Below are 57,671 nucleotides of genomic sequence, written 5' to 3' on the forward strand. Positions count from 1 at the left end.
CATCTTAGATGGTGCGGTCTATCACCGCAGTGACTTAGTCAAAGATGCAGCGTTTGTCCTAAATATCGAACTACATTATCTTCCACCTTACAGTCCAAACCTCAACCCAATTGAGCGGCTTTGGAAGGTAATGAACGAGCAGTCGAGGAATAACGTTTACTTCAAAAATAAACGAGACTTCAAGGAAGCCATCGATCAATTTTTTACTGTGACTCTTCCAGAGATCGCAGGTTCACTGACGTCTCGAATCAATGATAATTTTCAGGTACTCAAGCCTGCATTTTCAAGTTGATTGGGTATAGGATAACTACAAAGGTACTTTTTAGTGTTGGGTGAACCAAAAAGTCGGGATTTTTGAAATCGACATTCATCGAATGTTATCCGTCGATTGACGTTTAAATAAAATGCTACGTGTGGAAGAGCCGCAGTGTTTTCCGACCGAGCGAATGAAGACGTATCGGTCTCAGTACTCAGTTCTAAATTACTCACGTTAGGATCATCTTCATTATCGACAGGAGAGAACATTAACTTCCCTTTGTATCTACTGACTATGAGAAAGTCACTGTCAAAAGTTAAGCCAATTTGTTGCCTCAACATTGATTTCGCTTGTTGTTTTTGCTCCTCGTCTTCAATCATGCTGAAATCGACAAGATAGCGACGATTTTGATTTAAAATGTCATCATTAGCTGTCTTCATGGATGGGATATTACTCTCATTGGTGAGCCAATAATCCGCATTAAAATATCTCACTTGGCTGCTATCTTGAAGGCTACTAAGTATCTGGACAGCTCTGCCTTGCGGTTCGTTAATGTTCGCTTGCGCAGTGTTAATAAAAGCTAAGCTTGCAAGGATAGCTATAGCATTGAGTGTTTTATTTCTCGGCATCACAAAAACACCTCTATGTAATCATTGTGCTAATTAATTCTGTTTTTTCCTACAATAGTGTTTTCTATCTCAATTAATAAAATAAATGATAGTGCCCAGTGATAAGGAAAATAAGCAGAAGGCTATTAAGTCGTTATTAGATAACCACGTAGGCAGTATTGATACATGGCTAGCTAATATTGATAACCTAATTGTTAATTATGTTGGCTCAGTATCTAAGTTAAATATTTGTTAAATTTCAGTCGTTTCATTGCTTATCCCTTCTTGGGATGATGAATGTATACAGTTAAATGTGGTGATATTTGAACGAGTGTTGTAAAAAAACCTTCATTTAATTTAAATAAAGACAATTACTAAGTTAGTGAAGTATAAATTAGTTAAACCTCTATTTTTATGGGTCGGTTCCATTATTATTGTCAGGATATTCCTTGTGTAAGAAATATTTACCCGCTAATGAAGTAGGATTTGAGTTTATTACGTAGCCATTGGTTGGCTGGATTGAATTTCATTCGATTGTGGGCCATTAAGCGATATTTGACAGGGATACTGGTGAAAGGTGCATCCATAACTTGTAAATCGAGTCTATCTGCAAACTGGTTGGCAAGGCTTTTAACCACAGCGGCGAGGCAGTCACTGTTGGAAATCATGGTCATCTGCGACACTAGCGAGTCGCACTCCGCAGCAACTCGTCTCTCACCAATTGACTCTTCGGTGAAATAGTCGGCGAGGTAAGCCTGTTCCCTTCTCATCTTTAGTGTAACGTGCTTCTCTTCGTAAAATTGTCGGAGATCGACTGACTTATTAATCCTTGGATGTCCCCGGCGGGCAATGATGCAGATTTGATCGTCAAACAAGAACTCAGAAAAGAATGAAGGGGCAGAGTAGTTGGCAAAATCAATCGCGAGATCGGCTTGTTGTCGATTGAGGTTGTTGATCAGTTTCTCTTCACTCGACAAGGTTGGATGTAGTTCGATTTCAACGTTCCCCAGTTCCTTATCCGCATCGATTTTCGGCAGTAAGGTAAGCATGATGGGCTCTGTTGTGTAGACCACAAAACGACGTGAATGCTCGGTAGAAAATGCTTCAATACCTTGTATCGCGTTATGAATCTGACTCAGCGCAGGTTCAATTTGGCGCACTAACTCTTGTGCCTGATGGGTAGGCGCAATTCCGCGACCAGCTCGAACAAACAGTTGAACGCCGAGTTGTTTCTGCAAACGTTTCAAGACACCACTAACACCTGGCTGGGTTAATCCCAATACCTCAGCGGCAAGAGTAATCGAACGCTGTTGATAAACGGTAATGAATATTTTCAGCAAATTGAGGTCAATGTTGTCATTGCTCATTCTGGTTCCTTCAATACATAACAAATTGCGATGTTTCAAATGAAGTTACATGCATGTATTTAGATGTGTCAATTGAATAAAGTACATTTTGTACCCAATAACGAGACACTATGAGGCTCCCTATGACTCGACGTTTTTTACCCTCAGCGATTTCATTGGCACTTATCATTTCACACTCTGCTCTGGCTGACTATGCCAGTTTAGAAACGTACCAAGGCAACCCTGCGACTGAGCATACTAAGAGTGCAAACCAAGAACTTGCTAAACAACTGCCTTGGCAAGATGTATCAGCATTTGAGCGCACCAAGAAAGGTCTTATTGCGGAATTTGGTAGTCATCAGGCTGGCGAGTTAAAAAAGCGCACTGATAATGGCTATGTTATTCATGATCCTTTGTTATCCAAGCAAGCCGCCGCTGCCTCATGGGAATTTGCCAAAATGCATCTGCCAAAGGTCAATGGTGAACACAAGATTACCGGTATGATCTATTCGCATATGCACGCTGACCATTTTGGCGGCTCTCGAGGCATCATTGAGTCTGGTGATTTCATTGAAGGTGCGCCGATCTATGCACCAAATGACTTTATTAAGGAGCTGGCTGATGAGAATGTTATCGCTGGTACCGCGATGAGTCGCCGTGCTAACTACCAATACGGTACCACTTTAGATAACAACCCTCAGGGTATTGTTGATAATGCTCTTGGCTTGGGCACTTCGCGCGGAGAAGTGACTTTGGTTGCACCAACCCAAGAAATCTCAGAACGTGAGAAAGTCATTACTATTGATGGCCTTGAACTTCACGCGATCAATATGCCCGGTGCGGAAGCACCTGCTGAAATTGTGCTTTACGTTCCCAAATATCGTTCCCTAAACACAGCAGAACTCACTTATGACGGTATGCACAATATCTACACATTCCGAGGGGCTAAAGTTCGTGATGCCTTAGTATGGACTAAATATCTTACTGAGCTAAAACTGCGTTATGTTGATAGCGGATTGGTCGATAATATTCATGCGGCACACTCAGCGCCAGTGTGGAATGAAGCGAATACGGAGAACAATGAGATCTCGGACTACATGACGCTTCAGCGTGACAATTATGGCTTTATCCATAATCAGGCGATGCGTTTGGCACACCAATGGTTACCACGGTTCATACAGTCACAACGCTCGTGCTGTGGTGAATTTGTATCTTGGCTATCACGACATGAACCCAGTGAACACCAATCCGTTGCAAACTAAGGACAAGTCTTGTGTTTATGTAGCCGCCGCAGGCGCTGACACGTTGTACAAAGCAGGTCAGGCACACTACAGCAAAGGTGAATACCAGCAAGCGTCACAATTGTTTAATGACTTGGTGCAGTGTCAGCCGGATAACATTAATTACCGTTTTTCGCTTGCAGATAGCTTTGAACAACAAGGCTATCAATCAGAGACAATGGCATGGCGCAACTCGTATCTGCAAGGTGCTGTAGAGTTAAGAACCGGTAAAGTACAACCTTCGATTAAACTGGCCTCAGCACCGAGCAGATGTGATTGCCAATACACCAACCGGTATGTTCCTCGACTTTTTAGCGGTGCGACTGAATGCAGAAAAAGCAGAGCAGGCAGGGTTGAACTTTAGCTTTGGTATCCACCATCCAGACATCAACGAGCGTTATTTTGGCGAAGTATCGAACTCAAATATGGCGAACATCGCCGTTGAGACGATGCCAAACACGGATGTAGAGTTAGTGATCAATAAGACTGACATGACAGAAATGGTGTTGGGGAAAGCATCTCTCGATCAATTGTTGAAGTCTGGCAAAGTGAAAATCAATGGTAATGCGGAACTGGTTAAGCACTTAACGGATTCGTTAGATGATTTTGATGGCATGTTTGAAATCCTTCCGATGCCAACCAAATAATCAGGATGTATAAATCAAAAAACGCCTCGATATGGCTATCGAGGCGTTTTTTATCGTTAGAGCTATTTGCCGACCTTGCTGAAATTGGCTTCTAAGCCAACTGCTATGATCAAATTAAGCTTCTGAACGTTTGAGATGAACTTCTTCTTCTTCGGCTCCAGCCATTGGGTCGTTGAAGCGAGATTCGTCCAGTGCACCTTCAGACTTAGCAACAATAATAGTCACGGCACTGTCACCAGTGATGTTAACAGCAGTACGAATCATATCGAGTAGACGGTCAACACCCATGATCAGTGCGATACCTTCCAGCGGTAGACCTACTTGGTTTAGTACCATTGCTAGCATAACTAGACCAACGCCTGGAACACCTGCCGTGCCGATAGAGGCTAGGGTTGCTGTGAGGATAACCATCAGGTAATCACCCATCGTCAGGTCAATGTTGAACGCCTGTGCGATAAATGCAGTCGCAACACCTTGCATGATCGCAGTACCGTCCATGTTCACCGTTGCACCTAATGGTACGGTAAACGATGACACACGGTTCTCTACACCCATGCGGTTCTTAGCCGTTTCCATTGTCACTGGAATCGTTGCATTTGAAGACGCCGTCGAGAAAGCGAACATAATTGCGTCTTCCATCTTCTTAAGGAAGGTGATTGGGCTTAGACCAGTAAAGCCTTTTAGCATCAAGCTGTAGGTGACCAAACCATGCAAAAGTAGCGTGCCAGCCAGTACGAGGAAGTACTCTGCCAAGTTAACAATTGCACTCAGACCAAGACCTGTGAACAGTTTCGCCATCAAGAAGAACACGGCTGGTTAACGACATTGGCTTCTTGGTATTCATAGAGAACACTCCTTATAGTTATGCACCCTGAGTTCATTTCAAGGCGAGCAGGAGGTTAGCAGGCGAATAAAAAAATAAGAAAGCAAAATAGTGGAGGGGATGTGTAGATGTGACCGCTGTCACTGCTTTTTTGTGGTATTTAACGGCGTGCTAACTAAATTATGCAAAGTTATTATCTATAAAATCGCAAAATTAACACTGAAAATCCTAGCTGTTAAAATAGAAGCCTTTCTCATTACGTGAGAATCCAAATGCATATAGTCATAGGGTTGGTCGAAAAGTGCATATATAGTCAGGAGTTATTCAGTTAGAGTCGTAATTTTCGATACGTCGCTTCTCGTACTGATAGGGACATTCTGTGCCTCTATTGCTTATGTCGGTGTATGGTGTTTGGCTGTACATTGCATTATGTTAGATCGCATTACTACTCCTCACGATCTAGGTCTATGAATACTGCTTTGCTGGGAATGTTTATTCCGACTTTTTTCTTTGTCTCCATTACTCCGGGGATGTGCATGACGCTTGCTCTAACATTAGGTATGAGTATCGGTTACCGACGAGCCTTGTGGATGATGGCGGGTGAACTGGTGGGCGTTGGATTAGTGGCGATAGCGGCGGTGGTCGGTATTGCTGCGGTTATGCTCAACTATCCTTGGTTGTTCGTTGCACTGAAATTTATTGGTGGTGGGTATCTACTTTATCTTGGCATCCAGATGTGGCGTTCAAGAGGCAAACTCGCGATCAATCTGGAACAGCAGGCTGCGGTACCACAAAGTGATTGGGACTTGGTGATTCAAGGATTTGTCACTGCTATTGCGAATCCCAAAGGTTGGGCTTTTATGATCTCTCTTCTACCACCATTTATCGATCAAAAAGCCGATCTCATGCCACAACTTGTGGTACTCGTCTCGATTATCTTAGTGTTTGAATTTATCTGCATGACGCTATATGCCACGGGTGGAAAAGGATTGAAACGCTTACTGGGTCACTCTCAAAATGTCCGTTTAATGAACAGAATTGCCGGAACATTGATGATGGGAGTTGGCGTGTGGTTGTTTGTCAGTTAACGATGCGTCTTTTACCACTTAGGTGAATACGAGTGAACCTATTACCAGCCCCTGAGTAGCTCCCTCTCTCAGGGGCTTTTTACATTGAGCGTATTGGCGTGTTTGTGGGTCAACTCGCGCGAAACGCAATGGGGTTGTTTGCCTGTCGGGCTTTCTAGTCAAAAAGATTTGCAGGGAGTAAGGTTAGTTTCGATACTGGAACTGCTGTACGCTTTAAATAACGCTATTATGCTTCAACAAATTGCGGTCTAATGATTGCGTTAATTTAGAGAAGATTAAGGAATCGAGTTTGATGAAGATTTGGGTAGATGCAGATGCGTGTCCGGTCGTGGTTCGTGATGTTTTATTTCGAGCCTCTCAGAGGACTGGTGTCGAGGTGACTTTAGTTGCTAACCAATTTATCCGCACCCCAGCGTCGCCGAAAGTGACTATGTTGCAAGTACAACCTGGTTTTGATGTCGCAGACAACGAAATTGTTAAGCGCTGCCAAATCGGTGACTTAGTGATCACCAGCGATATTCCTCTCGCAGATGAGATTATTACCAAAGGTGGTCATGCATTGAGTTCTCGCGGTGAAATGTTTACCAAAGAGAACATAAAGTCACGCCTTAATATTCGCGACTTTATGGAAACCATGCGCAGCAGTGGTATTCAGACGGGAGGTCCTGCGCCGCTTAGTCAGGCTGATCGCCAGCAGTTCGCTAACCATTTGGACAAGTGGTTAGTGCAATGGCAACGTTCGCAAAAGTAAGGCGCTGAGATGGCACTGGTTAATCAACTCTCTCTGTTTATTGATGTCGTGCAGCAGGGCTCGTTTGCTAAGGCTGCGGCGTTGAATGATATGGATAACTCATCACTATCCAAACAAATCAAGAAACTAGAGACAGAACTGGGTGTGCAGTTGCTCAATCGTTCGACACGCTCTTTCTCACTGACTCCTGCGGGTGAAGAGATCTTAGAGCAAGCACGGAATTTGGTTGGCACGTTGCATCACGTACAGTCGATAGCGGATTCTTACCATGCACAACCAAAGGGACGCATTCGCGTAACGGCTCCTCTCCATATTGGACAGAACCATCTTCAACCTGTGATTACCCAGTTTCTTAAAAATTATCCTGATGTTGAGATTGAGCTGCTGCTTGATGATAAGCGTTCCGACATTATTTCTGACCACTTTGATGTCGCATTTCGTTTAGGAAGATTGGATGACTCGAGCCTGATTGCGAGGAAAATTGCTGATATCAGAGCGGTTATCTTAGCATCAGATACGTTTATTGAACGTTATGGGGAGCCGAAAACTCCGGATGAATTGGTTAAGCTACCCTCTGTTGTTTACAGTAATCGTTCATTGATCGTTGATACGATGAGACTCAGTGAACAGCCGGGTGGGGAAACATTTCTCAACTACAAGATGAAGGGAAACTGTAAGGTAAATGACGTGGCAACTCTCATAGCGGCGGTACAGGATGGATTAGGGTATGCGACCATATCGTCTTCCAACCTCAATCGGTCGATTGTCGAGATGAATCTACGCCCTCTCCTCACACAGTATACGCTGTGCAATGGAGATCTCGCTTTGTATGCCCTCTATCCTCACCGTAAACAAACGGCATTGGTCAAAGCATTTATCTCGGCAGTTGAAGCCCATATAGGAAAACCGCCAATATGGGAGCAGTATATTCCTAACTTTGCTCACTTTTATCAAAAGCAATGAGGTTAGTAGGGGGCGGCATTGAGCCAGACCATTTTTCCTGCTACTCAGTGCGGGAGATCGCATAAATCAATTCCATTAACTGCTATGGTTAAAAAATGACCAGTTGTTTTATTCTCGAAAAAGGAGGTGTTATCTATGCTCGGTGAAGATCACTCACTACTTAAGGAATTTCCACAACATAAGCAAACAATACAAGCATTAGCAAAAGAGAGTCTGGAGTTCGCAGAATTGATGAGAGAATACAATGCTCTCGACAAAGATATTCGAAAGCTGGAGATGCGTGACTCGCCCATTAGTGATGAAGAGATGCATCTCATGAAGCACAACCGAGCTGAGATGAAAGATCGCCTTCATCAATACCTAATAAATCAGTGACATAATGAATGCTTATAACAAAGGCTCTTATCGGGCCTTTGTGGTTATTGAATTCTGTTATGTTTCAATGGAGTCGCCTTGACGAATTATTCGTTGTGCATGCAATTCATCTTTTATTTGTGGCGAGAAGAGAGGGGATAGAATTAGTTAAAACGCGCTCTGAACTGCGATGGAGTCATCTGTTTTACCATGCGAAATTGGCGATTGAAGTTCGATAGGTTTTGAAATCCTGTCTTCTCTGCGACTAAAGCAATTGGGGTGGAAGAGCTGGCGAGGAGTTCACACGCTTTACCAACGCGATACTGTTTTAGGTGGTCAGAAAAACTCACTCCATAGTGCTTCTCAAACAAACGATAGGCTGAACTTTCACTAATATGCAGTTCCTTACAGAGGTCGGAAATACGTACTGCGTGTTGATAGTTGCGTTCAATAAACTGTGTCGCCATAGCGACTCGTTTGTGTGCGTCGTTATCGCCAGATAACTCTTTGAGTCGATAAGGGGTTACAGACAGTTTTTCGGACTGTTTGTCATCAGCGAGATGGATCAATACCTCCATCACTTTAAGCGCTTGTAGGTGCCTTTCACTGCTTTCAATTCCACTTAATAGTGCAGACACTTTTTCGGCAGTTTGCGCACTGAATTTTAGACCAAAGGCGGCATTTTCCAGCAAGCGTTTGATATTGCGAGCCTCAGGGATCGCCGCTTGAAGTTTCTCTATCCAATGATGTTTAAGCCAGACGATAATCGAGCTGTGTGGCTTCTCGTCACTGCCTGCCAGCTGTCCGGTAATCATATGGGGTAGCCCAGGCCCATAGAGTAGGAGAGTGTTGTGATTCACTTGCCCGATGGCATCGCCAGCAAAGTAGTTACCGTTAAACACATGCTGAGGGTCGAGATAAAGAACCAGTTCATATTCGGCGTGGTAATGCCATGAGCAGGCGAATTGCTCATTTTTAACACGACAGTGATACTCTCTTACCAGCCAGTCATAACTGGGCGAGTTAAGGACATTTTCTATAAAAGGCTTCATCTGACATCCTCCAATAACGGCAGTTAGAGTAATCGATGTGTTGTTTTTCTGTCAAAGATATAACCGTTGTTGAAGGATTTGTATTAGATGTGGCTCGAATACCATCATTGAATCTCGATAACTTTGTATAGACTAACGCCATTCAATATGAGTGGTTGGCTATAGGAGCGTTTGGGTATGTATCGAGACAAAACGGCAATATTGTTTATTTTTACAGCGTTCGTTTCAGGCTTGTGCGGTGCGTTCTTTTATCCGCTATCAAGCTTGTTTATCGTTGAGCAGTTAGGCGCATCCCCAATGATGCTGAGCATGTACATGGTGCTTGCGGTAGTAAGCTCTGTGATTGTCTCACAGTTGATTGCGACTCAGTCGGATAAAAACTGGCAGCGTAAAACGATTCTTATCGTCGCGTTATCTTGCTATCTGATCACTGTGCTGAGCTTTGTTTTTGTTCGTGATTATTGGCTGGCAGTCACTATAGCAACGGTGTTTGGTAGTGTTAGCGGTGCCTCATTTGGTCAGCTGTTTGCGATGGGAAGAGAGTATGCGGACAAGAATGTCGAAGATAGTACGACGTTTCTGTCAACGATGCGTGCTGGTATCGCCATCGCTTGGGTATTTGGCCCTCCTGCTGCCTTTATGCTCAAAGCGAGCTTCGGTTTCAGCGCGGCGTTTATGGTCTCAGCATCGATCGTTTCCATTGCCATTCTGGTGATCACAACCTCATTGCCATCTTGTGAAGTTACTGCGCCTTCTGGCGAATCATCGCAAGATAAACCATCCAGCCGAGGTGTTAACCAACTGGTTGCGCTCTATTGTGTTGCGATGGTATTCGCCTTTGCGGCGAACAACCTCTATATCACGAGTATGCCGCTATATCTTTCTCAGGAGCTGAAAGTAGATGGAAACTGGCTTGGTTTTCTATTTGGTGCGGCGGCATTGTGTGAGATCCCAGTGATGCTATGGGCGGGACGTTTGGCGCAAAAGGTCGGTGCGATTAAGTTGATGATGCTGGGTGTGGCGACGGGAATTGTGTTCTATATGGTGATGTTAACAAGTCAAACCTTTGTCACTATGCTGGCGGCGCAAATTTTAAATGGCTTCTTTATCGGCGTATGTGCGACGCTCGGAATGGTTGTATTGCAGGATATGATGCGTGATCGTTTGGGAACTGCTTCGACCTTGTTTTCAAGCATGTTGAGTATCAGTATGCTGCTGGCCAGTCTCTCTGTCGGCGTTGTGGGAGAGTTGTATAACTACTATTCGACCTTATATGTCTCATTTGCAGGTGTGATTGTCGCTGTGATTCTGTTGTGGTTGTTTACCTACAAAGTCCGTCAGCAACAAACCGTCTTACCAACAACGGTTCCATCGATTTCTAGTCACTAACCACGGTCAGTTTTGGCCAGCGATTCAACCAACCTTTTCTTGATACTCGCTGGTCAAATACGGTTTTACATCGCTTGGGATTGTGAGTGAGTTTGAGCTCAAACAGCGACTGATAACCAAATGCCGCGCACACCGTAACGCTTCAACCCTGATAGGATCTTGTGTAATTAACTCAACAATTCTCTTCATAAGTGTAAGGCACAATGGGTGATTGAACTTAGGACTCGAGAGTATCACTTTTTGGTGCATTGAGCGGTAGCGTCAGTGTAAAACAACTGCCTTTTCCCGGTTCACTGCTCACTTGAATATTGCCGTTAAGTAGTCCGGTCACAAGGTTGTAGACGATATTTAGCCCCAGACCTGACCCACCTTGACCCAAACGGGTAGTAAAGAAAGGGTCAAAGATTTTGCTTTGATGCTCAATCGCTATGCCATGGCCATTGTCGGTAACTGTGATAATGGCATTGTGACCTTCAGAATGGCAGCGAATGGTTATCATCCTATGCTCTTGATCTGAGAATGCATGAACCAAAGCGTTTGAGAGTAGGTTCATCAGAACCTGTGTCAGAGGACCGGGATAGCTGTACATTTTAATTGATTCTTCACATTCGGTTTCGAGCTGTATTTGTTGACGTGAAAGGCTTGGCAGCATAGTAACTTTTAGTTCATGAGCGATCTCTTGCAAATCAAACACGCGTCTTTGATAACTCGATTGGTCAACTGCCACTTGCTTGAAACTGGAAATCAGTTCAGAAGCTCTGCGCAAGTTGCGCTCAATACTTTCGGATGACTCGGTACTTTTGCTGATATAGCTATCGAGTGCTGAACGTCTTAATCCCTGCTGAATGGATTCGACAAATTGTTGATTAAAATCTTTTAGGCTGCTGGCGACGATCATTGCATTGCCAATAGGAGTATTGAGTTCATGGGCGACACCAGCGACCAGAGAACCAAGCCCTGAGAGTTTTTCTGAACGGACTAACTCTTCTTGAGTCGCCTTCAAGGTTTCCAGCGTATGCTCCAGTTCTATGGTTCGTTCATTCACTCGACGTTCGAGATCTTGTGTTTGTTGCTCGATGGTTTCTAAGTAGCGGCGTCGATCCTGTTCCCTGTTTGCGGCGCGTTTAAACCAATTTTGCCAGCGAGAAGGTACATCTGGAATAACAGGGGTCTCTTGACTGGGCAAATCTTCAACGAATTGCGCTAAGCGCAGTGCTGGCTGACTAAAGTTCCAATGCTGGTAGAGTACGACGAACAACAAGAGCGCAGTAAAGGTTGAGGCGAGCATTAAGTTGGGTAACAGACTATCGAAGACATATTGGTTTATTTCGCTGTTGGTCAGTTCTAAAACGAGTCGCCAAGGAGTGTCGGGTAGTATGAAAGAGACCCAATAACCATCGGAGACGTTTTGCAACTCGCCATGGATCACTCGATGGGCTTCGCCAATGGACATCAACGTCAGAATTCCGTGTTGAGACTGACTCTCTGTTTTGTCTGTCAAGGCTCCATCACTGTCGCCAATTACTAAGCCTTTGTCATCGACAATCACTAAACGACCTAGGTCGAGTGGTCGTTTAGTGAGAATTTTATCTAGGACGGAAAGAGTGATATCCGTACCGACAGCACCAATAAAGTCCTCTTTGTGATAAACAGGAGCCAGCAGTGAAACCATCATGCCTTTTCCCCCCGCATCCATATAGGGCGTTGTCCAAACTTTCTGCTTCGTCGGGTTTGATCTAGGGTTAATGAGTTTAAGTGGAAAGGTTCCTCCGGCCTGAAAGATGATATCCAGGGTGTCGTCCATATTGTTGGTTTCTGTCGCTGCCATAAGATCACGGTAGCTTAACCAAGGATAGAGGTAAGTGAGTACTTCATTGGCATCGTAATAATAACTCCACTGAAAATCACTGTATTGCTGATGGGTTGAAACGACTTCGCTGGTCATTGTGAGCAATGCACTGACGTCGAAGGTGTAATCTCTAGGATTTGAGCGAACATAAAGTTGCCCCAATTTAAGTCTCACGTCTGGGGGCAAGTTTTCCCACGGCGCGTTTTTAGGCGAGTCTTGAGTTATCTGCTTGAGGTACTCAAGAGCGCCATCTCGGGGGATAAGCTCGGGATACAAATAGGCGGTTTCCAGTGTTCCACGCATGCGGTCGATATGGTTAAGAGAAACAGAGAGTGTCTTGTTGAGAGACAACATTGACTCCATTCCTTTTTGCGTTTGTTGTGTGAGGAGCTGTGATTTGAGCTGGTTACTAAGATAAAACGTGTTGCCTAGAGTGAGCAGTACAATTAGAATCAGGCCACCGTAAATCATAGCGCGATAACGACGAATCAAGGCTGCGGATCGAGTGTGAACTCTGGCAATAGCATCGTCAGTTGATTGACCAGAGTTGGATGCTGGTGGGATGTCCGGATTATTCATCGCTGGCTCACTTATTGTTTGTCGTCCGGTTGAGAGACGAAGGTTATCAACTGTTCCATTTCCATCGCTTTGGCAAACAACCATCCTTGCCCTTCTTCACAGTGAAATGCTTTCAGTTTGTCGTGTTGAAAAGAGGTCTCAATCCCTTCCGCTGTGATCTGCAAACCTAACGTTTGACCGAGGTTGACGATCATCTTCGCGATGCTGCAATCTTCTTCCATCGCATCGACAAATGAACGATCTATTTTCAGACGCGTTGCAGGTAATTTATGCAGAATACTGAGTGAAGAGAAACCTGTGCCAAAATCGTCTATTGCGATCTTACAACCCAACTCACGCACTTGATTAAGCACGTCGCACAATGCAGATAGGTTTTTAGCAGCAATGGTTTCCGTGATTTCTAACTCAATTTTCTGCGGTGCAATGGCATGCTGTTTGAGACTGGATTCGAGTAGATGGACGAACTCTGGCTCATCAAGTTGGGTTGGAGATATGTTGATCGCCATGGTTATCTGAGTGCCGACACTATTGAGCAGTTGGTTAAACTGTTGGCAGGCTCGTTCGATAACAAACGCGCCAATATTCACCATCATCCCAGACTGTTCTGCGAGGGGAATAAACTGATCCGGTGGAACAAGATCACCATGTTTATTGCGCCAGCGAAGCAAGGCCTCGATGCCAGTTAACTCGAGTGTGTTGAGGTTGTACTTTGGCTGATACATCAGAAAAAGGGCATTCTCTTCCAGTGCCTGTTTAAGTTCGATAAGAAGTTGCATCCTGTCGCGAGCATTTTGCCCCATGTTCTGTGAAAAGGTCATGGCAGCACCGCGATGATGCATTTTGGCCTGTTTCAGCGCGACTTGGGCATCTTTGTAACGTTCGGAGAGTTGTTCGCCTTGGCAGAGTTCAACCAGCCCGATGCTTGCCATGACCTTGAAAGGTTGGTCATCAACCGTGAAGTTACATTGGAAAACGTTGCTGATGGTCAAGTCGGTGACCTCTTTTTGCGAACCAATGATGGCGAATACATCACTGCCAACTCTTGATAGAAAACAGTTTGGAAAAGCGTGGCTAAGTCGTTCGGAAACTGCGATGAGTAGATCATCTCCTAGTTTGTGACCGAAACTGTCGTTGAAAACGGAAAAGTCATCAATGTCAATCAGAGCCATGACTTGTGAATGCTCCGATTGAGAGGAGGAAAGTTGATACTGCAATAGGCTGTTTAGGTTGGGTATGTTGAGCAGAGGATCGGTGAATGCTTGCTGCTCAAGACGGTTATAAAGCAAGACATTGTCAAAACCAACCGACAGATTCGCGCACAACACTTCGAGAAGATGCTGATCCACACTTTCTAAAGGGCGATTCACATCCACATAAGCGGCCAATTTTCTGCCATGTTCTGTGGAAAAATAGAGAGTTAGCCCATCTTCAAGTTGATTTTCACGTTTTTCAAGGCAAGTTAGGATTCGGTCGCGGATGTTGTGTGAGTCCAGTTGCTCTATTGGAGACTGAACATACGGTTGGTAGCGGCCAGCTGCTGCGATGATCTGCGCGGAAGATGAAGCGCAATCCGATAGACTTTCCTGAACGCAAATTAAGCCATCGGGTTCTATCTGAATGATGGCACTGATCTGTTTTACTGCCCCCTCTGCAAACATACGCATGCCATGATAGTGGGCGAGTTCAGTGCTCGCTTTGACCACCTTCTCTAAGCCTTGGCGCATGGTATGTTGATTACAAATCTGTTGATAGGCTCTGATGGCGCTGGTCAGAATGGTAAAGAGGCGGATTCGAGTCAGTTCAGGCTTGGTGCGATAGTCGTTGATGTCATAACGCTGAATGGTCTCCATTTCAGGAGCATAGCCTGGTTGACCTGTACGAAGAATGATCCTTAACGCGCTTAAATGCAGTTTTTCTCTAATTGTTTCGACCAACTCAAGCCCTGCGCGGTCGGTTTCCATGACGACATCAAGCAGTATCACACCGATATCCGTTTCATGACTCAGTACCTGTTCTGCTTCCGCAGCGGAATAGGCATGAAGGAACTCGATTGGGCGGTTTTCGATGATGATGTCTTTTAAGGATAACGTCGTCGCATGATGGAGATCTGGATCATCGTCAACGATCAGTACTCGCCAAGTTAGTTTCGGAGACGTTGTGTCAAGCGTATCTGGCTCATCTTCAATAATGACCAGCAAATCATCGTTTGAGTTTTGTTCCTCGTCCATTCGACCCTCTATCCTTTGAGATATCACTAAGATAAAAGTTTAGTCCTAGAAGTATAGAGATGCGAAATATGACTGATTTTAGAAAAGATAGCGGCTGAGGGTTTTGGCGATAAGACTTTTGTAAGCCAAGCCCAAACGATGGGCTTGGCAATCAGATTTTATGCAAGCTTTAGGTCGAACTGTTGGCGGTACATCACCATATCTTCGATGGTCAGAACAGGCATATCATGCAGTTTACCAAAGGCAACGATCTCGGCTGTTTTGGCCATTGTTCCATCAGGATTGGTGACTTCGCAAAGCACACCAGCAGGCTGGAGCCCTGCCATTTGCATCAAGTTGATAGTACCTTCTGTGTGTCCACGACGGACCAAAACGCCACCTTTGCGTGCACGAAGAGGGAACACATGGCCTGGACGTGCCAAATCCGATGGTTTTGCCAGAGGGTTTGCAGCCGTTTTAATCGTCGTTACGCGATCTTGAGCAGAAACGCCAGTGGTGACACCGACTTTTGCTTCGATTGAAACCGTGAAGGCGGTTTGGTTGGCACTGTTGTTATTGCTGACCATTGGGGTTAGCTCTAAACGATCCGCTTGCTCTTCTGGCAGGCAAAGACAGACAATCCCGCTACACTCGCGAATCATCAATGCCATTTGTGCAGTGGTAAGCGATTCGACGGAATAGATAATATCGCCTTCATTTTCACGGTCTTCATCGTCAAGCAGCAGTACACCTCGGCCTTGTTTGAGGGCAATGAGTGCTTGTTCAACGCGTGTGATTGGGTCGCCGAATTCGGCTAGTAGTGATGACTGATTCATGGTTAACTCCTAAATATCACCAGAATCAGGGCATGCATGAGTACTGCGACATGAAAAGTCACAGCCAAAACGAAATGCACCACAGCAGCAAGGGCTAGCGTGGTGTGTTTTCATTCTCTCTCATCCGGACTATAACCGTCGGCTCTGGGTTTTCACCAGATCTGCTGACCTCGACGTATCGAGCGCTCGCGGGCTCACCCCAATGTCAAAATTGGCTAGGGGAATACCGCCGGTGGGGAATTTCGCCCCGCCCTGAGAATAAATTAAACGTTTGCTAATATAGCGAGGGGATTGTATCGATTCTGATAGGAAAATCAATACAGTAGCTCAAGGGGCAAGAATAATAAAGCCAACGAGGATTCGTTGGCTTTATTCTCTTTATCAACCTTTAAACGGCGGCCTCAAAAGGCAGGGGTTCCACTTTCACTGCCGCGACTTTGAATTCTGGTATCTTGGCATGGGGGTCGGTTGCTGTGGTCGTAAGTCTATTGACTGGCGACTCAACAAAATGGAAAGGAATAAAGATAACGCCTTTTTGGATACGTTTTGTCACGAATGCATCTATCTCAATCTCTCCTCGACGGGTCGAGACTTTAAGTCGCTGACCGTTAGAAATACCTAATGCTTCTGCATCCTGAACACTGATCATGGCACGTGGCCCCGCGAGATTATCTAACCCTTTGGTTTTACGCGTCATGGTACCGGTATGGAACTGTTCTAGAACACGTCCCGTGGTAAGCACCAATGGAAACTCCTCGTCAGGCAATTCTGCCGCATAGCGGAATGGTACGCCTACCATCTGACCTTTGCCGCGAGTGAACTGTGTCTGATGCATAATGCGAGTACCATTCGGATTGTTTTTGTTGCTCGGCCATTGAACGCCTTCAGGGGTAATCGCATCCCAGCGCAGTCCGGCATATTGAGGGGTAACACGTGCAATCTCGGCGGTAATGTCAGAGACGTGTTGATAGTGCCAGTCACTTCCCATCGCGTTAGCAATTTGTTGGATGATCCACCAATCCTCTTTGGCTTCTCCTGGTGCTTTGACGGCAGCATTGATACGCTGTACGCGACGTTCAGTGTTGGTAAAGTGGCCTGATTTTTCCGCAAATGAGCATGAAGGTAGAACCACATCCGCGTAGTGAGCGGTTTCTGTTAAGAAGATGTCTTGAACAACCAAGAAATCCAGTGCCTCCAAACCTTCGATAACATGCGCTTGATTTGGGTCACTAAGGACAGGGTTTTCCCCCATGATATAGAGACCTCGAACCGTACGCTGGCATGCACCATCAATGATTTCAGTGAGAGTTAACCCCGGTTCAGAAGGTAGATGAGTTGCATTCCATTCGATCGAGAATTTCTGACGAATCATTGGGTTGTAGACTTTCTGATACCCTGGGTAGCTGTTGGGCAGCGCGCCCATGTCACAGGCTCCTTGTACGTTAGACTGACCACGGAGTGGGTTAATACCGCCGCCTTCAATACCGATGTTGCCGCACAGTAGCTGCAAGTTGGCGATAGAGCGAACGTTGTCATGGCCTGTGGTGTGTTGTGTAATCCCCATCGAGTAGTAAACAGCGGTTCGTTTGGCTGTTCCTATCATTCTCGCCATAGCAAAAATGTCTTCACCGCTGACGCCTGTCACTAGCTCAACTTTATCCAGAGCATAAGCAGGTGACATCACTTCTTGAAGCAAGGTATCAAAGCCATCAACACGCTCTTCTATATACTCTTGGTCGTACCAACCATTTTTGATGATTTGCTGCATGATGCCGTTAAGCAGCATGACATCTGTCCCTGGGCGATGCGCGAGATAGAGCTGAGCATGATCGGCCATATCGATACGTTTGGGATCGGCAACGATCAGACGAGCACCGTGGTGGCGGATAGCTTGCTTGATATGGGAAGCGATAATCGGATGAGCAGAGGTGGTGTCTGAACCGATAATAAAAATAACATCCGAGTGTTTGATACTCGGAATGTCGTTGGTCATCGCGCCACTACCGAGCGAGGCTTCTAGCCCGGTGACACTCGACGCATGGCAGAGACGAGCACAGTGATCAACGTTGTTTGTCCCTAGTTCGCGACGAATAAATTTCTGGAAGGCATAGTTGTCTTCGTTGGTGGTTTTGGCTGATGAGAATCCTGCCAGTGCATTGCCACCAAAATCTTGCTTGAGAGCGGTAAATTTACTGGCAATCAGAGTAATAGCTTCATCCCAACTTGCGGGTTGTAACCATCCGTCTTTACGGATAAGTGGCGTCGTTAAGCGAGCTTGATCACCGATGAAATCGAAACCAAAACGTCCTTTGACACAGAGCATGCCTTGGTTCACTGGAGAATTGGCACCGGTTATGCGGCGAATTCGGTTGGCTTTCTCGTCAACATGCATGGTTAACTTGCACCCCACACCACAGTAGGTACAAATGGTGTCGACATGTTTGAGCGACTCTTCGCGACCCTGTGAGCGATCTCGACTGTCAACCATAGCGCCCGTCGGACAGGCCTGAATACAAGCACCACATTGAACGCAGTTCGAGTCCCCCATCAAGATTCGACCATGGCGGCTGGAACCGAAGTGCGGTCTGTCATCTGGTCTCAGTGCGGGACGACCATTTTGGTCGTGAACAAAGTTGAGAATGCCATGCACCGCTTGTTCACTGCATGCCTGAATACATTGACCACAACTGATACATCGGTTGGCATCAAACTCGATAAACTCTGAACTACGATCAACTGTAAACTTATGTCGTGTGTCTTTGTGACGGAGATTGAGCCAGTCTTGGTGTGTTTTTACTTCAACTGGCAACGAAAAGTTCTGTTGCGCACCATATTCGGTTGAGTAATCCCGCAAATCACAACTGGTATTGGCTTGGCAGCCGCACTCTAGGCAACGAGCCGCCTCTTTCATTGCTTCATCATTGTCAAAACCGAGTTCGACCTCATCAAAGCTTTGCTCACGTTGAGCGGGTGTCAGCTCGGGCATAATGCTGCGCGCGACTTTCTGCAAGTTTTCAAAGTGGAGAGGATCGACCTGAGCGAGCTTTTCTTCTTTGCGTGAGTTAAAGGCAGGTTTTGGCATGTCAGCCATATCACCATTGAGAAATAGGTCGATGGCTTTGGCTGCTATTCGACCGTCACCAACCGCTTCAACCGCGGTTGCAGGCCCACGCCGAAAATCACCTATGCTAAAGATATTGCCCGTGCCAGTGTGCATGGTTTGGTCGTCAGACTGAGAAGTATTCCAGCGCGTTAGTGGGATTGAAAGTGAATCGTCGTCGAGGAAACTTAAGTCCGGTTTTTGCGATACAGCGGCGATTACGGTGTCAAATTCTTGGGTGAAAAACTCTCCTGTCGCCTCTGGTCTCCGGCGGCCAGACGAATCGGGCGCACCTAATGCCATACGTTCCAACTGGACTTTTTCTACTCGTCCATCTGAGCCCGCAATATTTTGAGCTGGATTCGTTAAGAACAGAAATTGTACGCCTTCGTGTTCAGCCTCTTCGATTTCATACTCTTCAGCGGGCATCTCTTCACGAGTTCGGCGGTAGATAATCGTGGTTTCAGCCCCCGTTCTGCGAGCGGTTCGCGCACAGTCAATCGCGGTGTTACCCCCACCGATGACCGCGACCTTATTCCCGGTAGTGTAGTGTTGTTCTGTGACATAATCTTTCAGGTAGTCGACGCCGAGATAACAGCCTGCTAAGTCACTGCCCGGATAGTTCATCTCAACCGCCAATGACGCACCAACAGCCAAACAGACTGCATCATACTCGTCGCTTAGCTGAGATAAGGTAAAATCGACGCCGAGTTTTTTACGGGTTTGAATCTGCATGCCGTTGCGGCACATGAGTTCGATCTCTTTATCTAAGATCGCTTTTGGCAATCGGTATTCTGGGATCCCGTAGCGCAACCATCCGCCCGCCTTTGGCATCGACTCAAACACCGTCACATCATAGCCTTCATTGGAGAGATAGTAGCCAGCAGTCAAACCGCCAGGGCCACTGCCCACCACAGCAATAGAGAGTCCTTTGGCTAGTTTTTTCTCCGGTACGTAGGATTCTTGCGCAGCAAGGTCTGCATCTGCGGCATGTCGTTTTAGTTGGCGGATTGCAATCGAGTCGTCGACCAAAGAGCGGCGACATTCACTTTCACAGAAAGCAGGACACACACGGCCAATAGAGAGTGGCATTGGCAGGGTGCGTTTGATGACCTCAATCGCTTTTTGATGGTCGTTCTGGGCAATGAAGTAGAGATAAGATTGAATATCGACACCAGCAGGACAAGCGGTTTTGCATGGCGCTTCGCAGTCAGCGTAGTGGTCTTGCATGATGGTGTTAAGCGCTTTACGCCGGTGAGCACTGAGCTGCTCTGATTGGGTTTTTACGTTGAGACCGCGATAAACTTTGAGTTCGCACGCCCGTTGAGTGCCGCCACTTTCCACTTCGACGACACACAGGTCGCAAGGCACCTTGGCCTTGGATTTGTTTAATCCACACAATGAAGGTATGTCGACGCCACACACTTTTGCTGCTTCCAGAAGAGTAGAACCCTCTTCCACAATCCGGAACTTTCCGTCAATTACGATTTCTATCATAAGACCCTCACAGCGTAATTTTTAAAGCCTTACATTTTATAAGGATAACACTTGGCAAGGAAACAACGTGTGACAAAAAACGCATTGTGTGGCGTTTTTTTGAACAAAAGTCATCATTGTGCTTCCGTGCTAATTGATCAATATGCGCTGTCGCTCTCCTCAGTTAGTTGATTCTTATCAATAGATGTTTGATACACCCCTTTAGGGTTATATATAACCTTACGAACTGTATTGAAAATGCAGCTATTATCTTCAGGATTGCTATGGTTACGAAGAGAGTTGAGCCTAGCTAAACCGCTGGTGTGAGGAAGTGAATCATGAGTGGGTTTAAATCAAAAACATCAGAGAGCCGACGTCGGTTTTTGCGTGATGCTGTTCGGACAGCAGCCGGTGTTGGGGCTGCGGCAAGTGTATTGGGGTTGCAGTCAATGCAAAGTCAGGCAAGAGATGGCACAGGTGTTCCGATTCGTCCGCCAGGTGCTTTGCCAAAGGGTGAGTTTGAAAAAGCGTGTGTTCGCTGTGGATTGTGTGTTCAGGCTTGCCCTTATGAGACATTGAAACTGGCCACTCTGTTATCTCCTGTAGAGTCAGGAACACCCTATTTTACCGCTCGTAGCATTCCATGTGAGATGTGTGAAGACATTCCTTGTGTGCCGGTTTGTCCGACGGGTGCCCTCGATCCTAATTTGACCAACATCGATGATGCAAGAATGGGTACCGCGGTACTCATTGACCACGAAAGTTGCCTCAACTGGCAAGGTTTACGTTGTGATGTCTGCTATCGAGTTTGCCCGCTTGTTGATGAGGCGATAACGCTTGAACACGTGCGCAATGAACGTACCGGTTATCATGCCAAGTTGATTCCAACCGTTCATTCAGACAAATGTACAGGCTGCGGAAAATGCGAAGAAGCTTGCGTCACTGAGATTGCTGCAATCAAGATCATTCCCACTGAACTGGCAAAAGGCAAGATGGGAGCTCACTACCAATTGGGATGGGAAGAGATCAACAAAACACTTGAAAACAGTGCGCCCGAGGTGCCAAACGAAGCCCTCGAAACCTTGGGGGGTAAGTTGTAATGGCTAAGAACCTAGCAAAGAACGCCGGTAAAGAAGCTGTACGAAAACTTGGCTGGTGGCAAGCTCACCGCTTTTTAATTCTGCGTCGATGTTGCCAACTGCTTATTGTGGCTCTGTTTATGGCGGGGTCTACTCTAGGAGTGCTCAAAGGAAACCTGTCATCCAGCATTTTATTTGACGTGGTGCCAATGAGTGATCCACTCATCATGATGCAGACGATAGCTGCCGGTCATTTACCTGAGGCAACCGCCTTAATCGGCGTTTTGGTTGTGGTCGCTTTTTATGCGGCTTTGAGTCCACGTGCATTTTGTGGCTGGGTCTGCCCTTTGAACATGGTGACCGACTTCGCCGCTTTTTTGCGCCGTAAGCTGAATCTTAAATCCAGCTTTCGCTGGTCATCGACCATTCGTTACTGGTTGATCCCAGTATTACTTATTGGCAGTGCACTTTCGGGCAGCGTACTTTGGGCCTGGATTGACCCTGTCGCCGCTTTGCATCGTGGTCTGGTGTTCGGTTTTGGTGCGGGTTGGGTCTTGATTGGCTTGGTTTTCGTACTCGATCTTCTGTTAGTTGAACATGGTTGGTGTGGTCATCTTTGCCCGCTTGGTGCAACTTATGGCTCGATTGGCCGAAAAAGCTTATTGCGTGTCGTGGCGGTCAAGCGGGAACAGTGTACCAAGTGCATGGATTGTTATTACGTTTGCCCTGAACCAGATGTATTACGTCAGCCATTAAAAGAAGGGGATCGCCGAGTGATGGATCAAAACTGTATCAGTTGTGGCCGTTGCATCGATGTTTGCGCGGAGAAGGTCTTTGAGTTTAAAAATCGCATGTCTATCAAGCAACTCGATTGAAAGTAACGGCGACCCAGTTAACGGTGCTCGCCCAATGCACAGCGGCCTAGCCTTAGTCTGCTGTGCAACTGTGCACGCTTGTGGTTGCTCAGTGAGCAAAAAGTGTTCTATAATCGCGCCATCATTTCTTTAGGAGATTACGCCAATATGAATAACTAACACCTGTTATCCACTGTTTACATTATTTTCGGATTTCACAGGGTTAGTCGGCGTAGCTCGTCACTGCTTATTCTCAAGCATACTTCTCTAAACACAATTGAATATAAGGTTCCTTAGCATTATCGGGATCGATCTATCCAAACTTTGCTACGCCTAATCCTGTTGCTCAGGAGGCAAAGTATGCCAGTAATACAAGCAAATAAAATCAGTTACCAGTTTGACAACGGTGATCGTCTTTTTAGTGACATTTCATGTTCATTGTCCGATAAAAGGGTTGGTCTGGTCGGTCGAAATGGGGTGGGTAAGTCACTCCTAGCGGGTATGTTGACCAAAAAACATCGGCCAACATCAGGGAGTGTTGTGATTAATGCGACACACGATACTTATAGTCAACAGCCGTCGCAATGGCTTATGAACTCAACAACCGTAGCAGACTATTTAGGGGTCACAGATAAAATCACAGCCTTACAACATATTGAAAAGGGCGATTGTGATGACAAGTGGTTTGAAATGCTCGCTGATGACTGGACGATTAAGCAGAGACTAAGTCAGCAACTGGCGGAGTTGGGGTTGCCACGCGAGGTGAATTTTCCTTGTAGTAAGCTCAGTGGTGGACAGTTGGCACGACTCCAATTGTGGCGACTGTTTAATAGCGAGGTTGATCTTTTGGTGCTGGATGAGCCGTCGAACCATCTTGATGGAGAAGCCAAGGCTTGGCTGATTGAGAAAATGGCACAATTTTCGGGGCATATTTTGCTCATTAGTCATGACAGACAATTATTGCGCCAGATGGATCAAATTTGGGAACTGAGCCAGTTGGGGTTGGTTCAGTATGGTGGCAATTATGATGTCTATTCTGAGCAGAAACAACGAGAGCGTAACGCGCTTGAACGTCAGATTGAAGCGGTACGAGGAGAGCAGAAAAAGCTCGAAGTTCAGGCTCAGAGAAACCATGAAAAAGCCCAGCAAAGAGAGGCGCAGGGCAATAAATTACGTAAGTCGGGCAGTCAGTCAAAACTGATATTGGACGGTATGAAAGACAGCGCGACGGCATCACTGTCCAATCGGTTAAAAAATGACAACAACCGGAGGACGATGCTGGCACAGAAACATCATGCTCTGAGCGGTCGTTATGAGCAAATAACGCCGCAAAAGATCTATCTTGAACAAGGCGAAGCTAGCCGAGCAAAGCGACTCAATATTGTCAGTGGCATACTGCCTTTCGGCAGCCGAGAGACGATCAATCTGATCCTTGAAGGGAATAGTCGACTGCATCTTTGTGGTGGCAATGGCAGTGGCAAATCGACCTTGCTGAAGGTCCTGCGGGGCGATATTTGTCTAGAGTCGGGGGAGTTAAAGATCAATCATCCGGTCTGTTATTTGGATCAGCATTTTGGTTTGATCAACGAATCACACTCGATATTGGACAACCTAATGGAGTATTGCTCTGGGATAATTGAAAGTGATGCACGAACCTTACTGGCAGGTATTGGTTTCCGTCGTGACACTGTCTATCGACAGGCCAGTTTGCTCAGTGGTGGTGAAAAGATGAAATTGGCCATGTTGATCGCCAGTCACCAGCCTCTATCGCCAATATTGTTACTTGATGAACCAGATAACCATCTCGATTTAGACTCAAAACAGTTGCTGGCTGAGGCGTTACGAAGCTATCAGGGCGCTTTCATTCTGGTTAGTCACGATGATGATTTTGTTAATGAGAGCGGTGTTACGCAGCGATATACGCTCGTAGGAGAGGGGGGCTAAAGGATAAACCTGACCGTTGTGGCGACAAAGGCGTGATCGCTGGCCTGCTTATCAAGCTCGAAGTGTGGGTTGGTTAGATGCTTGTCTAGGACCAAATAGTCCGTTACGTCTGCAAGAGAGTAGGGACTGTGAGGTTGAAACTCCTGTGACAAAAGAATGTAGTCTAGTACATTGCCCTTGGCAAAGTGGTAGTGCGTGGCTTTTCGTTCTGCATTGGGACGGGTTAAGTTGAACAGTTGCCAGCTATCTTCAAGTGTCAGAGCGCTGTCTGGTTGCTCAACTTGCTCTGTGAGCAGCCCAGTAATATCACTGGATATGGCTTGATTAAAGTCACCTAACAACACCGTTGGTCGAGGGTTGTGCTGATACTCGCGTTGCATAAACAGGCGAAGCATCAGCGCTTCCCAACCTCGCTGCTGACTGGAAAGCCAGCGACCGACTAAGGGCAGATCTCGTTCAGGAGAGCGGCTTTCCGTCGCACGCTGCGATTTTAGATGGCAGACGTAGACTGCGATGTCTCCAATCTCCGGCACGTGGATAATGGTTTGAACCGGCTGACGGCTAAAACTCGGAATCTGGGTCTGATAATCCAATGCAATTTCGCTGATAGGACTGACTGGATTAACCTGAGTGATGGGGTATTTTGACGCAATAGCGACAACGGGTTTGGAATAGATATAGTCTTGTTCCACTGTAGGGGTTTCCACCGTCGCAAAATAGGAGTAGCCGAGCTGTTCCATCATCTGTTGCGCCGCAGCGATACTAAATATTTCTTGTAGCCCGACTATGTCAGCATTGAGTTGAGTTAACTGATGCTGCGTCCAGCGTTTTTTCTCACGCCACGCTTGGTGCTCATAGATGTTTTCAAAATCATAAAATGCGTTCGGGGGCTCAACAAAGTTGAACAAGTTGGCGGTGGCGAAGGTGATTTTTTTGTCTGCAAACAATGCGTTATCCAACCGATGTATATTCAGGGTCGATGGAGTATTGGTTGCGTCCACCATTTTTAGCGCGATAGAGCGCCGAGTCAGCTTTGGCGAAGATCGATTCCCAGTCAGACTGGATGTTTTCTGCATCGCTAATAGACGCGCCCAAAGAGATTGTCACTTTAAACGTGTGTTGCTGGTACAGAAACTCGTGTTGTTCGATGGTTGTTCTCAGGCGCTCTAAAGTATCATTGACCATATTGGTACTCTCTAGTGGCATGATGAGGATAAACTCTTCTCCTCCCCAGCGAACCAGTAAGTCGTCTTTTCTGAGTTTAGCCTGTAACACGCGCACCGTTTCGCGCAATACCGAGTCCCCAACCTCATGACCGAATTGATCATTGAAGTTTTTGAAATGGTCGATATCGATAATGCTGACGAGATATTGAGTTTTGCTTTTCAGTGCTGACTGTTGTTCAAGCCACTCATCAAGAAAACGTCGGTTGAAAGCGCCAGTGAGAGAGTCGGTGGTATTCTGGCTCTTTAGCACTGCGTTTGCTTTTCTGAGACGAAGGATGCCACGTAGAGAAAAGTAAGCCAAAATGCCAAACAGAGTAAGGTAAAGGATCTCTCGCGCACGTTGCTCTTTTAACGTGATGTCTTGCAATTCATTCTGTGCTTCTAACAGTTCCACTTCACGGCTATTGAGTTGGCGTTCTAGCGCACTTTTTTCACTCAATATCTCTTCGCTGTAGGTCTCACGATAGAAAATTTGTCGCACCAAGGATTCGCGCTTCATATAATTGAGCGCTTGTTGGTAGTCCCCCTGAGCTTCGTATGCTTGAACGAGCTTACCTAGAATGTCCATCTCCCACACGACTTCATCGCTTTCTGAGTCACTCAGTATATCCAGTACCTTTTGTGCATAGTGGATGGCTTGAGAGTAGTTCTTCTCGGCCAAAAATGCAGTCGCAAACGCTTCATAGCAGTTAGCTAACATGTGGTCAGTGTTGCCGGATTCTTGAGATACATCGACACAACGCTGCGCCATGTCTAAGGCTTCGGTCGTCTGACCAACCTTTGCATACTGCATGGAAATATCAGCAAGAGTAGATAGTTTTATGCGACTTGAGCCCGTCTGATCGGCGTCGGTAAGCGCCATTTCCATATAGGTTGTCGCTTTGGAATGTTCACCGAGCGCGAAGTAAGTCGTGCTCGAATTGGCGTAAAGAATCGCTTCAAACAAACTGTTGTCGTAATGGTTGATTTTGTAGAGATCGAGTGCCCGTTTAAGGTAGTTATGCGCTTTGTGCCACTGGCCCGCCATCATATAGACGGTAGCGATATTGTTAAGCGTCATCGTTGTCTGGAAATTGTCACCAATTTCTGTGATCAACTCGAACGCCATTTTGTAGTACTTTAAGCTCGCTTTTACATCCGATTGCTGCACATTAACGTTGCCCAGCCAGCGATAAGTTCGCGCAAGTAGGCGTTTATAGCCGATATCTGCCGCTACAGGGACAATTTCATGAAGCAGCGATTCACCCTCAATAAGTAAATCGGAGTCAATCAGTTTGATGGCTGTGATTAGCTTGGCTTCTGCGCTAATCCATTCAATCTTTGATTCGATACCAAGCGCTAACATATCCGGACCATTAGGCACGGCGATGCCTTCGTATCTACTTAGATTATGCAGGCCAAAGTAGTACAACGCTTGGGCCTGAGGCGAAGCGTTATCAGGCAAGGAAATATCTTTGAGATCAACGAGCCCCGGCTGACACAAGGAGGAATAGTAAAATGTCAGCATCGAACGCTCCTTAACGGAGATATTCGAATGGAGAAAATCATGCTCTGACTCTATGTTACAAGCCGCTTGTGCGTGAGCAACACTGCCGATAGCGAATAGAATGGTTAAAAGAGACCAAAGATGCTTCATTAAAACTTATACAGCTCACTAAAAAGACAATTAGACTTAAAGTTTACCATTTTATCAATATCCTGCACTTTATTGCGGTAAATAAAAGTTACCTGTTGACCTGCTTGACGAACAATCGGCAAAGGGTTAACGCGCACGCGATTTCAGTGCGTTCTGAAACGGCTCTTGTGAGATTGCAATAGCACTAGAAAAGTGCACTATGTAAGTCGCTTACGGTGACTGCTGGCAATTCAATCCAGATGGTTCACTCGTGACTGACTGAAGGTTTAGATACAAATAAGGATGCCTACATTGCAATTAAAAGGTATACACCATGTCGCCATCATCTGCTCTGATTACCAAAGATCTAAACAGTTTTATGTCGATGTACTCAAATTGGCCGTGATTGCGGAAAACTATCGCGCAGAACGAAACTCTTATAAGCTTGATCTTGCTTTGCCAGACGGTAGTCAAATTGAGTTATTTTCATTTCCAAATCCACCGTCAAGGCCTTCGAGACCAGAAGCTCAGGGACTCAGACATTTGGCGTTTCGGGTTGAATCGGTAGAGGGTTACGTCGATTACCTAGCGGCACAGGGTGTTGAATGTGAACCGATCCGGATAGATGAATTTACTGGTAAATCGTTTACCTTCTTCAACGATCCGGATGGCTTACCACTGGAGCTTTACCAAGACTCGCTTAGTCAAGCAGCTCACGTTGTATAACCGTTAATACACCAGCCTCACGGTTAGATGGTGCAGTAAAGCGGGCAATTTGCTTGATTCTAGGATGCGCGTTGTCCATTGCGTAAGAATGGTAGCTGGCTTCTAGCATCTCTAGGTCATTGAGGTAATCACCAAAACTCATGGTTTGCTGGTGAGTAAAGCCTAGGGTTTGCTGTAAGTGTTCAATGGCAGCCCCTTTCGATGCTTGTGCATTCATCACATCCAGCCAGATTTTTGCACTGACAACGACTTGGTGGCTGTTGCCGAATGCTTGGTCGAAGGTTGGAAATACCAACTCTTCCGTTCCGTCGAAATGACAAATTGCCACTTTGATAAAGTCGTCATCAACAAGCAGCAGATCGGGAACATACTGGCAGCGGTGATAGTATTTTGCGAACTCTTCTAGTGCGCGGGGATCGTTGGTTTCAATATAGGCCGATTGCTTCCCACACAGCACGATGTGCGCTCCTGAAATAGCTCGAGCTTGCTTAATGATGGCGGCTATAGATGGTTTGTCTATCTCACAGCTGTAAAGCTCCTGACCTTGATGCATGACCAAAGTGCCGTTTTCAGCGATGAACATCATACGATCTTTGATTGGAGCGAAGGTTTCCATCAGGCTGTAATACTGACGGCCTGATGCTGCGGCAAAGATGATCTCTTTATCTTCAAGCTGTTGGTATATATCGTAAAATTTTGGGTTTAGTTGGCTATTTTCATCAAGGAGTGTGCCATCCATATCGGCGGCAACAAATCTAATGTTTGGCTTTTGCATAATTAAGGTTTGTAGTGTGTGCTCTTAGGCAAGACAGAACCGTTAACTTACATCAGTTTGTCTACTAGACAAGTGATTTTAGTCAATCGGCAGAGATTCTTTTGTGTTGCGCTCCGGCGTTTTCGGATTAGTCTGCGGACCAAACATTTTTTATATCTGGCCAGCCCCAGTTTGTTAGCGCCACATCTTTCAAAACCCCCTGAAAACGTAATGTTTGGCGATGGTGGAAGAGCGGTGATAGCCAGTATTGGTTGATGAGGGCTGATGCGATAGGTTCGAGTGCGTTTAAGTACTCATCTAACGCCGTTTGACAACGAAGTTCGTTCAGGCTTTCGACTAACCAACGTTTTGATTGTTCTCCAATGCAACGCTGAATAATGGGGTTATGGTACAAGCTGTTAAAGGCTGACGCATGTCGGTTGTCGTCAAGGTTAATGTTGGTCACTATGATGGATTCAGAAAGTTGACCTGACGTAGAAAGTGCCGTTAGTTGGCGGTAACTATAGGTGTTAATAGTGACCTCAATACCTTTCAGTTTGAGTAAGTGTTGAATGGCCAAGGCACAATTTTTCAATGAGCTGTAATCATAGATAGCGATGGTGAGCTTATCTGGTAAAGCCACTTCAGCCGTCGCTGGGCGAGTGATTTTGTGCCACATAGGTAGTAAGTTATGTGCGATTTCGCAGCCGAATAAACGCTCGCTTTGCTTGAGATAGTCGTGCACTTTATCTGGCGTTAGATAGCTAGAAAGGAAGCGACGCTGGCTATCGTTAAGCACTATATCAGCACATTGGTTGAAGAGAATAAACATGCATCCGTCTTCTGTACGGCTCTGTTTTACATCCCTTTCTACGGTTTGGCTCACTGCATGGGATACGTAGTAGTTACAATGCTGATCAGATTGCGCTCCGGGCTGATTGGTTTGTATCTGTTTATTGGACAGTTCGCTCTCATCCAGATGCCATATCGTGACATTATCTGTAAGTGCACGGCATGCGTAGTAGCGCTCGAATGCTTGTAAACTTAGACGAGCATCAGAGTGTTCGATCACTTCAAAAGGGCCGGAACCGATAATCATTTTATTGGTAGCGTTATTGACCTGTTCGCTCGGTTGGATAGAGTATTTTACACCGGAAACTAAACCACCGAATCCCTGATCTGGAGTGGTCAGCTTAAACACGATTTTGTTGTTTCCAGCACAGGACACACTCTCTAAATGGCTCAACTCGCTACGGTAGTCTTCAAGTTGTCTGAGTTTATTAAACAGCTCAACGACGGTTTTTCCATCAATCGGCGTTCCGTTGTGGAAAGTGAGGCTAGGTCTGAGATAAAAAGACCATTCCAGTGTCTGCTCGTTGTATTGCCAGTGATGAGCCAGTTGCGGTTCTAGTACCCCGTCAGCGGTACTCGCGACTAAACAACAGTATATTTGTCGCAATAAGTAACGTTCACTTGAGCGTTGTAACTGATGAGGAACCAATCGTTCAAATGGACGTTTATAGGTGAGCTGGATATGTAACTGCCCTTGACGAAACGATGCTCCAGAGGTGCTTTGCAGCAGTCGACCGAAGGCGGTTTGATCGTCATCTAGTATTGCCAGAGCCTTCTCATATTTTCCTGCCAATATTCTTTTTATCGCCAACTGATTTTTGAGTTCGTCTACTGAGAGATTAAGAATCAATGTCGAACGTTGATTTCGACCAACTTTAGGTGCCCAAGTTAACCAAGTTAGCTGCTGCATATTATTCAGGAGATTTCGTGCATGCCGAGGACTGGTGTATAGAGCCTCTGCTATCGCAGGCAAAGCGGTTTTGATTTCGACGCCGACGCCAAGGGGCGTCAGGCGCTGGTAGTAGCGAAGTAGGTTCAGATCGGACACAAGTGGCTCTCAAACAAAATAACAAGCAATTTGTATGGTTATTTTGTTCCCTATTTAGTCTGTAATCCACAGATATTTGATTTTATTTGCTGTTCTTGAGTCTTAATAGGAAAAAGAAACTAAATATAAGCTCTTTTTGTTTTCCCTATTAAGCAGCAAACTTAATGGGTCAACCGAGAGGGATATCTATGAACCAGAGGCTGGACCTCTATTGACGTTTTATCAGCAGCGATTGAACCGTTGCTCTAGGACGATAGAGAGACTTGCGCTGTTATCGCTACTCGCTCTAATGAGTGGTAGTTAGTTAAGTTTAAGCAGCATTACGATGAACATGCTCCTGACCCCCACGAAGAGTTCCGTGATGCTGCTTGTTTTCTCGCCAATGACTCAATGTTGATAAGGCAAAAAAGTGCTTCAGTACGGGACATTATGGTCAAAACTGACTAATATTAAGCCAGAAATCATGATAATACCTGTTGGCTACTAATATGGAAAAAGTCGTAGACCTTAATCGTTGGCATAAGGAACATGTCAAAACGGAGCAGGAACTGCAGCACCTGTTTGCGGAAGTTCAAGCGCATTACTCTACCAACCCTTATCCAGAACTTGAGCAAAGGCTGGACATTCTAAAGAGTATCAAGTCAGAGTTACTCAACAACAAGCGAGCTCTGGTTGATGCCTTACATCAAGATTATGGCTATCGCAGTGATTTTGATTCGTTAATTTGTGACCTGTTACCTGCAGTTGGACACATTAACTATACGATTCGGCATCTTAAAAAATGGCTTAAACCAAGTAAACGTCATTCAGGCTTGCTGCTAATGCCTTCAAAAGTGCGTGTCGAATACCAGCCTCTTGGTGTTGTTGGTGTAATAGTGCCGTGGAATTTTCCTATCGTGCTTAGTATTGCACCAATTATCACTGCTTTGGCGGCAGGTAACCGAGTGTTAGTTAAGCTAAGTGAACACACGCCGCATACCAATCAAGTATTAAGTGAGATTTTTGCTCAGTTTGGTGAATACGTTCGACCAGTAGAAGGTGGCGCTGATATTGCTCAGTACTTTTCGTCTCTGCCGTTTGATCACCTTATTTTTACTGGCTCAACCAAGGTCGGTAAATTGGTTGCAGCTTCAGCCGCTCGTAATTTGACACCGGTGACATTAGAACTGGGAGGAAAATCTCCCGCAATAATTGCCGATGATGCAGATATGAGTAAAGCGGTCGATGCTGTCATTTTAGGTAAATCGATTAACGCTGGGCAAATCTGTGTCGCTCCAGACTATGTAATGGTGCCTCAAGGGAAAGAACTCTCGTTTATCGAGTGCTATCTGGAGAGATATTCTCAGCTCTATGTCCGCAAAGGTCGATTGGATTCGGCAACACAAATCATCAATGAGACGCAATGGTTACGTTTACAAAGCTATGTTCAAGATGCAAGAAATTTAGGGGCATCTGTACACTCGATTGATGGTGTTGAGTTAGAGAAGCATCAGATGTTGCCTCAATTGGTCACCGGTGTGACACCAGAGATGCTGGTGATGCAGGAGGAAATTTTTGGTCCCATACTGCCTGTGATCGGTTATCGCCATTTAAGCGAAGTTTTTGCCTTTATCAATGCAAGACCTCGCCCCCTCGCTCTCTATCTGATGTCTAACGATAAGGTGCTTCAACAGCAAGTTATCGAGCAGACACATAGCGGTGGAGTGGCAATTAACGATACGCTACTTCATGTTGCGGCTGATGATGCCCCCTTTGGTGGCATTGGTGAGTCAGGTATTGGCCAATATCATGGGGAGGAAGGCTTCAGGACTTTCTCCAAGGCGAAAACCGTACTCACATCGCCAACATGGTTACCGCGTAATGTGATCATATTGAAGTATCGAGGACTGGCTGTAAAAGTGTTGTCACGGCTTTTTCTCCGCTAAACAACCCCGGAAGCAAAACGGGCAATTCGATAGACTTGTGTGATGAAACCTTTGACCCAAATGAGCATTGGACCGCAAGTGCCGATCTAGGTGCGAAATGTGAGTTTCCCGAGAGCTAATCAACACTAATAAAAAATCCGAGCTATGCTCGGATTTTTTGTGTTAGTCACAGCATGAAAAATGCGTTAGAAACCTTTAATGTTTTCAGCTTCTAGTTCAGTGAAGTATTTCACTGTTTTCACTTTTAGTTCTTGAGTTGCTGGCTCGTCACAAACAATCACCGATTTAGGGTGTAGCTGTAGAGCAGATACTGTCCATAGGTGGTTAACACAACCTTCAACTGCTGCTTCAAGTGCTAGTGCTTTGTTGTGGCCAGTAACCAGAATCATAATCTCTTCTGAATCTAGCAGTGTGCCTACGCCGATAGTAAGTGCGTACTTAGGTACTTGGTTGATATCGCCATCAAAGAAGCGCGAGTTTGCAATACGGGTATCTTCAGTTAGCGTTTTAATACGTGTGCGTGAAGAGAGAGAAGATGCAGGTTCGTTAAAGGCAATGTGACCATCGTTACCCACGCCACCCATGAATAGGTTGATACGGCCGTAAGACTTGATCTTGTCTTCGTAGCGCTTGCACTCTACTTCGTTATCCGCAGCGTTGCCATCAAGCAGGTTGATGTTTTCGTCTTGGATATCGATGTGGTTAAAGAAGTTGTTGTACATGAAAGAGCGGTAAGACTCTGGGTGATCGGCAGGGATACCAATGTACTCATCCATATTAAATGTAACAACGTGCTTAAAGCTTACTTCACCAGCGTTGTAAAGTTCGATAAGTGCTTTATATGTCGCAAGAGGAGTGCCACCAGTTGGTAGGCCTAATACGAATGGACGCTCAGCTGTTGGTTTGAAATCGTTGATGCGTTTCACGATGTGTGCAGCTGCCCACTTACCGACTTGTGCTGCTTTGTTTAACGGGATAAGTCTCATTTTGTGCCCCTAATATTGGAATTTATGATGCCCTGAAACATTAATTCGCATTATAAAATAAGTGACCATGTTGTGCTATTGTTTTTGGTCAATTTTTCTCTAATTGACCAAATTACGTCTGATTATCATAGTCTGTATTCGTTTGCGCGATGTAAAAATGATGTATGTAGTGGTTCGACGAATGAAAATTTTAGGGCTAAAACTAAGGTATTAGCCACCTAAATAATGGCGATGTACGTCACGTTGTGATGTAAATGAAACGCTTAGCGTAGAGGTTACTTATGCTAGTGTAATGTTATTAAGGTATGATGTTGAAGCTCAAACAATTGAGAACGCTGTCGATACAGTGATTAATAGAAATATAAAGATATTTAAGAAGACCAGATGAATATTATTGGGATCGCGATTGGTGCGACCGGGCTTCTGTTACTAGGCATGTTTATGTGGATGCTGGCTTTGTCCATCCGTAAGAAGCGCTTAGAGCAAGAACGTAAAGAGCGAGAAATCGCTTACCGAAAAGCGATTGAAAAGAATCGTAAACAGGAACATGAAGAGCGGATTATGAAGGCCGAAGGCGGTCATATTCCTACGATTCTCTATCTGGCTAAAGAGGCTGAAAGAACTCGTCCAAAAGAAGCGATCTATTGGTACACCAAAGCGGCAAAACTAGATAATGTTACCGGTATGTACGGCGTAGTACGTATCAGTAATAAGATGAAGCAAGATGTTATCTTAAAAGAGCAATCTAAGTTCTGGCAGACATCCATTGCGGCTATTGAAGGTAGCTTACCGCATAAGTTTGAAATGGCGCAGGCGCTGTTTTATGGTCGTGGTACTGAAGTGAATCCACCAAAAGCGATAGAGCTTTTGGAATCCGCAGCACAGCAAAACCATATTCCATCGCTCCTGTTTTTGGGTGATTGGTGTCTTTCGGATAACAACCCACAGAAAAGTCCGTCACGTTCAACTGACTATTATCGCCGAGCGACCGATCTTAAAAGTAATGAAGGTCGAATGAAACTGGGCACCAACTACATTCATGGTCACGGTGTACCAAGCAATTTCAATCTAGGTTGCTATTGGTTGGAGCGAGCGGCTGAAAAAGGTTATCTGGAAGCCATGTATAAGGCTGGGGAAACCTGGATGGATCAACGACCAAATGGCAATGCGATTGCTTATATTTGGTTGTTCCTTGCTAGCCAGCTTGGTCATGATCCAGCGCGAGCGTTGCGTGATCAGGTGGCGCTGAACATAGGTGTCGATACTGTTGTTGGTCTACAGAGTCTTGCTAAACCTATGATTAAGAAGATTCGAGAGAATAAAGTAAACAAACACTCTATTATCAAAGCGCTAAACAAACTGTATAAACGAGCGATTCCGATTAATGAACAGGGCTCGGCTCCGATTCTATCTACGTTAGAATCCAATGACACGGTGGCGAAACCTGAGTCACTTAACGTAGAGGAAACGCCGCAGGCTGATGAGCAAGATAATCGAATCGACTACTCGCAGTCCCCAATGGATAAACAATAAAAAATGGCCTCATCAAGAGGCCATTTTTATTTTCAGCCCTAAACCACCTACTTCAGTAGGTGGTTATCATTCAGTGAGGCTTTGCCTGTAGTTCTACCCATGTTAAATGCTCCCTTGATTTTTAGCGAAGTCAAAGAGGACAAATAACATGAGTAGATACAATCAAGCTTCCCACGTATTTTGGAGATGTCAATATCACATAGTGTGGACGCCAAAATACAGATTTAGGATCTTGAAGAACAATGTAGGCAAAGAAGTTTATCGGTGTATAAATGTTTACTGTAATCAACTTGGATGGGAAGTTGTTGAGCTGAACGTCCAAGTTGACCACGTGCACTTAGTCGTAAAGGTTCCACCCAAGCTATCAATATCCAAGTTGATGGGCGTATTGAAAGGCAAAATAGCCTTAAAGCTCTTCAGTAAGTTTCCATATTTGAGGAAAAATAAGCTTTGGGGTAATCACTTTTGGCAAAGGGGCTATTTTGTCGATAGTGTAGGAATTAATGAAGAAATCATTCGACGTTATGTAAGACATCAGGAGAAGAAAGAGCGCGTGGAACAGCAACAATTAGCGCTGGACTAAACAAAGGCCCCCTTTTAGGGGGCTCACACAAAGCCACCTTCTTTAGAAGGTGGTAATTTACTGGTTTGGGTCAACGCTGAACTTATTTAAGTTCTTGTTTCTGCTTTGATTTACATACCGCAGCGGTAAAGACGACGTCAGTTGAGCTGTTTAGCGCTGTTTCTGCTGAATCTTGAACAACACCAATGATGAAGCCAACCGCTACCACCTGCATCGCAATCTCATTTGGAATACCAAACAGGCCACATGCTAATGGGATAAGCAGTAATGAGCCACCAGCAACACCAGAAGCACCACATGCAGAAACTGCCGCTACCACACTCAGTAGCAGTGCAGTAAGTAGATCCACTTCAATACCTAAGGTGTGAACCGCCGCCAGAGTCAGAGTTGTGATAGTAATCGCGGCACCCGCCATGTTGATGGTAGCGCCAAGAGGAATAGAAACTGAGTAAGTATCTTCATCAAGCTTAAGCTTTTCACATAGCGCCATGTTGACTGGAATGTTTGCTGCGCTTGAGCGAGTGAAGAAGGCTGTTACGCCACTTTCACGGATACATTGCAGAACCAATGGGTATGGGTTTTCACCGGTTTTAAACAGCACGATTAGCGGGTTAACGACTAGTGCGATTATCGCCATTGAACTTAACAGTACCACCAGAAGCTGCGCATAACCAGCGAGCGCTTCGAAGCCTGTGGTTGCCAGTGTAGAAGCTACCAGACCAAAGATACCGAATGGCGCCAGACGAATAATAAAGCGTACGATTTGTGATACACCGTGGCTAAGGTCTTCAAATACCGCTTTAGTTGTACCTGATGCGTGGTGAAGCGCCAGGCCAAGACCTACAGCCCATGCCAGGATACCAATGTAGTTTGCACTCATCAGAGCGTTAACTGGGTTGTCAACTAGCTTAAACAGCAGAGTATTGAGTACTTCAGCGATGCCTTGTGGAGGAGTAGCTCCTTCAGCACCTGATACAAGCGTTAGCGTGGTTGGAAAGAGGAAACTCAGTACAACAGCGGTTAGAGCTGCTGTTAATGTACCGAAAAGGTAAAGAACCACGATAGGACGCATATACGTGTGTTGGTTTTTCTTTTGGTTAGCGATCGAAGCAGCCACCAAAATAAAAACGAGAATAGGCGCAACTGCTTTTAGTGCACCAACAAACAGGCTTCCGAGTAAACCGACACTTTTCGCATGCTCTGGAGATACAGTCGCTAGACCAACACCAAGGATGATGCCAGCTAGGATCTGCAAAACCAGATTGCCACGAGCAAAGCGCGCAATGAGAGAGTTGTGTTGCATAGTTATCCCTGCAATGAATAGTTTTATGAATTTATAGTAATCTCAGTTATCGCAACTGAGCTGTTAATATTAGCGGCTTGAAATAATGTGTCTAGGATTAATTGAAAAGTAGCATGAAAAATTAATTTTATTCGCTTTATGTGAATTTTATGTTTTATATGTGTGTTGATTTGGTAAATAACAAAAAGGGGGCTAATGCCCCCTTGATTGTTTAATATCCACTACCGTGTTTTTGGTCACGATGAGCGTTTTGTACTCTCTTATAGTATTTGGTTTGCTGTTTATAAGAGGCACGTTTTTCAGCGATAGTCGCACTATTATGTTGCTGTTCGCGTAACAACTTAAGGTAGTTGTTGAGCCTTCGTTGCTCTAACTGACCTGATTCGATTGCTTCTCGTACCCGACAACCTGGTTCTTCTTGATGCTGACAATCGGAGAAACGGCATTGAGCTACCAGCGACTCGACGTCAGAAAATGTTTCAGCGACGCCTTCTGCACAGTCCACCAGTTGAAGCTCACGCATTCCTGGAGTGTCGATCAGAACCGCACCACTTGGCATGAAATGCAACGAACGACTGGTTGTCGTATGGCGCCCTTTACTATCACTCTCCCTGATTCCACCCGTTTGTTGCGCCTGTTGCTGCAATAAACTGTTGACTAAGGTTGACTTGCCGACCCCTGAAGAGCCCATAAACGCGACGGTTTTACCGCTGTTACACCAAGCAAGAAGACGTTGACACTGTTGATAGTCCAATGCATTGACTGACTCTACCATTAGCAGAGGGTCTAGCTTTTGAACTTGTGTTTTTTTCTCATCGAGTTGCTCGGTTAGGTCTGCTTTCGTCAAGACGATAACAGGCTCTACCTCTGCTTCATGTGCGATAGCCAAGTATCGTTCGATCCGGCTGAGGTTAAAGTCATCATTCAATGAGCAAACAATAAACAGCGACGTCACATTTGCGGCAATGAGTTGTTCAGAAACTTTACTGCCGGCCGCTTTGCGTTGAAAGAGCGACTGACGCTCTAACAGACGGACGAATCGCGAGTCAACATCGAGCAAAACCCAATCACCTACCGTCATGGAAGGTAGAGACTTGTGAATTTCTAAGTTGATTTCGCCTGACTCACACAGCAACTTATATCCGCTTCGATGGTGCTCAATGACTCGAGCGGCGATTCGTTGGTGTTCGATATCTTCAAGTGTTAACTGTTGCTGAAAAAGATTGTTCCAGCCAAGTGTCGTTAATGACATTGCTGGTTGTGCTTTGGTATTCATATATGCCCCAAGCTTACAGAAAATCTGTATCTATTAATTAGATTTGCTAGGGTCTAAGACCCCGGTTTGATATACACCGGGCAATGAGAAGGGAAGGGGAGTTTTAATTAACCAAGCTTCGCCGTTCCTGCCGGGTGGGTTGTTAGTACAATCATCGTATCCTCCTATGGAACTGTTTCAGTTTTGTGCAATTCTAGCAAAAGAGGAGGGCGAATGCCCACCTCTGTTCGTCACTATTTTTAGTGCTTGTGTTGCATTCCGCTCATGACTTTTTTCACTGGTGCGGTGAACGTGTATTGTTCACCATTCGCGAACGTGAGTTGGACGTCGATTTCTTGATTTTCCGCTAGTGGCTGTTTGAGATCGAATAACATGATGTGCAAGCTACCCGGTTTTAACTCAACTTTTCCTTTCGCAGGGATGGTAATGCGGTCAATCTGACGCATTTTCATGACTTCACCCTCTTTAATCACATCGTGAAGTTCAACCTTGCCTGCCGCTTCGGTTGTGGCAGAGACAATATAGCGCTCTTGTTCACCTCTGTTCATAAATTCACCAAACACGGCGCTCGTAACGGCTGTTGGTGGCGTCGCGCGAGCATAAGCGTGATGTGCCATGATGTCCATTTTAGCGTGAGCCAGTGGGCTTAGAACCAATGTTGCTAGTAAGAGGGCTTTAAGTTTCATTCAACTATCCTTCTGAGATAACAGTTTTAAAGGTTTCGACCAGCGGAGCTGGTGTCAGTGTGTGTGGCACTTTGGTAATCAATGTGCCATCTGGTTTTAGGAAATAGAAATAAGAGCTGTGATCGAGCGTGTATTTCAACTGCGAGTTTTCTAACTCGGTCTTGCGAAAAATAACGCCATATTTATGGGCAAGCGGTGTCGTTACTTCAAGTGGCGCAGATACCCCCTCGATCATCGGGTGGAAATATTGAGCGTACTTGTAAGAATCAGAGGCGGCATCACGCTCCGGATCAAGGGAAATAAATATTGGCCGAAACTGTTTTTTCACCTCGTCATCGACTTGGTTTAACGCCCCCGCTAACATGGCAAGCGAAGTTGGACAAACGTCAGGACAGCGAGTGAAGCCAAAGTAAACAACGCGTATACGTGAATCCTGGCTGTCGAACAGGTCAACAGGCTGATTATTTTCTCCAAATAACACCACCTTCGAATCAGATTGTTCTACTGACGCTGATTTAGGTTGTTGATCAAGGTAGCTTTTTAGCCCTAAACCGAGCACAAATGCGACGACTAAAATTAACGACCAATTACGACTCATCGTTCCATCCTTATTGAGGTTTTTATTGATTCTTTGCTATCGCTGACCGTACCATACCAAGTCATTGCCTCGGTTGTGCAAACAGGCAGGATTATCTGACCAGAAAAGCCACCTTGTGGGGTTTTATCCAGCTTGAAGACCACGGTTCCCATGTCCATTTCATACCCTTGCAGGGACAAGAGAAGATATTCACTGTCGGATTGCGGCCAAGTAACATCGATTTGGGTTGGGACTAATGGCTGACTGGTATCTTTGTCGACATATATCGCCACTTCGTTATGTTGGCAGCTGTTGGTTGTTAGTAAACAGTATTGATCAAGAGAAATTGATTGTTTAGTCGATTGGAACCAAGAAATTAGGTCACTGGCAAAGAACCCGCCACCAAGAGCGGCAATGATTAGCAGTAACTTTGCAATGGTAGGCATGATGTCCATCTCTAGGATTTATAGCGAGTGCAATGCTAGCACATAACGCCATAAATCTATGAGATAACGAGTAAAAATGTGCTCATTATCAAGCCTAGCGAGCTTGACAGTTCTTGATACCATAGATGGCGTGATCGAGAATACGTGATCCAATTTTTTCCTGATTAGTCAGGATTCCTTCTAACGTCATTCCGACCCTTTCAGCCACCTGTCGACTGGCTCGGTTATCTACTGCGGCAGAAAGTTGTACTTTCTCTAGCTGTAGTTGCTCAAACGCATATGTAATCAGGAATGTGACGACTCGAGTCATGATTCCTTTGCCTTGATGGTACTGAGATAGCCAATAGCCAACTTCAGCACATAGCGTATCGGAATTGATGCTGTTGAAACTGCAGTTTCCAACCAGTTCTCCCCGATAGAAAATCGCACAGGTCATAGATTTTCCATCTGCATACTCGTGCAACGCTCGTTGAACAAATAGGCGAAAATCTTGCTCACTATTGCAGTGCTGAGGCCATGCCAACCATTGTGACAGATAGTCTATCTGTTCTTGAATCAAAGATGTGTACTGTGGTGCGAACGATTCTTGGACAAGGGCGATGGAAATATCGTCATCGATTTTTTGGCTAAACATAGTGTCTCATTTGCATATTTGTTTCGGTCTAAACTAACAGACTTAAAAGGTGATTGCTATATGCTCAGATTGTTGATGCGAAGAGTTCGTTCACCTATCAGCATTCGTTACACGTAGCCCAGCTGACCGAGTTTATGGCTCGAAAATTGGGGTACTCCAACCAAACTAGTCGAACGCTTTATCTCGCTGGTCTGATTCACGATATTGGCAAGCTTAAAACGCCAAGCTCTATCTTGCATAAACCGAGTGCACTGACTGATGAGGAGTATGCGTGTATTAAGCGCCATGCTACGGACTCTAGGCATGCGTTACAAAGTATGTTTACTAACTCGAAAGTGATTCAGTGGGCCTCTAACCACCATGAGAGACTTGATGGGTCAGGTTATCCTCTAGGACTGACAGCCGAAAGCTTAGATGGCCCTAGCCGACTGGTTGCGGTTGCAGACGTTTTTCAAGCACTCACTCAGTCGAGACCCTATCGAGCAGGTTTGCCGCTGGAGAATGCAATCAGCATTATTGGTGACTTAGTTGATAAAGGAAAGTTAGATAAGCAAGTGTTTGGCTGCTTGGTCGCAAACGCCGCAGAGTGTTACCGAATCTCAATTGGGCTGTCTTACGATGAGCCAGTGGTCGCATAGCCGCTGGCACAGATGAAATTACTGCTTGTTGATAAAGGCTTTGAAGCGAGCTTGAGTCTCCGCGTCGGCCTTGCTGTACCAAAAATGGAGCATCTCTTCAGCGGTATTGTCTCCAACTTGAACGTTTTTCTGATCCAGTTTAGCTGGAAGAGTGACGGCAACCACTGCGGTAGTTGAAACTGCCGCAACTCCGCCTCTTCGGTTGTAATCCGCCAGTTCAATTTGATGGTTGCGCCCAATCTGCATACCATCTTTCACCAGTTTGTCTTGCTTCATTTCGATCGCTTGCCCACTGGTATCGATCAATGCCCATTCAAGGTTACGAATTTGCTTCGCGCCGTCGTGCTCGTTGCGATATTTAGGTAAGTCAAACTCGAGCTGAGTCTCACTTGCGGTAAAGGTACCAATGATGGGATCGCTTTCTAGAATGATGCGGTCTTTGCCTTGATCGAAATAGGGCTGGTACTTGAACAAAATTTGGTTTTCACCATCGGGTAGGGTCAGGGTCTTGGTGGCCGAAAAAATACTGCCGGAGACATCGGGTTTACTGTCGTTAACCACCAAAACATCAATGGTGTCTGGAATAGCGATTGTGACATCCGCAGCAGCAGTAGCGCTGATACCTAGCGTTGCAGCGGCAAGTAGTGTTGTTCTAATTTTCATTTTTGTTTCCTAGTAAACAGGCATTTATTGTTTAAGAGAGTGCCTAGCTCACTCAATGATTTCAACAAACAAATGTGAGAAGTTTGAAAAATTCATCAAAGCGTAATGTCACTTATATGAGTGCGCGTTGCGAGTGATAAATTTGAGCTATGTTTCACGGTAACTGGTGTTTTGTTTCCGCTATACTCAATGAAGTGTTCAATGAATCAGGAGGATGATGCTGTGGCATATACAAATATGTTAGACAACAGACTAGTGTTGTCGTCATGGTATAACATTGACTACACCCTATCTTTACTCAATAAAGAGTCAACGTTTCGTTAATTCCCTCAGGTGCGCTCGCGCCTAATTAAATACATCTTAACTAAACTCATTCGCGACATGACATCGCGAATCGAACAGATCTATCTAAAGGAAATTCACAATGAAACGTATCCCAGAACCTTTCCGTATCAAAATGGTTGAACCGATCAAAATGACGACTTATGACGATCGTGTTAAAGCGTTGAACGAAGCGGGATTAAATCCATTTTTGCTTAGAAGTGATGACGTCTATATCGACCTGTTAACCGACTCTGGAACCGGTGCCATGAGTGATAATCAGTGGGCCGGTCTCATGATGGGGGACGAATCGTATGCTGGTAGCCGTAACTACTACAATCTTTGTGCCGCTGTGGAACATTTCTTTGGCTATAAGCTTACCGTTCCTGCCCACCAAGGGCGTGGTGCTGAACAGATTCTATTTCCGGCGCTGATCGAACGTATGAAAGCCGTACGTGGCGGTAAAGATCCGGTTTTTATCTCTAATTATCACTTTGATACAACGGCGGGTCATATTGAGTTGAACGGTGGCAAGGCAATCAACGTGGTTGATAAACATGCCTTTGACACCGCTACGCCATATGATTGGAAAGGTAACTTTGATCTCGACAAGCTCCAATCCGCTATTGCTGAATATGGCGCTGAAAACATCTGTGCCATCATCACTACGGTTACGTGCAACAGCTCGGGTGGTCAACCTGTCTCGATGGCAAACATGCGTGCTGTCTATGAGATTGCGGCAAAGAATGATATTCCAGTGGTGATCGATTCCGCACGCTACTGTGAGAATGCTTATTTTATAAAGCAACGAGAAGCGGGATATCAAGATAAGTCGATGTTAGAAATCATTCGCGAAATGTACCAGTACGGCGACATGCTGACGATGTCTGCGAAAAAAGATCCAATGGTGAATATCGGTGGTCTGTGTTGTATCCGAGATCATGAAGAGTTGTTTCAGGCCGTGCGTACCCGCTGTGTTCCAATGGAAGGGTTCGTTACTTATGGCGGTATGGCGGGACGTGATATGGAGGCCTTAGCTCGTGGTCTGTATGAAGGTGCTGATGAGGACTATCTTCACTATCGTATCAGTCAAGTCGCCTATTTGGGTGAACGACTAAGAGAGGCAGGTATCCCTATCCAGTACCCAACGGGTGGACATGCAGTCTTTGTCGACGCTGCGAAGATTCTTCCACATATCCCAGCAGATGAGTTTCCAGCTCAGGTACTGTGTAATGCTTTATATCTAGAAGCCGGAATTCGAGCTGTCGAGATTGGTTCATTATTGTTAGGTCGTGATCCTGCTACTGGTGAACAGAAAGCATCGGAGCTCGAGCTAATGCGTTTGACGATTCCGCGCCGCGTCTACACCAACGATCATATGGATTACATTGCGGATGCGATTATCGAGTTAAAAGAGCGTGCACATGAGCTAAAAGGGCTTACTTTTGAATATGAACCGCCTGTTCTTCGTCATTTCACGGCGCGGTTTAAGTCGAAATAGTCCGTAAATTCTTGCAAATTTTGCTACTAAATAACTGCCGTACTCTTTGAGTGCGGCAGTTTTATGTATCTCTTTGTTATTGATAAATAGATTTATAGCCTGGAAATTATCTAACAGATCTATCACTATAATACTTAATGCTAACTGTTGGTTTTTGGGACAATGTCTTATTTGAGATGTAATAACATGATAACAAATTGTTAATTTCTGACTTTCACTCGAAAGTCGTAGTTATCGTCATACCTAAATGACGGAAGTTTCTTAAATACTTGTCGGGATGTTCTCTGTTTTGTGGGGAGCAGATTGAACTCTAATTTTAGAGTCGACAAACAAGGAATGAGAGAAATTAGGTATGAATCGTATAACTTTGTGTGCCGCGAGTATCGTATTGGCGATGTCGGGCATAGCAGTGGCGGCGCCTGCAGTGCCGATAGTGGATAAAAATGGTTCGAATGATCTTCAGTTTTCGAAAATTCAATTAGCAATGGAAACCACTTCTGGCTATGACCAGATGGTCCAATATAGCGAACTGGTCGACATCGCTATTCAGTTTAACCAGTGGAGTAGCAGTGTTACCGGTGACACGTATAAGATCTACTTTGATGGTCAGCAAGTCGCGACTGGCCCGATTAATGGCGCACAAACCGTTGCTAGTTTCACCTATAGCCAAGCTGGTCGTTACCAGCTTACCGTTGAAGCATGTGACGCTACAGTCTGTAGCACCAGTGACCCTGAAGAGATCGTTATTGCTGATACTGATGGCGCTCATTTAGCTCCATTGCAGATGAACATTGATGCCAATAACAAGTCTTATAATACCGACCCTAATACCGTCGTAGGTACTTACTTTGTAGAGTGGGGTATTTATGGTCGAGACTTCACCGTAGATAATATTCCAGCGGATAACCTTACTCACATTCTTTACGGATTTATCCCAATTTGTGGCCCGAATGAGTCACTGAAAGCGGTAGGCGGAAATAGTTTCCAAGCGCTTACTACCGCTTGTCAGGGAATGTCTGACTATGAAGTTGTCATTCACGACCCATGGGCTGCTTATCAGAAAAGCTTCACTCAGGCAGGCCATGAGTACAGTACGCCAATCAAAGGCAACTACGGTATGTTAATGGCGCTTAAACAGCGTAATCCAGATCTTAAAATCATACCTTCAATTGGTGGCTGGACACTTTCTGACCCATTTTTCGACTTTACCACCAAAGCCAATCGAGACACTTTTGTCGCCTCTGTAAAACGATTCCTGAAGACATGGAAGTTCTATGATGGCGTTGATATTGACTGGGAATTCCCGGGTGGTGGCGGTGCCGCTGCGGATTTAGGTGACCCAGTTAATGATGGTCCTGCTTATATCGCTTTGATGCAGGAACTGCGCGTTATGCTTGATGATCTCGAAGCGGAGACTGGACGCACTTATGAACTAACGTCTGCGATTGGTGTTGGCTACGATAAGATTGAAGATGTCGATTATGGCAATGCAATTCAATACATGGATTACATCTTTGCCATGACCTATGACTTCTATGGTGGTTGGAACAATGTTCCAGGACATCAGACGGCGCTTTACTGTGGCACATTTATGCGCCCGGGCCAGTGTGATGGTAGCGGTGCTGATGAGAATGGTGAAGCATACAAAGGTCCGGCATACACGGCAGACAATGGTATTCAGGCTCTGTTGGCGCAGGGTGTTCCAGCGAACAAACTTGTGCTGGGTGCGGCGATGTATGGCCGTGGCTGGGACGGTGTGACTCCGGATACCTTGTCCGATCCAACTGACCCAATGACAGGTACAGGTAGTGGTCCTCTGACAGGCACTACTGCTCAAGGTGTCTGGGAAGCGGGTGTGATTGATTACAAAGGCATTAAGTCTTACATGCTGGGTGCGGATAATACAGGCATTAATGGCTTCCAGTATGGTTATGATGATCAAGCACAAGCACCGTGGGTATGGAACCCAAGTACTGGCAAATTAATTACTTTTGATGATTCGCGTTCTGTGATTGCTAAAGGTAACTATGTACGTCAACTTGGTCTTGCTGGTCTTTTCTCTTGGGAACTGGATGCAGATAATGGTGATATCTTAAACGCAATGCATGAGGGTCTGGCTGACGGTAGTGTAACGCCTGATAATCGCAATCCAATTGCTCGCGCCGGAGCGGATGTTACGGTTGTTGGCCCTGCCAGTGTGACACTTGATGGCAGTGCTTCTAGTGATAGTGATGGCAGCATCGTTAGTTACCAGTGGACACAGACGGCGGGTACGTCTGTCAGCCTGAGCGGAGCGGCCTCAGCTTTAGCAAGCTTCGATGTTGTTGAAGTAACTCAAGCGGAAACACTTTCATTCCAATTGAGCGTTACTGACAACGAGGGTGCGGTCGCCACTGATACCGTCAATGTCACTGTTAATCCAGCCGATCAGCCAGTTGAAAACCACGCTCCTGTAGTAGAAGTTTCGGCACCTGCTAATGCAAGTCAGGGTGATGTGGTGCAAATCACCGCCTCAGCAACAGATGCAGATAACGATCCTCTTACTTACAGCTGGCAAATCCCGGCGGGTCTCGAGGCGACGATCAACGGAGCGTCAGTGAGTTTTGTTGTGCCAGAGTATAGTCAGGATACTTCATTGATATTCACTGTGTCGGTTAGTGATGGTCAGGCTACGACGGCGGCATCAAGTACGGTTGTTGTCGCAGCCTCAACGGGCACTGGTGGTCAGTGTGACAACTTGTGGGATGCCACCATTCCTTATCCAAACTCAGGTACTCAGGTAGTATGGGAAGGTTATGTATGGGAAAACAAATGGTATGCAAACATTGGAGAGAACCCATTGAACTCCGGACAATGGGGAGTGTGGAAACAAGTCGGTATCGCTGACTGCTCTGCACAATAACTTAGATCAATAGTTATTTAAATGAAAAGCCATTCGGTTCCGAATGGCTTTTAATGTTGTAAATTTAGCCAAAACAACTAACTAGTTGACGGCTCTCACTTTACCTTGCTTCAGATTGTTAAGAACTTCCGATTTCGGACCGTCTGCAATGATACAGCCTTTTTCCATCACAATGACGCGGTCAACCACATCGAGCATCGACGTCTTGTGGGTAATTAAAATCAAGGTTTCACTCGCCTTAAGTTGGGCTAGTTGCTGCTTAATGTGCATTTCTGAGCGGTTATCCATCGCACTGGTAGGCTCATCCATCAGCAATACTGGAGGACGACCGAGCAGTGAACGGGCAATGGCGACTGCCTGACGTTGACCGCCAGATAGCAACATACCCCCTTCACCGACTTGTCTCTCTAAACCGGCAGGGTCCTGCTGAGTAAACACGGTAACACCAGCACGGTTCGCTGCATCGAGAACATCACGGTCATCGGCGAGTGGACGGCCAAGCGTAATGTTATCGCGGATACTGCCATAGAACAATTGACTGTCTTGCGGCACGCAGCCAATGTTACGGCGAATATCAATATGGTGCAGCTGATCAATATCGGTGTCATCGATACGTACATGACCTTCGGTCGGCTTGTAAAGCCCCATGATCAATCGCTCTAGCGTCGTCTTACCGGAACCAATTCGACCAATAACGGCGACTTTTTCACCTGGGTTGATGGTCAAACTTAAATCACGGATAGAGGCTATCGGTGAATCTGGATAGTGGAACGTCACCTTATCCAGTTCAATCTTGCCATGCACAATTGGGCGGTGGATGTAGCGTTTGCCTTCTTCTTGCTCATCTGGCATCGACATCACCTGCTCGATGATGGTCATTGACGATTTTGCTTGGTTGTAGCGGGTCGATAGCAGAGACAGTTGAACCATAGGACCAATTGCTCGGCCACTGAGCATAGTCGCCGCAATTAGGCCACCCATTGTAAGGTCTCCTTCTGCGATCAAGTAAACACCCAGTATAATCATCCCGACGTTAGAAGCTTGCTGAACGAAGCCTGCGGTATTTTGAATCCCATCTGTGATTCTGCGGCTCTTAATGTTCCAGTTCGCCATGTGAGCCACTGCTTCTTCCCAGCGGAACTGGAACTGGCTTTGTGCACCAAACAGTTTGACTGTTTCTAGGCCAGACAAGCTCTCAATCAGGTTGGCATACTTCTGCGACGCTAAGCGTGAGCCCTCTTCGATGGTGTGTCGAAGCGGACCTTGGATCAGTAGTGAGTAAATAACCAGAATTAATACACCGACGATAGGCACGATCACCAAGTTACCTGCCATCAGCCAGATCAAGATCAGGAACAGAATCGCGAAAGGCAGGTCAATCAAAGAGCCTATAGTCGCCGAAGTAAAGAACTCACGAATCGATTCAAACTCCTGCAAATGTCGGGCGAAGGCACCGACAGAAGCCGGACGAGCTTCCATTCGAATTCCCATTACCTTGCTGAATAGTTTCGAGGAGATCAGTATGTCGGATTTCTTACCGGCTACATCAATAAAGTAGCTGCGCAGTAACTTGAGGGTTAAGTCAAACAAGAAGATGACAAAGATACCGCTGGCCAAAACCCACAGGGTTTCAAACGCTAGGTTAGGCACGACTTTGTCGTAGACCAAACGAGTAAACATTGGCGCGGCGATGGCGAATAAGTTGATCAGAATCGAGGCGATAAGTACATCGCGATAGATCTTTTTCGATTGCCAGATCGTTCCCCAAAACCAGTGCCCTTCACGCGCCTTGAGTACTTCAGGGGAGCGTTCGTCATAGCGGAACTGCTTTTTGACCAGAAAGTAGCGTCCTATGTAGAGCTCTTCCAGTTCCTTGAGTGGAATCGAAATGGGTACCAAGCCTGACGCTCCGGTTACGATTTCGGCTTCACTCCTATCGTCATTGATGCTGTTCAATACACAAGCATCGCCACTTTTGAGTATCAACACTACCGGAAGGACTAATTGAGATATGTCGGTCAATGCCGATCGGTTTTCTTTCGCCACTAAGCCTGCGCGTTCAGCGGAACGTGGGAAAAGAAAAGGGGTTAGCTTACCGTCTGAAAGCGGTAAGCCATTGATGAGTGCCTCTGGAGAGTTTGCTAAACCGTAGTATCGACTGACGTAGATAAGCGAGTTTAATAGCGGATCCTGCATGCTATACCTTTATATTGTTATTTATCTACGATAAAGCCTTGGAAGACTTCAATAAAGTGTTCTGATAAGAAATCCAGCTGCGTCTGAGTTTCGACACGCGATGCAATCGTCTTAATGCCCAAGTTATGGGCGGTTCTAGAGATCGAAGTCAGAGTGAACTTCTGTTTCTCATCATCAAGGTGATGCGTGTACAAGTAATCAAGCTTCACATAAGCTGGACGGAATTCATTGATGTAATCCAATGATTGGAAATTACGTCCATAGTTGTCAACACCAAAATCTGCGCCAGCAGCACGGACGGCATTACAGAATAGCGCCGTATGGTGCGGAGAGTTGATAAAGCAGTTTTCTGGAATCTCAAAGTGCAGTAATGACGCGATAGAATTGTGCTTGTTAAGCAGTTGCGTTACCCAGCGAATAAAGCTTGGTTGTGAAATGCTGCTCTGTGCAATGTTGATGGCAATCGGCTCTTCAAACTCTCCAGATTCAAGTCTTTTGACAATAGATTCGATAACGTACTCATCGAACAGATGACTGGCGTTAAGCTGTTCAAGAGCGAAAAGGTATTGGTTTGCACTGTATCGCTCGCCATCTTTCTCAATCGCAGAGAACACTTCTCGGTGGTAAGCCTTACCCCAGCTGTCATTAGCGGCCTGGAAGCGGAAACTGAACCAATCGTTGCTGATGGCCTCTTCCACCAAGTTTTTCCACTGCTGTTTACCCATCAGCCCTTCACTGCGTTCGCCTGTGACGTAACCATAGCTCAGCTCTGGATTTGATTTTGCATTGGCCAGAGCGTTGTCGAGCATGGTTAACAATTCAGACGAGCTGGTGGAGGCTTTGTTGTAAACAACACCTAACGCCAAGTTAGACGTAGCCATACCAGTTGGGTCGGCATTAATATCTTGGACATAAGTAACGATACTTTCTGCGATGAGTTTGAGATCGGGTTCTTCGGTATTCGGTAAGATGAAACCAAACTCTTCCGTAGAGATACGCGCGAGTGTCACGTTTGGTGAAGAGAGAGAAACTTTAAGATGATCGGCTAACTCACGAACCATGCCATCACCTGCTTCGTAGCCTTTGTCATCATACAATTCGCGGATAAAACTCGCTTCTAAAATCGCCACACCACCAATACCGCCTTCACCAATCCAAGAATTAAGTTGGCTCATGTAGTATGCGCGGTTACCCAGTTGTGAAACAGGGTCGATATAGGCGCGTTCACGCAGTTGTTGTGCTTCTTTTGCTTGAGCTTGGAAGGACTTTTCAAGTTGTGCCGACATGCTGTTGATACCATCGACAACATAGATGAGATCTTGGGTTGCAGGTCTTGGTAGCGGCTCGCCAAACTGGTTTTTAGCAACCTGTTCCATCTTATTGACGATAAGTTGAAGAGGACGCAGCGCACGCTTGAGGATGAATGAGATAGAGAACAAGCCAATGAGCATGATGATACAGAATGCAATCACTAGACGCTCAAATGCAAGCCATAGCTGGGTGTAGGCTTCCCCAGGGTGACTCACAATCTCAACTTCGGCAAGTTGCATCCAACCACTGGTCACGACCCGACGATCATGGATCTTCTCAAACAAGTTAAGGTTAGTGAACCACTTAGGCACATTGTTTGGTTTGATCGGATATGAACGGAGTATTTCATCGCCAGTGTCTAGGAAGATCAGGCGCACAATCGAATAGCTACTGCCATCGAAAAGCGCATTGATTACTGATTCAACGGCCACTTGGTCCTTGTCTTCCAAATAGGGCGCTAAAGCCAACCCCACGGTATTGATGGTGTTGTTCACCTCAGAGCGTTGTTGTTGAATGAGGTTACTTCGTGTTGTGTTGAATTCGATGATAAACACCGAAATCAATAACATCAAAATCACCGCAATCATGCCCGCGACAAGTTGTTTATATAACGTCATATTGCCTACTCATCATAGTTAACTATGGGTTTATTAAGTTTGAGCGATTTCTCGCGAGCACGTAGGTCATTCCATAGGCTTAACCTCGATGATTCCCCCGCGAGTTGTCCGTTTTTCGACTTCATTAACCACAAGTTCTTACCGTTAAAACTGTAGATAGGTAACAGATCTCGTCGCGTTGAAGCTGGTTTTATTTCTGGGTTGATATTGTCTAACAGTATGGGCTCTGCACTTGGCTTTGAGTAGTAGGCGAGCACCATATGGAATTGATTCAGTTCGATAGCTTTTACGTACACTAAGCGTAATTTTTTGTCGGAAACGCCAAGTTCTAGCAGGGAGAAATATTTAGCGATGGTAAAGTCTTCACAATCCCCCGCATTACTGCCAAGAAATTCGAGGGGTGTTGCCCAATAATCATTTTGTCCCCACAAGTTAATGTCATTGACAAAATTGAGTTGGTTGAAGAAATTGTTGACCTTAGTCAGTTTCTGACGCTCAGACAGCGATTTGTATTGAGACATCTCGTTGCGCCATGTCTCAACACGTCTCCCTGCGCGCTCGCCGTAAGTTTTACGCACAGCATCAATCCAACGTTGCTCTTGAGTGTTAAGAGCAAACGAGGTGGTTGATGCCAGCAAAAGTAGTGTGACTACTAATGCTGACTTCAATATGAAGCGAGCTTTCAAGCGTGCATCCCTACGTAATTGACCATACATCTATTCCTTTAGCGCGTTGTTTTGGGCGCTGAGTATCGGCTTGAGCAGATATTCAAGGATGGTGCGTTTACCAGTGATAATGTCTACCGAAGCCGTCATACCAGGTATGATTGGCAAGGTGTTATCTTTGTCAAGACTGGTTTCTTTAGTGCGAATACGAACCAGATAAAAGCTGTTGCCCTCTTCATCAGTGGTGGTATCTGCACTGATGTGTTCCAAGGTGCCTTCTAGACCACCGTATTTAGTGAAATCATACGCACTAAACTTAACGATGGTGTGTAACTCTGGACGTAGAAACGCAATATCTTGGGGAGCAATCTTTGCTTCAACCAGCAAGGTATCTTCGCTCGGGACAATTTCAACAATATCCATACCTGGTTGAATAACGCCACCTACGGTATTGACGTTGAGTGTTTTTACTGTACCTGTGACAGGTGAGGTCACGACTGTACGGTTTACTCTATCTTCAAGTCCAACCGTTGACTCCGTCATCGACGATAACTTGTCTTGTGCTTGGTTGAGTTTTTCTTGTTGCTCAGAGCGGAACTTCTGCGCAGCGTCGATGCGGCTCAACATCGCTTCTCGAATCGCTGATTTAAGCACCGGCATTTTTAGCTCACTTGAAGTTAACTCACGTTGAGTATCGTTGACTTGGCGTTGAAGCTTGAGCAACTCAATACGCGGTACAACCCCTTCATCCGCGAGAGGCTGGGTAATTTCCAGCTCTTTTTTTGCAAAGCGGTAGCTTTCACGCAGGTTTACAATTCGTGCCTGAATTTCAACCAGATCCTGTTGTTTCTGCTTTACCTGTTGGTCAATCAGTGAGATTTGGTTACGAAGATTATTAAGATCTTGGCGATATTCAGCGCGCTGACGTGCAACCAAGTCTGGTTGCAGTTCACTTAAAGTGGGTGGGAAAGCAAGTTTATTAAAATTCAATTGGACGTTTTTTTGCCAATTATTTTCGTTGAACTCCTCATCGATATCGACACTGGTGATCGAGGCTGAAAGTTGCAGAACGCTTGCGGTTAAGTTGGCAACCTGTTGCTCTCGTTCACGGTAGTCTGAGCGGAATCGAGTATCATCGATAAGCAGTAGCTGCTGACCTTTCTCAACCGTTTGTCCTTCGCGAACCAAGATCTCTTTTACCAGACCTCCTTCAAGGTTTTGTACGACCTGAACCTGGGATGATGGCACAACTTTGCCTTGACCGACGGTCACTTTATCGATCTCTGCCCATGATGCCCATAGAATGGCAAACACGAAAAAGACCACCATTACCCACAGCATGATACGAGCGCTGCTTGGCGTATTTAGCAATAGAGCGGCTGTTTTATCGTCAACGTAATCCAGCTCGTCAGGAGTAAGCTTGTTGTAACTACTCTTACTCATTGGTGATCCTTGTAAAATGGTGTTATTTAATTGATTTTATTATTCATTGCCTAAAATGTTAAGGATTTGCTGTCAGTTTTGTTCCTCTAATTGATATATAGCGATGTTTTAATAGCTAGTTTGTATAGAGTGTAGCGTTATCCATCGCGCTAGGCTTGAGTTCTTGTAATTAAGGGCGCACAATCGACAAAAAATTTCGCCAAGGAGAAAAGATGGAACTTGAAGATATTCGCCGTGAGTACACCAAAGGTGGCTTGCGTAGAAAAGACTTGCTAGCGGATCCGATTGCCCAATTCGATTTATGGCTTCAGCAAGCGATCGACGCTAAGCTGACTGACCCAACGGCAATGACGGTCGCAACGGTGGATGCATCAGGGCAACCTTTCCAACGAATTGTGCTACTAAAAGATATCAATCAAGATGGTTTCGTTTTTTATACCAACCTTGGTAGCCGTAAAGCCCAGCAGATTGAAGCGAACGCAAAAGTTAGCCTGCATTTCCCTTGGCATCCTCTTGAGCGTCAAGTGCATATTACGGGTGTGGCTGAAAAGCTATCTGCTGTCGAAAACATGAAGTACTTCTCTTCTCGTCCCAAGGCAAGTCAGTTGGCGGCAATCGCCAGTAAGCAAAGTAGCCGTATTAGTGCTCGTGGCGTGTTAGAAGGTAAGTTTCTAGAGCTCAAACAAAAGTTTGAAAAAGGCGAAATCCCTGTACCGAGTTTCTGGGGCGGATTTCGAATTAAGCCGCAAAGTATCGAATTTTGGCAGGGCGGTGAGCATCGCCTTCACGATCGCTTCTTGTTTTCAAAACAAGCTCAAGAGTGGCATATTGACCGCTTAGCACCATAAAAAAATACGCCGCTTTATGCGGCGTATTCGTTATCTAGGGCGACAGACAGCTGTCTTTTTAATAGCGTCTTAGGTATGTGAGACCCATATCCCTGCTCTAAAGCCATATCGATCAATTGTGCTTTAGAGTGAGCGCCAAACTTTACTCGCAGTCTCGCGACATAGCTTTCTAATGTCTTTATCGAGATGTTCATGATTGTGGCGATGCAGTGGGGTTTCTTACCATAGAGCAGTAAAAACAGCGCTTCTGATTCTCGGTTAGTCAGTTTGAGATCAAAGCGTGTTGTCGTCGGTGTTTCAGCGATAAGATTACTTTCAGGCGGTAAACCTGTCGCGCGACATATCCAGTGACCCACTTCTAGAATTGCGGTATCAGACAGCTCTTGCCCATAAAAAATGGTCCCTTGAATCTGTTCTGAATCATCTAGCCATGGGATTTTGGTAAATAAATGCGCCCGCCAGCTGCCATCTGGGTATGGGTGAATATCGAGAACTCTCAAGGACGTATTTTTTTCAATAACATACCGATCTTGTTTAACAAAATCAGCAGCGCAGTGAGATGTGGGACTGGGCATTTGAAAGTCGGTAAGGCCAATACAATCTTGTGACTTCTCGAAACCGATCAGTTTGGCATAAGCAGTGTTAGCATAAACAAAGATAGAGTTGAGGTCTTTGCATCCCCAGAAACCGGGGAGTTGACGGAATAAAGAGACTTGCTGCTCGTTCACTTAAAAAAACTTCTTACTAAACAGAGTGAGTATGATACCAAAGTCACATGTGCTGTACGATAAAAAATGCCAGGCACCGTAGGATGACTGGCAAACACAAGATAAATCTTGTCGACGTGTAGAAGAGGTTCTATGCACTCAGTAAATTACTGAGCATAGACATATCAATTGATACCGAGGAGGATGGATAAATCCAACTCGCTAATGATTGTATCTGAAGAGAATAAGATAAAAAGGGGGGAAATCCCCCCCTAATATAACTAGTTAATGTCTCTAACGACTCGGAAACCTAAGTAGTTAGCGGCAGAGAATGGTGAAAGGTATAGCTGCTTGTCTGCTGCAGCCATATCTGGTGAGAAGTTCCACGCACCGCCTTTAGCAATACCTCTCGGGCTGCTTGTCCACTGCCAAACATTGCCAACCGCATCATAAACGCCTAACTGATTAGGTTTGAAAGCGCTAACGGGCGCAGTGCTTTGGTTTGACCAAGGAGTGCCACTCCAGCCAGTGTTTGCTTCACCTGGTGCAAATTCATTACCCCACCAGTATTTATCTTGGCTGCCAGCACGTGCCGCAATTTCCCACTCTTCTTCTGTTGGTAGACGGTAAGAAGCGCCAGTCTGCTTACGCAACCAATTAGTGTAAGAGACTGCATCGTTTTGGCTCACACACACAACCGGTGAATTAGGCGATTGTTTGAACCCAGGATCTCGCCAACTGCTGTTTGGAATTGGTGTTACTTCGCCTTGAGCTAGCGTGGTACAGGTGTTTTTTAGCTCGGCATCGGTTTGGTAATTGGTTTGTTCAACGAAGGTTGCAAATTGACTGACGGTGACAGGTGTCGCGCCAATACCGAAAGCATGATCAAGTGAAACTTGGTTAGAAGCCTTCTCTCCAGTGTAGTAAATACCTTGGAGAATGGTGATCAATTCCGGTGCGTGACCGCTGCTTGCCAAGCCATCAGCAAATTTAGCACCAGCGCGTAGCGGGTTGGCTTTTTCAGTCAGTACCGCACGTAAAGACGTATCCGCGTTAACGGAAAGTTGTTGGCTGTATGACTTGTAGCCTTCTTTCTCAATCGTAATGTCGTGGATACCTATTGGTAGCATGATTTCTACAGGAGTACTGCCATAAGAAACGCCATCGATCGTTACGCTGTCGTTGTATTGGTTAGAGCGAATAGCGAGTGTGACCCAAGCGATCTCTTGGTCATCTTGGAACTGCTGATTTCCTGCTGCTCCAGGCGCAAAACAGTATTGATTATCGATTTGCAGAAGTTCACAGGCCACTTTTGCTTTAGGACGAGCCTCAAGCTCTACATCCATTAGTGTTCGGTAACGAACACCATCGTAGAAGCCCTGTTCGGTAGTAATGTGTTTGACAACGTGGATGTTAAGAGCGACATCATTGATATTGCGCTTGACCAGTGAACTTTCACTGGTTTGTTCAACAATCTCACCGCGAAATTGCTTAACCGCTTTCTGCAAAGCTAGCTCTTTAGTTTGCTGATCACATTGCGCCAAAGTTAAAGAGGCTTGGCAGCGGTTAGTGAAACTGACCGAAATTTTCTGCGGCTGTTCCAGTTCAAGTTTGAGCTGTTCGGCTCTGGCGCGAAGTTTTTGTTCGTCCAATTCTGCAATAGCAAGCTTAATGGCATCGGCTTCTGCTTTACGAGTCGTGAGATTCGCTCGCTCTTCCTCAAGCTTTTGTTCAGCGTCAAGGCGTGCCTTTTGATTTTGCTTCACTGACGACCAAGCATCTTGATAGGCCTTCTGAGATGCAGCTAGGTCAACATTGGGATCATCAATCATACGTTGATAGTCCATTTCAAGCTTATTCTTGGCACTCGCAAACGACTTATCAAGCGACTCTGCCGTTTGTTGCAGAGACTTTAATTCGGCTTGCTGCTTATTGAACAGAGCTTGCTGCTCGTCTGAGGCTTTTTGTGCAGACTTTAACTCATCGTGTTTGCTAAAAAGCTTATCGTCGATCTGAATAACCGACATCTTCGCTTCCTGTGCGGAAGCGGGAGATATAAGCAAACAAGGAGATAATGCTAATAAAAGGATTGATAAACCTGGACGCATCGTCTTTCTTCTACATCTAATTATTGATTAATTGGGTATTTTAAACGAAAACGCCATCTTGTCTTAAGTTATCCGTTGATAACTTAGGATCAAAATGGCGTTTTAGCTCATCTTTGTGAATCCGGTAGGTTTTTTTAGCCGTTATCCATTTGGACGTAGCTTAACCCAAACCGTGTCATTTGCGTTGACAGTGATCACGCGATTGTATGTCTGAAAACCATTTTTCGACACTGTAACTTGATGTTGGCCACGTGGTAGAACAACTTCTACTGGCGTGCTGCCATAGTTAATGCCATTGATAACTACGGAATCATCATATTGATCTGAACGAACAGTCACATTCACCCAGTTTTTGTCTTTCTTAGCGGTTGTCTCTTCTTCACTGCCTTTTAGACAGTAACGAGTTGAAACGTTAAGTAGTTTACATGCCGCTGAGGCCTCTGGACGCGCCTGCAATTGCGATTGCATTTGAGTGAAGTAGCTATTGTTGCCTTCAAAACCAGAGCGGATGAGCTGGCTCTCTTGAATGTGAACATTCAACTGAACGCCTTTGGCATTTTGCTTCGCTAGGTTTGACTCCGTCAAACGTTCCATCAGTTTTGCTTTGAACGCTTTGACGGCTTTCTGTTTAGTCAGGTATTGCCCCTGGCTAGCACACTCGCCCAAAGTCATGGTCGATGAACAAGTTGTTTTGTAACTTGTTTCGAGTACATCACTTTCGCGTAGCTCAGCAGAAATACGTTTTACACGCGCTTCCACTTTTTGCTCTTGTAAGTAAGAAAGCTCAGAAGTTAGACGGGCTTGCTTCTGTTTTACTTGTGAGAGGCGCATTTCACTTTCAGTTATCGCTTGTTGGTTTTCCAATAGTGCAGACTGGTTATCTTTCACTTCAGTCCACACATCTTGGTAAGCTTTCTGGAATGAAACTAGGTCGATATCTGGATCATCTAAAAGACGGTTATACTGTTTGTCCAGAGCTGACTTAGTGCGATTGCGCTTCGCATTGAGTTCTTCCTCATTGCGTTTCAGCTTAGTTCTATCATTCTGAAGTTGTTGGAGACGATCAGCTTCAGAGTTAAACTCCGCAGCCATCGTGCCCA

At 45.5% G+C, this 57,671-nt stretch carries 42 protein-coding genes, 4 pseudogenes and 1 riboswitch (1 of these 47 running past the window's edge); of the genes and pseudogenes, 18 read left to right on the plus strand and 28 right to left on the minus strand.

Annotated elements, in window-relative coordinates; all coding sequences use genetic code 11:
- Positions 1 to 292: transposase (locus DA100_RS03155; protein ID WP_171052127.1), on the plus strand; the 292-nt coding region annotated here is incomplete at its 5' end.
- On the opposite strand, the gene DA100_RS03160 is transcribed toward DA100_RS03155, so the two are convergent.
- Positions 262 to 885: a hemolysin N-terminal domain-containing protein gene (locus tag DA100_RS03160; RefSeq protein WP_240800871.1), complete on the minus strand. Its 624-nt coding sequence runs from the start codon at positions 883 to 885 to the stop codon at positions 262 to 264. The genes DA100_RS03155 and DA100_RS03160 overlap by 31 nt on opposite strands.
- 443 nt (positions 886 to 1,328) lie before the next feature.
- Positions 1,329 to 2,231, minus strand: a complete 903-nt coding sequence (locus tag DA100_RS03165; RefSeq protein WP_138970841.1) for a LysR family transcriptional regulator — start codon at positions 2,229 to 2,231, stop codon at positions 1,329 to 1,331.
- 122 nt (positions 2,232 to 2,353) lie between these two features.
- On the opposite strand from DA100_RS03165, the pseudogene DA100_RS03170 reads away from it, so the two are divergent.
- Positions 2,354 to 4,137: pseudogene (locus DA100_RS03170) on the plus strand (alkyl sulfatase dimerization domain-containing protein).
- Between the two features lie 114 nt (positions 4,138 to 4,251).
- Here the strand turns inward: DA100_RS03170 and DA100_RS03175 are convergent.
- Positions 4,252 to 4,947 (minus strand): annotated as a pseudogene (locus DA100_RS03175) (dicarboxylate/amino acid:cation symporter); the annotation flags it as partial.
- Between the two features lie 480 nt (positions 4,948 to 5,427).
- Between DA100_RS03175 and DA100_RS03180 the strand changes: the two are divergent.
- From DA100_RS03180 to DA100_RS03195, 4 genes are all read left to right on the plus strand, one after another.
- Complete coding sequence (locus tag DA100_RS03180) at positions 5,428 to 6,048, plus strand: LysE family translocator (protein WP_138970842.1); 621 nt, start codon at positions 5,428 to 5,430, stop codon at positions 6,046 to 6,048.
- Positions 6,049 to 6,340: 292 nt separating this feature from the next.
- Positions 6,341 to 6,799 carry a YaiI/YqxD family protein gene (locus tag DA100_RS03185; protein WP_138970843.1) on the plus strand — a complete coding sequence of 153 codons (459 nt, stop codon included), beginning with the start codon at positions 6,341 to 6,343 and terminating at the stop codon, positions 6,797 to 6,799.
- A gap of 9 nt (positions 6,800 to 6,808) precedes the next feature.
- Positions 6,809 to 7,762: a LysR family transcriptional regulator gene (locus tag DA100_RS03190; protein WP_138970844.1), complete on the plus strand. Its 954-nt coding sequence runs from the start codon at positions 6,809 to 6,811 to the stop codon at positions 7,760 to 7,762.
- A 135-nt stretch (positions 7,763 to 7,897) separates the two neighbouring features.
- Positions 7,898 to 8,137 (plus strand): YdcH family protein, encoded by a 240-nt coding sequence (locus DA100_RS03195; protein ID WP_138970845.1) that lies wholly within the window; start codon positions 7,898 to 7,900, stop codon positions 8,135 to 8,137.
- A 143-nt stretch (positions 8,138 to 8,280) separates the two neighbouring features.
- On the opposite strand, the gene DA100_RS03200 is transcribed toward DA100_RS03195, so the two are convergent.
- A complete protein-coding gene (locus DA100_RS03200; RefSeq protein ID WP_138970846.1) occupies positions 8,281 to 9,168 on the minus strand; it encodes an AraC family transcriptional regulator in 888 nt (295 codons plus the stop codon).
- A 177-nt stretch (positions 9,169 to 9,345) separates the two neighbouring features.
- On the opposite strand from DA100_RS03200, the gene DA100_RS03205 reads away from it, so the two are divergent.
- Positions 9,346 to 10,557: a sugar efflux transporter gene (locus DA100_RS03205; RefSeq protein WP_138970847.1), complete on the plus strand. Its 1,212-nt coding sequence runs from the start codon at positions 9,346 to 9,348 to the stop codon at positions 10,555 to 10,557.
- Here DA100_RS03205 and DA100_RS03210 read toward each other — a convergent pair.
- The 5 genes and pseudogenes from DA100_RS03210 to fdhF form a co-directional block, all read right to left on the minus strand.
- Positions 10,547 to 10,684 (minus strand): annotated as a pseudogene (locus DA100_RS03210) (nucleotidyltransferase family protein); the annotation flags it as partial. The gene DA100_RS03205 and the pseudogene DA100_RS03210 sit on opposite strands and share 11 nt — an antisense overlap.
- 90 nt (positions 10,685 to 10,774) lie before the next feature.
- Positions 10,775 to 12,985, minus strand: coding sequence for an ATP-binding protein (locus DA100_RS03215; RefSeq protein ID WP_240800872.1), 2,211 nt, complete (start codon positions 12,983 to 12,985; stop codon positions 10,775 to 10,777).
- Between the two features lie 11 nt (positions 12,986 to 12,996).
- The gene (locus DA100_RS03220; RefSeq protein ID WP_138970848.1) at positions 12,997 to 15,213 is read right to left on the minus strand and encodes an EAL domain-containing protein; all 2,217 of its coding nucleotides are present in this window, start codon (positions 15,211 to 15,213) and stop codon (positions 12,997 to 12,999) included.
- A 158-nt stretch (positions 15,214 to 15,371) separates the two neighbouring features.
- Positions 15,372 to 16,028: a 3,4-dihydroxy-2-butanone-4-phosphate synthase gene (gene ribB, locus DA100_RS03225; protein ID WP_138970849.1), complete on the minus strand. Its 657-nt coding sequence runs from the start codon at positions 16,026 to 16,028 to the stop codon at positions 15,372 to 15,374.
- 108 nt (positions 16,029 to 16,136) lie between these two features.
- A riboswitch (FMN riboswitch) is annotated at positions 16,137 to 16,292 on the minus strand.
- A gap of 124 nt (positions 16,293 to 16,416) precedes the next feature.
- On the minus strand, positions 16,417 to 20,625 hold the full coding sequence (fdhF, locus tag DA100_RS03230; RefSeq protein WP_138970850.1) for a formate dehydrogenase subunit alpha: 4,209 nt from the start codon (positions 20,623 to 20,625) through the stop codon (positions 16,417 to 16,419).
- Positions 20,626 to 20,942: 317 nt separating this feature from the next.
- Here fdhF and napG point away from each other — a divergent pair, with 317 nt between their 5' ends.
- From napG to DA100_RS03245, 3 genes are all read left to right on the plus strand, one after another.
- Positions 20,943 to 21,704: a ferredoxin-type protein NapG gene (napG, locus tag DA100_RS03235; protein ID WP_138970851.1), complete on the plus strand. Its 762-nt coding sequence runs from the start codon at positions 20,943 to 20,945 to the stop codon at positions 21,702 to 21,704.
- Positions 21,704 to 22,558 (plus strand): quinol dehydrogenase ferredoxin subunit NapH, encoded by an 855-nt coding sequence (gene napH / locus DA100_RS03240; RefSeq protein WP_138970852.1) that lies wholly within the window; start codon positions 21,704 to 21,706, stop codon positions 22,556 to 22,558. The genes napG and napH overlap by 1 nt, the downstream gene beginning before the upstream one ends.
- Before the next feature lie 339 nt (positions 22,559 to 22,897).
- Positions 22,898 to 24,481, plus strand: a complete 1,584-nt coding sequence (locus tag DA100_RS03245; RefSeq protein ID WP_138970853.1) for an ATP-binding cassette domain-containing protein — start codon at positions 22,898 to 22,900, stop codon at positions 24,479 to 24,481.
- Here the strand turns inward: DA100_RS03245 and DA100_RS03250 are convergent.
- Both DA100_RS03250 and DA100_RS03255 read right to left on the minus strand, forming a co-directional pair.
- A complete protein-coding gene (locus DA100_RS03250) occupies positions 24,478 to 25,428 on the minus strand; it encodes an endonuclease/exonuclease/phosphatase family protein (protein ID WP_138970854.1) in 951 nt (316 codons plus the stop codon). The two genes, DA100_RS03245 and DA100_RS03250, sit on opposite strands and share 4 nt — an antisense overlap.
- A gap of 4 nt (positions 25,429 to 25,432) precedes the next feature.
- Positions 25,433 to 27,343, minus strand: a complete 1,911-nt coding sequence (locus DA100_RS03255; RefSeq protein ID WP_138970855.1) for a diguanylate cyclase — start codon at positions 27,341 to 27,343, stop codon at positions 25,433 to 25,435.
- Between the two features lie 291 nt (positions 27,344 to 27,634).
- Here DA100_RS03255 and DA100_RS03260 point away from each other — a divergent pair, with 291 nt between their 5' ends.
- Positions 27,635 to 28,048, plus strand: a complete 414-nt coding sequence (locus DA100_RS03260; protein ID WP_138970856.1) for a VOC family protein — start codon at positions 27,635 to 27,637, stop codon at positions 28,046 to 28,048.
- Here DA100_RS03260 and DA100_RS03265 read toward each other — a convergent pair.
- Positions 28,023 to 28,823 carry a Cof-type HAD-IIB family hydrolase gene (locus DA100_RS03265; RefSeq protein WP_138970857.1) on the minus strand — a complete coding sequence of 267 codons (801 nt, stop codon included), beginning with the start codon at positions 28,821 to 28,823 and terminating at the stop codon, positions 28,023 to 28,025. The two genes, DA100_RS03260 and DA100_RS03265, sit on opposite strands and share 26 nt — an antisense overlap.
- A gap of 127 nt (positions 28,824 to 28,950) precedes the next feature.
- Complete coding sequence (locus DA100_RS03270; protein WP_138970858.1) at positions 28,951 to 30,702, minus strand: SgrR family transcriptional regulator; 1,752 nt, start codon at positions 30,700 to 30,702, stop codon at positions 28,951 to 28,953.
- A gap of 488 nt (positions 30,703 to 31,190) precedes the next feature.
- On the opposite strand from DA100_RS03270, the gene DA100_RS03275 reads away from it, so the two are divergent.
- Positions 31,191 to 32,627 carry a coniferyl aldehyde dehydrogenase gene (locus DA100_RS03275; RefSeq protein WP_138970859.1) on the plus strand — a complete coding sequence of 479 codons (1,437 nt, stop codon included), beginning with the start codon at positions 31,191 to 31,193 and terminating at the stop codon, positions 32,625 to 32,627.
- Between the two features lie 185 nt (positions 32,628 to 32,812).
- Here the strand turns inward: DA100_RS03275 and nagB are convergent, their stop codons facing one another.
- Positions 32,813 to 33,613 (minus strand): glucosamine-6-phosphate deaminase, encoded by an 801-nt coding sequence (gene nagB / locus DA100_RS03280; protein ID WP_138970860.1) that lies wholly within the window; start codon positions 33,611 to 33,613, stop codon positions 32,813 to 32,815.
- Between the two features lie 384 nt (positions 33,614 to 33,997).
- Between nagB and DA100_RS03285 the strand changes: the two genes are divergently transcribed.
- Together DA100_RS03285 and tnpA are read left to right on the plus strand one after the other, a co-directional pair.
- On the plus strand, positions 33,998 to 35,146 hold the full coding sequence (locus DA100_RS03285) for a tetratricopeptide repeat protein (RefSeq protein WP_138970861.1): 1,149 nt from the start codon (positions 33,998 to 34,000) through the stop codon (positions 35,144 to 35,146).
- 148 nt (positions 35,147 to 35,294) lie between these two features.
- On the plus strand, positions 35,295 to 35,729 hold the full coding sequence (tnpA, locus tag DA100_RS03290) for an IS200/IS605 family transposase (RefSeq protein WP_138970335.1): 435 nt from the start codon (positions 35,295 to 35,297) through the stop codon (positions 35,727 to 35,729).
- Positions 35,730 to 35,811: 82 nt separating this feature from the next.
- Here the strand turns inward: tnpA and sstT are convergent, their stop codons facing one another.
- The 6 genes from sstT to DA100_RS03320 form a co-directional block, all read right to left on the minus strand.
- Entirely contained in the window at positions 35,812 to 37,032 is a 1,221-nt protein-coding gene (gene sstT, locus DA100_RS03295) for a serine/threonine transporter SstT (protein ID WP_138970862.1), read from the minus strand.
- A 211-nt stretch (positions 37,033 to 37,243) separates the two neighbouring features.
- Complete coding sequence (gene rsgA / locus DA100_RS03300; protein ID WP_138970863.1) at positions 37,244 to 38,308, minus strand: ribosome small subunit-dependent GTPase A; 1,065 nt, start codon at positions 38,306 to 38,308, stop codon at positions 37,244 to 37,246.
- A gap of 239 nt (positions 38,309 to 38,547) precedes the next feature.
- Entirely contained in the window at positions 38,548 to 38,994 is a 447-nt protein-coding gene (locus DA100_RS03305) for a copper chaperone PCu(A)C (RefSeq protein WP_138970864.1), read from the minus strand.
- 4 nt (positions 38,995 to 38,998) lie between these two features.
- Positions 38,999 to 39,592, minus strand: coding sequence for an SCO family protein (locus DA100_RS03310; RefSeq protein WP_138970865.1), 594 nt, complete (start codon positions 39,590 to 39,592; stop codon positions 38,999 to 39,001).
- A complete protein-coding gene (locus tag DA100_RS03315) occupies positions 39,589 to 40,017 on the minus strand; it encodes a hypothetical protein (protein WP_138970866.1) in 429 nt (142 codons plus the stop codon). The genes DA100_RS03310 and DA100_RS03315 overlap by 4 nt, the downstream gene beginning before the upstream one ends.
- 94 nt (positions 40,018 to 40,111) lie before the next feature.
- Positions 40,112 to 40,651 carry a GNAT family N-acetyltransferase gene (locus DA100_RS03320; protein ID WP_138970867.1) on the minus strand — a complete coding sequence of 180 codons (540 nt, stop codon included), beginning with the start codon at positions 40,649 to 40,651 and terminating at the stop codon, positions 40,112 to 40,114.
- A 62-nt stretch (positions 40,652 to 40,713) separates the two neighbouring features.
- Between DA100_RS03320 and DA100_RS03325 the strand changes: the two are divergent.
- Positions 40,714 to 41,289 (plus strand): annotated as a pseudogene (locus DA100_RS03325) (HD-GYP domain-containing protein); the annotation flags it as partial.
- An 18-nt stretch (positions 41,290 to 41,307) separates the two neighbouring features.
- Here DA100_RS03325 and DA100_RS03330 read toward each other — a convergent pair.
- Positions 41,308 to 41,952 (minus strand): DUF2057 family protein, encoded by a 645-nt coding sequence (locus tag DA100_RS03330; RefSeq protein WP_138970868.1) that lies wholly within the window; start codon positions 41,950 to 41,952, stop codon positions 41,308 to 41,310.
- Positions 41,953 to 42,376: 424 nt separating this feature from the next.
- Here DA100_RS03330 and DA100_RS03335 point away from each other — a divergent pair, with 424 nt between their 5' ends.
- Together DA100_RS03335 and DA100_RS03340 are read left to right on the plus strand one after the other, a co-directional pair.
- Entirely contained in the window at positions 42,377 to 43,774 is a 1,398-nt protein-coding gene (locus DA100_RS03335; RefSeq protein ID WP_138970869.1) for a tryptophanase, read from the plus strand.
- 352 nt (positions 43,775 to 44,126) lie between these two features.
- Positions 44,127 to 46,676, plus strand: a complete 2,550-nt coding sequence (locus DA100_RS03340) for a glycosyl hydrolase family 18 protein (RefSeq protein ID WP_138970870.1) — start codon at positions 44,127 to 44,129, stop codon at positions 46,674 to 46,676.
- Positions 46,677 to 46,757: 81 nt separating this feature from the next.
- Here the strand turns inward: DA100_RS03340 and DA100_RS03345 are convergent, their stop codons facing one another.
- From DA100_RS03345 to DA100_RS03360, 4 genes are read right to left on the minus strand one after another with little or no spacing between them, the layout of a single operon-like run.
- A complete protein-coding gene (locus tag DA100_RS03345; RefSeq protein ID WP_138970871.1) occupies positions 46,758 to 48,872 on the minus strand; it encodes a type I secretion system permease/ATPase in 2,115 nt (704 codons plus the stop codon).
- A 17-nt stretch (positions 48,873 to 48,889) separates the two neighbouring features.
- On the minus strand, positions 48,890 to 50,800 hold the full coding sequence (locus DA100_RS03350; RefSeq protein ID WP_138970872.1) for an EAL domain-containing protein: 1,911 nt from the start codon (positions 50,798 to 50,800) through the stop codon (positions 48,890 to 48,892).
- A gap of 5 nt (positions 50,801 to 50,805) precedes the next feature.
- Positions 50,806 to 51,468: a transglutaminase-like cysteine peptidase gene (locus tag DA100_RS03355; RefSeq protein ID WP_138970887.1), complete on the minus strand. Its 663-nt coding sequence runs from the start codon at positions 51,466 to 51,468 to the stop codon at positions 50,806 to 50,808.
- A 48-nt stretch (positions 51,469 to 51,516) separates the two neighbouring features.
- Positions 51,517 to 52,908, minus strand: coding sequence for an HlyD family type I secretion periplasmic adaptor subunit (locus tag DA100_RS03360; protein WP_138970873.1), 1,392 nt, complete (start codon positions 52,906 to 52,908; stop codon positions 51,517 to 51,519).
- Positions 52,909 to 53,120: 212 nt separating this feature from the next.
- Here DA100_RS03360 and pdxH point away from each other — a divergent pair, with 212 nt between their 5' ends.
- The gene (pdxH, locus tag DA100_RS03365) at positions 53,121 to 53,756 is read left to right on the plus strand and encodes a pyridoxamine 5'-phosphate oxidase (RefSeq protein WP_138970874.1); all 636 of its coding nucleotides are present in this window, start codon (positions 53,121 to 53,123) and stop codon (positions 53,754 to 53,756) included.
- A 14-nt stretch (positions 53,757 to 53,770) separates the two neighbouring features.
- On the opposite strand, the gene DA100_RS03370 is transcribed toward pdxH, so the two are convergent.
- The 3 genes from DA100_RS03370 to DA100_RS03380 form a co-directional block, all read right to left on the minus strand.
- Positions 53,771 to 54,484, minus strand: a complete 714-nt coding sequence (locus tag DA100_RS03370) for a helix-turn-helix transcriptional regulator (protein WP_138970875.1) — start codon at positions 54,482 to 54,484, stop codon at positions 53,771 to 53,773.
- A gap of 260 nt (positions 54,485 to 54,744) precedes the next feature.
- On the minus strand, positions 54,745 to 56,571 hold the full coding sequence (locus DA100_RS03375) for an SUMF1/EgtB/PvdO family nonheme iron enzyme (protein WP_138970876.1): 1,827 nt from the start codon (positions 56,569 to 56,571) through the stop codon (positions 54,745 to 54,747).
- A 141-nt stretch (positions 56,572 to 56,712) separates the two neighbouring features.
- On the minus strand, positions 56,713 to 57,671 hold the 3' portion of the coding sequence (locus DA100_RS03380) for a PEGA domain-containing protein (protein ID WP_138970877.1). Its footprint extends 139 nt past the window's final position; 959 of the gene's 1,098 nt are visible here — the last part of the coding sequence; the start codon falls outside the window, past its right edge; it ends in the stop codon at positions 56,713 to 56,715.

The sequence above is a fragment of the Vibrio sp. Hep-1b-8 genome, assembly GCF_006124995.1.
Lineage (GTDB): Bacteria > Pseudomonadota > Gammaproteobacteria > Enterobacterales > Vibrionaceae > Vibrio.

Coding starts and splice junctions, on each gene's coding strand:
- DA100_RS03160 (WP_240800871.1), bottom strand. CDS start 885: ATGCCGAGAAATAAAACACTCAATGCTATAGCTATCCTTGCAAGCTTA.
- DA100_RS03165 (WP_138970841.1), bottom strand. CDS start 2,231: ATGAGCAATGACAACATTGACCTCAATTTGCTGAAAATATTCATTACC.
- DA100_RS03180 (WP_138970842.1), top strand. CDS start 5,428: ATGAATACTGCTTTGCTGGGAATGTTTATTCCGACTTTTTTCTTTGTC.
- DA100_RS03185 (WP_138970843.1), top strand. CDS start 6,341: ATGAAGATTTGGGTAGATGCAGATGCGTGTCCGGTCGTGGTTCGTGAT.
- DA100_RS03190 (WP_138970844.1), top strand. CDS start 6,809: ATGGCACTGGTTAATCAACTCTCTCTGTTTATTGATGTCGTGCAGCAG.
- DA100_RS03195 (WP_138970845.1), top strand. CDS start 7,898: ATGCTCGGTGAAGATCACTCACTACTTAAGGAATTTCCACAACATAAG.
- DA100_RS03200 (WP_138970846.1), bottom strand. CDS start 9,168: ATGAAGCCTTTTATAGAAAATGTCCTTAACTCGCCCAGTTATGACTGG.
- DA100_RS03205 (WP_138970847.1), top strand. CDS start 9,346: ATGTATCGAGACAAAACGGCAATATTGTTTATTTTTACAGCGTTCGTT.
- DA100_RS03215 (WP_240800872.1), bottom strand. CDS start 12,985: ATGAATAATCCGGACATCCCACCAGCATCCAACTCTGGTCAATCAACT.
- DA100_RS03220 (WP_138970848.1), bottom strand. CDS start 15,213: ATGGACGAGGAACAAAACTCAAACGATGATTTGCTGGTCATTATTGAA.
- ribB (WP_138970849.1), bottom strand. CDS start 16,028: ATGAATCAGTCATCACTACTAGCCGAATTCGGCGACCCAATCACACGC.
- fdhF (WP_138970850.1), bottom strand. CDS start 20,625: ATGATAGAAATCGTAATTGACGGAAAGTTCCGGATTGTGGAAGAGGGT.
- napG (WP_138970851.1), top strand. CDS start 20,943: ATGAGTGGGTTTAAATCAAAAACATCAGAGAGCCGACGTCGGTTTTTG.
- napH (WP_138970852.1), top strand. CDS start 21,704: ATGGCTAAGAACCTAGCAAAGAACGCCGGTAAAGAAGCTGTACGAAAA.
- DA100_RS03245 (WP_138970853.1), top strand. CDS start 22,898: ATGCCAGTAATACAAGCAAATAAAATCAGTTACCAGTTTGACAACGGT.
- DA100_RS03255 (WP_138970855.1), bottom strand. CDS start 27,343: ATGAAGCATCTTTGGTCTCTTTTAACCATTCTATTCGCTATCGGCAGT.
- DA100_RS03265 (WP_138970857.1), bottom strand. CDS start 28,823: ATGCAAAAGCCAAACATTAGATTTGTTGCCGCCGATATGGATGGCACA.
- DA100_RS03275 (WP_138970859.1), top strand. CDS start 31,191: ATGGAAAAAGTCGTAGACCTTAATCGTTGGCATAAGGAACATGTCAAA.
- nagB (WP_138970860.1), bottom strand. CDS start 33,613: ATGAGACTTATCCCGTTAAACAAAGCAGCACAAGTCGGTAAGTGGGCA.
- DA100_RS03285 (WP_138970861.1), top strand. CDS start 33,998: ATGAATATTATTGGGATCGCGATTGGTGCGACCGGGCTTCTGTTACTA.
- tnpA (WP_138970335.1), top strand. CDS start 35,295: ATGAGTAGATACAATCAAGCTTCCCACGTATTTTGGAGATGTCAATAT.
- sstT (WP_138970862.1), bottom strand. CDS start 37,032: ATGCAACACAACTCTCTCATTGCGCGCTTTGCTCGTGGCAATCTGGTT.
- rsgA (WP_138970863.1), bottom strand. CDS start 38,308: ATGAATACCAAAGCACAACCAGCAATGTCATTAACGACACTTGGCTGG.
- DA100_RS03305 (WP_138970864.1), bottom strand. CDS start 38,994: ATGAAACTTAAAGCCCTCTTACTAGCAACATTGGTTCTAAGCCCACTG.
- DA100_RS03310 (WP_138970865.1), bottom strand. CDS start 39,592: ATGAGTCGTAATTGGTCGTTAATTTTAGTCGTCGCATTTGTGCTCGGT.
- DA100_RS03315 (WP_138970866.1), bottom strand. CDS start 40,017: ATGCCTACCATTGCAAAGTTACTGCTAATCATTGCCGCTCTTGGTGGC.
- DA100_RS03320 (WP_138970867.1), bottom strand. CDS start 40,651: ATGTTTAGCCAAAAAATCGATGACGATATTTCCATCGCCCTTGTCCAA.
- DA100_RS03330 (WP_138970868.1), bottom strand. CDS start 41,952: ATGAAAATTAGAACAACACTACTTGCCGCTGCAACGCTAGGTATCAGC.
- DA100_RS03335 (WP_138970869.1), top strand. CDS start 42,377: ATGAAACGTATCCCAGAACCTTTCCGTATCAAAATGGTTGAACCGATC.
- DA100_RS03340 (WP_138970870.1), top strand. CDS start 44,127: ATGAATCGTATAACTTTGTGTGCCGCGAGTATCGTATTGGCGATGTCG.
- DA100_RS03345 (WP_138970871.1), bottom strand. CDS start 48,872: ATGCAGGATCCGCTATTAAACTCGCTTATCTACGTCAGTCGATACTAC.
- DA100_RS03350 (WP_138970872.1), bottom strand. CDS start 50,800: ATGACGTTATATAAACAACTTGTCGCGGGCATGATTGCGGTGATTTTG.
- DA100_RS03360 (WP_138970873.1), bottom strand. CDS start 52,908: ATGAGTAAGAGTAGTTACAACAAGCTTACTCCTGACGAGCTGGATTAC.
- pdxH (WP_138970874.1), top strand. CDS start 53,121: ATGGAACTTGAAGATATTCGCCGTGAGTACACCAAAGGTGGCTTGCGT.
- DA100_RS03375 (WP_138970876.1), bottom strand. CDS start 56,571: ATGCGTCCAGGTTTATCAATCCTTTTATTAGCATTATCTCCTTGTTTG.